A 44749-nucleotide genomic window follows, 5' to 3' on the forward strand; every position below is an offset into this window, starting at 1 on the left:
TCTCCGCGGCGGTAGGCCGGTTCGTCCGCGACGAGCGGCTGCGCCGCATCTTCTCGTTCCAGTCCCTGTACGCGGGGGTACCACCGCACCGCGCCCTCGCCGCTTACGCGGTCATCGCGTACATGGACACCGTCGCCGGCGTCTACTTCCCGCGCGGCGGCATGCGTTCCCTGGGAGAAGCCCTGGCCGCCGCAGCCACCAAAGCCGGGGCGGAACTGCACTACGGAAGGACTGTCACCCGGCTGGAACGGCGCGGCAACCGAGTGCGTGCCGTGGTGCTTGCCGACGGGGAACGGGTGCCCTGCGACGCCGTGGTCGTCACCGTGGACCTGCCCTTGGCCTACCGTCTCCTCGGCCGGACCCCGTGGCGGATCGTCCCCCTCCAGTTCGCTCCCTCCGCGGTCGTCCTCCACGCGGGCACCGACCGCACCTGGCCGGTGCTCGACCACCACACCCTCCTGTTCGGCACGGCGTGGCGGCGTACTTTCACCGAGATCACCCGGTTGGGGAAACCGATGAGCGACCCTTCGCTCCTGGTGACGCAGCCGACCGTGACCGACCGCAGCCTGGCCCCGCCTGGGCGGCACCTGCTCTCCGTGGTCGCGCCCTGCCCGAATCTGCGCACTGGGCGGATCGACTGGGTGTCCTTCGGCCCTCGCTACCGGGAGCAGCTCGGAGCAGTCCTGGAGGACCGCGGCCTCACCGGATTCTCCGAGTCTGTGCGCGTCGAACGGCTCGTCACCCCGCACGACTGGTCGCACATGGGGCACGCGTTCGGCACCCCGTTCGCTACCGCGCACACCCTCTTCCAGACCGGTCCGTTCCGGCCGCGCAACCTCGTGTCGGGGATCGCCAACGCGGTCTTGGCGGGATGCGGGACCACTCCGGGGGTGGGCCTGCCGACGGTCCTCATCTCGGGGAAGCTCGCCGCGGCACGGATCACCGGGTGCACCTCGCCCACGCGGTCCACGATCACCGGTTCGGGGAGACGGCGGTGAAGCGGGAACTGCGGGCCGCGGGCATCACCGACCCCCAGCTGTGCGCGGCCTACCTGCACTGCCGGACGCTGCACGCCCACCACGGGCGCACCTACTATCTGGCCACGCTCACCCTCCCCCCGCAGCGGAGGCCCGCGATCCACGCCCTCTACGGCTTCGCGCGCTGGGTGGACGACGTCATCGACGCGCCACGCACCGCCCTCCCCGTGGAGGCGCGGGCTGCCCTGCTGTCCGAAGTCGGCACCGAGCTGACCGCTGCCCTGGCGGGGGGAGAGGACGTCCACCCGGTGGTGCGCGCTGTGGCGGACACCGCGCGGCGGTACGAGATCGGCGCCGAACTGTTCACGGCGTTCCTGCGGTCCATGCGGATGGACCTGTCCACCACCGACTATGCGAGCTTCGAAGACCTGCGCGGCTACATGTACGGCTCGGCCGCGGTGATCGGGCTCCAAGTGCTGCCGGTGCTCGGCACCGTGGTCCCGCTGCCGCGGGCTGCCCCGCATGCGGCAGCGCTCGGCGAGGCGTTCCAGTTGACCAACTTCCTGCGGGATGTGGCTGAAGACCTGGACCGGGGGCGGGTCTACCTGCCCGCGGACATCCTGGCCCGCTACGGGGTGGACCGGGACCTGCTGTTGTGGTGCCGTGCTCACCGGCGCGGGCATCCGCGGGTGCGGGACGCGCTCGCCCACCTGGTGGCGTTGAACCGGGAGATCTACCGGACGGCTGCCCCGGGCATCGCGATGCTCGACCCGGTGTCGCGTCCCTGCGTCGCTACTGCGTTCACCCTGTACCAGGGGATTCTCGACGTCATCGAAGCATCCGGCTTCGACGTGTGGAGCGGTCGGTGCACCGTGCCGCAGTGGCGGCGCGTGCAGGTAGCGGTTCCCGCCTTCGCCCGGGCCATGCTGCGCCGGGCGGTGTCGGGACGCCGGGCGAACAGTGGGGTGGCGCCGCGGATGAGCGGCGCTCGGAGTTACGGGGGGAATTGACGATGTCTGAATCCATGGGGGTGCGGCGGCTTCCCTTGCGCAGACTGCCGAAGACCCGGTGGGAGCAGCAGGAGCCGTCGTGGCAGGGGGCACGGCCCGCTCTGATTGAAGGGGCGTTGAAGCGGGCGCTTGCCCGGCCTTCGGGGAACTGGTTCGTGCTGGCGGCGAGCACGGAGATCCGTCCGGGGCAGCCGTTCGGGCGGATGGTGGCGGGGGTTGAAGTGGTGGCGTGGCGGAGCCGCGACAACGTGGTGCATGCCGCTCCCGGATCCTGTCCCCACTTGGGAGCGCCGCTGTGCCGTGGGGCGGTCCGCGGGGATCGGCTGGTGTGCCGGTGGCATGGCCTGTCGCTGGGGCCGGAAGGCTTTCCCGGGTGGTCGCCATTCCCTGTCCACGATGACGGGGTGCTGGTGTGGGTGCGGTTGGACGCGGTCGGAGGCGAGGAGCCGCTGGCTGCCCCGATCGTGCCGGAGCGGCCGGAACGGCGCACGTTGGCCGCGGTGGCGAGCATGGCGGGGCGGTGTGAGCCGGAGGATGTGATCGCCAACCGGTTGGATCCGTGGCACGGCTCCTGGTTCCACCCGTACTCGTTTGTGGATCTGCGGGTGGTTGAGGCGCCCGAGGAAGGGGTGGCCGACGCGGACGACCGGTTCGTGGTGGACGTAGCGTTCAAGGTCGCGGGCCGGTGGGGGGTGCCGGTGCGCGCCGAATTCCGTTGCCCGGAGCCGCGCACGATCGTCATGCGCATCCTCGAAGGGGAGGGGGCAGGGAGTGTGGTGGAGACCCACGCCACCCCGCTCGGCGTGGACCGTAACGGGGTGCCGCGCACCGCGGTGATCGAGGCAACGGTGGCTACGTCGCCGCGGCCCGGGTTCGGGGTGGCGCGGCGGATGGCTCCTGTGGTGCGGCCGCTCATGCGGTTTGCGGCGCGCCGTCTGTGGCGGGACGATCTCGCCTACGCTGAACGCCGCTACGCTCTGCGGTCGGCGGGGCGGTGGCCGTCCTGACCCGGTCTGGCCGGCCACGGCTCGCCCTGGCGCACGCCGAGGGGACGGGCCGTGGCCGGCGGTGTCATCCTTCGATCAGGTCCTGTCCCAGGTAGCGGCCTTCCCGGGCGGCGGGGACGGCGAAGAGGGCGCTGCCTTCGTGCCGGATGTAGCGGTTGAGGGCGTCGCCCTGGTCGGCGAGGCTGCGCTGCACCGGGATGAACCCGGTGGCGGGGTCGCCTTGCCAGGCCATGAAGAGCAGTCCGGCGTCGCGGACGCCGTCGTCGCGCCACCCCTGGTCGTAGCTGTAGCCGCGGCGGAACATGCGGGCACCCAGGTTGTTCTCCGGGCTGGCGAGGCGCACGTGTGCGTTCTCGGGGATGAGGGGTTCCCCTTCCTCGTCGCGGGCCGAGAGCACGACGGGGTCGGTCTCGTTGCGGCTGCCGAGGGGTGCTCCCGTGTCGAGGCGGCGGCCGATCACCCGCTCCCGGGCGGCCACGTCCAGTTTCCGCCATTCGGTCAAGAGCATGCGGATCCGTCGCACGACCAGGTAGCTGCCGCCGTCCATCCAGGCGTGCGCGGGGTTGTCGGCCGGCCGTGCGGTGATGGTCCGGTCGAACAGCGGGTGGTCCTGGGCGGGGTTGGCGGTGCCGTCGATCTGCCCCATGAGGTTGCGGGGGGTGGCGTCGGGGTCGCGCGCGGCTGCGGCGGTCCGCCGGAAGCCGCGCAGAGACCAGCGCACCGCGGTCGCATCCGCGGCCGCGGCGACGAGTTCTTCCACGGCCGCGGTGAGCACCATGGGGTCTTCCGCACCGACTTGGAGCATGAAGTCTCCACCGCACCAGCGGGGGTGCAGGTCGTCGGTGGAGAACTCGGGGAGGTCGGCGAGCGCGTCCGGTCGGCGGTCTTCCGCGTCGATCGCGGAGAGCAGGGAGCCTCCGATGCCGACGGTGACCATGAGGGAGGCGGGGAGCAGCCCTGCAGAGGCGGCCCCCTCGGCGATGTCGTGCGGACTCTCCTCGTGCAGGCGGGCCGCTAGTTCGGTCCAGGACCGGAGCGCGGCGGCTGCGCTGTCGCGGGCGGTGTCGGGGTTCTTACGGGCTTCTTCCGCCAGGTCGAGCGCGATGACGTGAACGAACGCGGGTGCTGGGCCGGAGATGCCGGGTTGGGGCGCTGCGGTGGCGTCGGCCCGTTGGGCTGCCATGCGCAGCCGCTGCTCGGCTTCCGGGGAGGCGGCCGGGTCGGAGTCGGGCAGCAGGGGGCGGAGGACTTCTCCTGCCGCCATGCCGATGCCTGCGCCGGTGAGTGCTGCCGCGCCCAGTCCCGCGAGGAATCCTCGGCGGGAGGAGCCTTTCCGCTCCGTGTCTGGTTCGGTCATGGCCTGCTCACCCCTCCGTCAATGGTGGTGGCCGCTGCTTCCGGTGCGTTCCAGCACCGGGGCGTCAACCTGGACGGTTTCTCCGTTGTCGAAGGTCAGGGTGATGGTGGCGGTGTCGCCGACCTGTGGCGGGTCCGCTATGTCCAGCACCATGATGTGGAGTCCGCCGGAGGCGAGTTCGACGGTTTCCCCGGCGGGGATGGGGATGTCGTCGACCGGGACCATCTGCGCGGCGCCGCTTTCCGTGGTCTCCACCGTGTGCAGTTCGGTCCGGTCGGAGAGCGAGGTGGCCGCCTCGGTGAGGGTGATGTCCTCGTCGCCGGTGTTGCTGATGGTGAGGTAGCCGGCGGTCATCGACGGGTTGGCGGGTTCCGCCAGCCAGGCGTCTTCGATAACGAGGTCGCCGGCTTCAGCGCTGCCCTTGGGGGGTGTGCTGGGGTCGGGGGCTGAGGCGGTCGCGTGGTGGTCGCGGCTGTCGGTGTGCTGGTCGGCTGGCGGGCCGCCGCAGCCGGACAGGGTGACGAGGGCGAGGGCTGTGCCGAGCACGAGCAGTGGCGTAGTGGTGGACGTGTTCATGGACGCAGTACTCCGGACGCGTGGCGTGGACGTGGGTTAGAGCTGTGCTGCGATCAGCTCGGGGAGGACGGCGCTCATCTGTTCCCCGGAGGTGCCGGGGTCGAAGAAGCCGATGGCGTCGCCGCCGGGGCGGAGGACCGCGACTCTCTCCCCGTGGGTGACGAGGTAGTTACCGTCAGTCTCTTCGGGGGGTTCCACGGGGATGCCGTAGGCTTTGGCGGCTTGGACCACGTCGTCGATGGGGCCGATGACTCCCTGGAAGTCCGGGTTGAAGCCGGAGAGCCAGGAACGCATCTGTTCGGGGGTGTCGCGCTCCGGGTCGGTGCTGACCATGACCACGTCGACCTGTTCCCCGTCTGCGCCGAGGCGGGTGACCGCGTCGGCGATGTCGGCCATTGTCGTGGGGCACACGTCAGGGCAGCTGGTGTAGCCGAAGTAGAGCAGGGTGAGCCGGTCTGCTGCGACGTCGGTGAAGGCCCACGGGTCGCCGTCGACGGTGCGGAACTCGTGGGGCGGGGCGGACATCGGGGTTTCGGCCAGGTCGAGGTAGTAGTCGAATTCGCTGGTGTTCGGGCTGCCCGTGCTGCCGGTCTGGCCGCATCCGGCGAGGAGGAGGATGCTCGCTGCCGCGCACGCCGCTGCCCCGCGTCCTCTTAAGTTTCGGACGCGCTTATATCCCGGTTTCTGGGAAAGACGGACGTTGTGGGCGATGATGGTCTTGTGAGGTGCATCGACTGTCGAACCGCTCTTTCCGCCGAAATCGACGGGGAGCAGCCGAATCACTCCCCGGAAGAGGTCCGCGCCCATCTTCGCGAGTGCGCGGAGTGTGGTGTGTGGCTTTCTGCCGCGCGTGGGCTGCAGCGGTTGGTCGGCGTGACCACGCTGGCCGGTGGTGTGGACGACGACTAGGTCGGGGAGTCGGCGCTGCAGCGGACTGTTCTCGCGGATCGCCCCGGTGTGTTTGGTCACAGTAGTTCTCCTCGGGTCAGTCTGCGTGGTGCCTTGCGGGGCACGCGGAGGTCAGGCTCGGCGCTGGCGCGTCGGCCTTGCTGGTGGAGCTGACGGCTTCAACTGAGCCGAGGACGGGGTGGTCCGCGTCGGCTGACCGCGTACTGCGGCACCGTGCGGGGAGCGGGGACGGCCCCGTTGTCCCGGTGCTGTCCCGCCCAGGGCGGGCATGGCACGGCCGGTGGTGCGGCCCCGATCTGGAACATGCCCGCGAGCAGGGTGCGCAGTTGGCGGGCAAGCCGGAATGCTGCGGCCTCGCCGCGGCGTAGCCACAGGGCGCAGACCAGTGCTGCGCCGAGGTGGGCTGCCAGCATGCCGAGGGTGGGATCGGATGCGGTCTCTTCCCCCACACGTGCCGCCGCGTGGGTGGCGTGGGCACCGGTCCCGCCCTCGGTCAGCGCGAAGATGAGGTGCAGGGCGAGCTGTCCCCACAGCATCCACCCGAGGATGATGCCGCCGCCGCGTTCCCGCTTGGCGAGGGCCCAACCGATGGCGAGCATCAGCGCGCCGCCGAGCAGGGTTCCGGTGAGCGGGACGTCGTGGCCGGAGTGGACAGCGTGTCCGTTGGCGGACACGCCAACGGAGACCGCGGCGAAGATCCCGGCGCGGACCAGTGTGGTGAGTGACCTTCCGTGCACAGCACTTCTATCGTCGCACCGGTTCTGAGCAGGGCTGTTTCGGGGTGGGGTAAAGGGGCGACTAGCGTTTTCGATACGGGTGGGGGTATGGTGAGTGGCGAAGAGGTGATGACAGTGGAGATGAAACCCGAACTGGTGGGCGATGCCCTGACCAGACTGCGTCGTGCGCATGGGCAGCTCGGCGGAGTCATCGCGATGATCGAGTCGGGCGAGGACTGCGTTGCCGTGCTGACCCAACTCGCCGCGGTCTCGCGCGCGCTCGACCGGGCCGGGTTCAAGCTCGTTGCCAGTGGTCTGCGGCACTGTCAGACCATGCGGGAGCGCGGGGAAGAGCCGCCGATGAGCGAAGAGGAGTGGGAGAAGCTGTTTCTCTCACTGGCCTGAGCCCCGAGCGTCCCTTGGCACGCGCGATGCTCCGCCTGTCACCCTTATTTGTGCCTGTCGTATACCCCCGGGGGTGTTGAGGATTGTGCGGAAAAGCCGAGGTGGGGATGGGCTTACCGGCCCGGCCGCACCACCGGAGCGGGCACAGCCGTTTCCGGACCGGCGGGCCACCCGCGCCCCTGGCACAGCAGCCGCCGCGGGACCCGGCCGACTGGCTTAGCGCGGGTGTGCGCCGCGGCTTCCCGCTGATTCGCCACCCCTTTTTGCCCTCCACATACCCCCGCCCGTATCTGAGGAAGAGAAGAGGCTGCAATGGACACCTCGCTTCCTGTCTCGTTGACCCCAGAAGAGGTCCGGGAACTCCAGGAGCGCAACCCTCGAGTGCGGATCATCGACGTCCGCACCCCCGGCGAATTCGCCGGAATGCACATCCCCGGCTCCTACAACGTGCCGCTCGACCTGCTCCGCGAGCACCAGCGCGAACTCACCGCCAACCACGACGACCCGGTCGTGCTCGTATGCCGGTCCGGAATGCGCGCCGACCAGGCCAGCAAACTCATGGCGGAAAGCGGCCTGCGGCAAGTCAGCGTCCTCCAAGGCGGCATCAGCGAATGGGAACGCACCGGCGCGCCCCTGAAGCGGGGCTCGGGGGGACGCTGGGCGATGGAACGCCAAGTGCGGCTCGTCGCCGGACTGATCGTCCTTGTCTTCGTCACCGCCAGCGCCGTGTTTGACCCCCTCAAATGGGTCGCCGCAGCCATCGGCGCGGGCCTGACCTTCGCAGCGATCACCGACACCTGCCTGATGGCGCGACTGCTGGCACTGCTGCCCTACAACCGCACCGACCGGTGCGACGCCCCGACCATGCTGGCCGCGCTCACCGGCACCACTCCCGCGCAACGAGGCTGACCGTGGTTGTTGCGGCAGGACTGTTCGGCGCCCTCATCGGGCTGCTTCTCGGACTCCTCGGCGGAGGCGGGTCCATTCTGGCGGTGCCTGCCCTGGTCTACGGGGTGGGCCTCCCGCTGACCGCCGCGATCCCAGCCTCCCTGGTCGTGGTCGGCGCCTCGTCGGCCACCGGCCTGCTCACCCGGATCCGCGCCGGGCTCGTCCGCTGGCGGGTCGCCCTGGTCTTCGGACTGGCAGGACTGCCCGCCGCCTTCGGAGGCAGCGCGGTAGGCAGGCTCCTGCCCAACCACTGGCTGATGCTCGCGTTCGCGGCGCTCATGGTTGTGGTGGCCGTGCGCATGCTGCGGCAGTCCACCCCTGCGGTGGGGGCCTGCCGGGGCGCGTCCGGAACCGTGGACTGGCGCGCCTGCCTGCCCTGGGCGACGCTGGCGGGCGCTCTCGTCGGATTCCTCACCGGCCTCTTCGGGGTCGGCGGTGGATTCGTCATCGTCCCGGCACTCAGCCTCGGCCTCGGCCTCGCCGAATCCGAGGCGGTGGCCACCTCGCTGGCCGTCATCGTCCTCAACTCGGTGTCCGGACTCGCCGCCCACAGTCTCACGCCCACCGGCCTCGACGTCGCCACTGTCGGAGTCTTCGCAGCAAGCGCCATGGCGACCTCGCTCGCTGCTGGAACCCTGGCCCCGCGCCTGCCCGCAGCTGCGCTGCGGCGCGGATTCGCCGCCCTCGTCCTCGCCGTCGCCGCAGGAGTCGCCGCAACATCCCTGACCGCTCCCGAACTGCTCTGGTAACCGCAGCTCTCTCGCTCTCCCGCGACAACTGGAAAGGAATCGCCCATGCTGTTCACGCAGTACTACCTGGACTGCCTCTCCCACGCGTCCTACATGGTCGCTGACGAAACCACGGGGAAGGCCATCGTGGTCGACCCGCGGCGCGACGTCACCGAATACCTGGCGGACGCCGAAGAGAAAGGGCTGACCATCGAAGGGGTCATCAACACCCACTTCCACGCCGACTTCATCGCCGGCCACCTGGAACTGGCGGAACGCACCGGGGCATGGATCGGCTACGGCAGCCGCGCCGAAGCTGAATACCCCATCCGGAAACTGGCTGACGGGGAGCGGATCGTCCTCGGCGACGTCGTCCTGGAGATCATGGAGACCCCGGGGCACACCCCTGAATCCATCAGCATCCTCGTCTACGAGCACGCCGACGACCCGGTCCCCTACGGGGTCCTCACCGGGGATGCGCTCTTCATCGGCGACGTGGGCCGCCCCGACCTGCTCGCCTCGCTCGGCTACACCGCAGAAGAACTCGGCCGGATGCTGTACGACTCGGTGCAGCACAAGCTCATGGGGCTCCACGACGACGTGCGGGTCTTCCCCGCGCACGGCGCGGGTTCGGCCTGCGGCAAGAACCTGTCCACCGAGCGCTGGTCCACGATCGGTGAGCAGCGGCGCACCAACTACGCGTGCCGTCCCATGGACGAGGAGACCTTCGTCTCCCTGGTCACCGCGGGCCAGCCGTCCGCTCCCTCCTACTTCGCCTACGACGCGGTCCTCAACCGCAAGCAGCGCGAAGTGCTGGACATCGACACACTCGTCGTCGCCCTCTCCGCTGACGACTTCCTGGCGCAGCGGGCTGCCGGGGCAGTGGTCGTGGACTCCCGGGACCCGCAGGAGTACGCGACCGGCCATCTGCGCGGCGCGCTCAACATCCCCGTGAACGGCCGGTTCGCGGAGACCGCGGGAAGCGTGCTGAAGCCGGGCACCCCGCTGCTGGTCGTCGCTCCCGAAGGCCAGGAAGAGGAGACCCTGGTCCGGCTGGCCCGGGTCGGTTTCGACACGGCCCGCGGCTACCTGCCGGAACCGGAGAACGTCTTCGTCACCATCCCCGACGAGATGCAGAGCTCATCGCGCCTGACCGCGGTGGCGCTCACCGAGCGGCTGCGGGACGCGGAGCCGCCCGTGGTGCTGGACGTGCGCAACCAGGGCGAACGTGACCAGGGCGCGATCCCCGACTCTCTGCACATCCCGCTTGCGGAGCTGCCCAAACGGCTCGACGAGGTGCCGAAGGACCGCCCAGTCGTGGTGTACTGCGCCAGCGGCTACCGCTCCAGTGTCGCGGCCAGCCTGCTCCGCGCCGAAGGGCTGACGGACGTCTCCGACCTGCTCGGCGGCTACACGGCGTTCGAAGCACTGCAGCAGACGGTCTAGTCCGGCGGCCGCTCAGCGGTGCCGCGCCCGGCTTCCGGCGGTCCGCCGCCGACGAGCCCCACGCTGCACCGCGCTGTCCGGGCACGGCTGCTTCACCGGTCTGCCTGCCGTGCCCGGGCGGCCTCCCCGGAGACGGCGTCCCACCGCTGTCTCCGGGGTTTGCTGCTTTTTTGCCGCAGCCGGTCTTTACCGGGTTCGAAGCGGGGAAGCAGGACAAGTCCGCGATGGAGGACTTCCCATGGAGAAAACCGTGTGGACCGTTGCTGCGGGAGGCGGCGCTGTCCTCGTCCTCGGGGCGCTCCTCGTCGTTGGCGTTCACGTTCTTCCTGAGCAGGCCCCGGCTCCCCTCCGGTCGGTGTCCGGAGCCCCGCGCACCCCGTTCCTTCCCCGCTTCGAGAAGACCCCTGAGCCGGATGACTTCCGCGGGGTGACCGCCACTGCGGGGGACTGGCGGTTGCAGGTCACCGGCGTGCACGTGGACGGGGACGGCATCCTCACCAGCGGCGCGGGGGAGCAGGTGCGTGCGCCCGCAGGGATGACCTACCACGTGTTCACCCTCCGCGTCGTCAACCGCGGCACCGAGCCTTCGAGTTTTGCCCCTTCTGCGGCGACCGCGGCCAGTGTGGCGGGGGAAACCTTCCCCAACGACCCGGAAGCCGAGCAGGTGGTCGCCGCTGCCACGGAGCCGCTGCTGCTGGGCCCGGGGGACGCCGCCGACACCGCGGTCGTGTTCGCTGCGCCGCCGGACACGCGGCTCTACGAGATCGTGCTCACGCTCGACTACGGGGCGGTGTTCGCCAACCTGGAAGCCCGTCCGTGACGGGGTGTGGACTGCGGAACGGCACGGCCGCAGGGCGACCGTGCCGCGCACACGAGTTCTAGATCCGGTGTGGGGGCCAGAGCCACTCCGGACCGCCGTCGTCCTCTTCTTCTTCGTCGTCTGGGCTGGTCATGACGGTGTCCGCGAACGGGACTGACGTAGCCAGCCCTTCGCTGCCGAGGGTCGGCTCGCCCGCCGCCTCCGCCCACGGTTCGTCCACGGTGTGCACAGTGCTGGGGGTCGTATCCTCCTGCGGAGGAAGGATCATCGCCACCATGGAACCACCTTAATACCGGAAGGTAGGTTTCTGTTTGGCCGATAGAGGCCACTATGAGACACCAGACTGCGACACAGAGTCGCCACAGCACGGCATCCCGGTCCGGGAAGACACGTCACCTGGGAAGACTGCTCGCGACCCGGCGGCCAGCGCGCACCTGCCGCCACAAGGCCGTGGACATGTCCGCGACCGGGGTGCCCAAACCGATCGCCAACTCCTCCCACGGGCGGCTCGACCCGTCAAGGAACCGCAGCAGGCGCGGCAGCGGATTGCTCCGGAACAGGGTGGCGAAGAACTCCGCGCCGTCGACCACCCCCTCGTCGAGGCCGCGGAGCAGCACCGCGTCGAAAAACCGGTGGCGAGCCGGGTACGCCGAATAGCCGACCGGAAACCGACCCGCCACAAGCGCCGCCGCAATCCGCCGCGTCTGCCGCTGCACCCCGGCAAAGGTGTAGCCCGTGGCAGGACGGGTGGCCCCTCCCGCAGTCCCGATCCGGAACACGCGGTGCCCCACCCGCTCGGGCAGGTGGGCGCTCGTCATCGGGATCACCCCCTGCTCCACACCGGTGACCGTGAACACCCCCAAATGGAGAAGGTTCTCGGTGTAGTCGCGCAGCGCTGCGTCATACGCCGCGTCCGAGCACACCTCCCGCGTGAACTCGGTGTACTCCACGAGCGCGGTACGCGCATCAAACGGCAGAAGGTAGCCGAAAGCGACCCCCCGCTCCGGTTGCGGCACCCGCAAGTCCATCAGCACCGCCGCGGAAGAATCGAAACGGGGCCGGTCAGTGCGGACGAACCAGCCCCGGAAATGCTGCAGCAGCGTCACCCCTTCCGCCGGTAAGCCCACCAACGGCCGGGAATCGAACACCAGGCCCGCGGCAAGCTCCCGCTGCGCGCCGTCAGCGCCGCGCAGCCGCAGCACAGCCTCCCCGGGGCCGTCGACAATGTCCGTGACCGTCCAGTGGAGGGTACGGACCCGCTGCAGACTGCCCCGCACCAGGGCTTCGAAGTCCCGGGAGCGGATCATCTTGTACACCAGCGGGTGGATGCGGGACCGCCACGTGGTCCCGTCCGGCCCCTGCACGGCCAACGCGTGCCACCTATGGCAGACAGCCGCATCCCACTCCCCGGTCTCCTCCTCCCAGAAACACCAGGTGCGTTCGGGAGACCGGAGCGCCGCCTCCGGGGTCTCCACCAGGACCACGGACCGGTGCGGCAGCACCCGGTCCAACCGGTGGGCGAGCGAAAGCCCGGCCGCACCCGCCCCCACGATCGCCACGTCCACTCGTTCCACGACACCCCTCCCGACAGCACCACACCATGGAATAACGCAGGGTAGTTTTTCCATTACTTAAAGCGCTATTCCGGGGAGAGGGACTGCCGTTGTCCGTCGAGGCCAAGAAACAGCACTGGGTCACCGCAGAATTCGACCGCTCCGCTGCCGTCTACGACCGCCTCGTCGCCGCCAACCCCGGCTACCACGCCCACCTGCGCCGCTCTGCCGCCCGGCTGCGGCTTCCCCGCAAGGGGGCCGGACTGCGGATCCTCGACCTCGGCTGCGGGACCGGCGCGTCCACCGCCGCGCTCCTCCACGTCGCCCCGCACGCCGACATCCTCGCCGTTGACGCCTCTGTCGGCATGCTCGCCGTAGCCCGCCGCAAAACCTGGCCCGACAACGTGCAGTTCCACCACGCCCGAGCCGAAACCCTCGCCGGCATCGGACCGTTCGACGCGGTCTTCGCCGCCTACCTGCTGCGCAACTGCCCCGACCCCGACCGGACGCTCGCCGTCATCCACGACCTGCTCCGCCCCGGCGGGCGCCTCGCCCTCCACGAGTACTCCGTCGCCGACTCGCCCCTCGCCACCGCCGTGTGGACCGCGGTCTGCTGGTCCGTGATCATCCCGCTGGGCTGGGCCCTGTCCGGCCGCGCCGACCTGTACCGCTACCTGTGGCGCGGCGTCGTGGAATTCGACGGCGTACGCCAACTCACCGCACGCATGCGCACCGCAGGCCTGCGCGACATCCGCGTCCTCCCGCTGCCCGGCTGGCAGACCGGGATCACCCACACCTTCCTCGCCCGCCGCGCCTACGAAGAGGAGACCGCATGATCCCGCAGCCTCCCGGCCGCGACCCGCGCATCCAACGCCACCTCCCGCCGCGCCCCGTCGGATCCCCACCAGCACAACCCGCCCGCGTCGCCGTCATCGGCGGCGGCATCGCCGGCCTGGCCGCAGCCACAGCGCTCGCGGAACGCGGTATAGCCGTCACCGTGCTGGAACGCGACCCGCAGCTAGGCGGCCGCCTCTCCGGGTGGGACACGGTGCTCACCGACGGCTCCACCGTCACCATGAGCCGCGGCTTCCACGCGTTCTTCCGCCAGTACTACAACCTGCGCGCCCTGCTGCGCCGCGCCGACCCCGGACTCTCCGGGTTCGTCCCCCTGCCCGACTATCCGCTCGTCCACGCCAACGGAGCCCTCGACGGGTTCGCGGGCCTGCCCACCACGCCGCCATGGAACGCGTTCACCTTCGTCGCCCGCAGCCCCAGCTTCCACTGGCGCGACCTCGCCCGCGTCAACCTGGTCGCGGCCCTCGCCCTCCTCGACGTCCGCGTCCCCGACGTCTACCAGCAATTCGACCACGTCGACGCGCTGGACTTCCTCGACCGGCTGCGGTTCCCCGACACCGCCCGCCACCTGGCGCTCGAAGTGTTCTCCCGCAGCTTCTTCGCCGACCCGCGCGCCCTGTCCGCGGCCGAACTGCTCACCATGTTCCACATCTACTTCCTCGGCTCCGGCGAAGGACTGCTCTTCGACGTGCCGCGGGCCCCCTTCCCCCGCGCCCTGTGGCAGCCGCTCGCCGACTACCTGCGCTCCCACGGCGCCGCCATCCTCACCAGCACCCCGGTCACCCGGATCGAACCGGGGCACACCCGCCGCTACTCTGTGGCCACGCTGACCGGGACCGCTGAATACGACGCCGTGGTACTCGCCACCGACCTGCCCGGACTGCGCGCCCTCGTCGCCGCATCCCCCCGGCTCGGCAGCCCTGCCTGGCGCTCCCAAGTCGCCGAACGGCCCAGTGCCCCGCCCTTCCTCGTGTGCCGACTCTGGCTCGACCAGCCCGTCCGCGCCGACCGGCCCGCGTTCCTCGGCACCAGCGGCTACCCCACGCTCGACAACATCAGCGTGCTGGAACGCTACGAAGACCAAGCGGCCGCGTGGGCGGCCCGCACCGGCGGCTCCGTCGTCGAACTCCACGCCTACGCGCTCCCCGACGATGCTGTGCTCTCCGTGGAGCGCGACCGGCTCGTCGCCCAACTCCACCAGGTCTACCCGGAGACCGCGACGGCGCGCATCGTCGACGAACGCTCCGAACTCCGCGCCGACTGCCCGCTCTTTCCCCCCGGCGACTTCACCCGACGGCTCACCGTCACCACCCCCGATCCGTTCCTCGTCGTCGCCGGAGACCACGTCCGCGTCGACCTTCCCGTCGCGCTCATGGAACGCGCCGCAACCAGCGGCCTGCTCGCCGCCAACACCCTGCTGAGCCTGTGGGGCTTGCCCGGCCATGTGGTGTGGAGCGTCCCCAACCAGGGGCGGATCCCCCTCGCCCGGCACCTGCTGCCCCCGCTACCGCGGACACAGCCCTTGTCGGCCCTCGGGTGAACCGCTACCTCCACCCCACTGGTCACCCCGCATGCGGCAACAAGGTAACGTGGCCACGCAATGGCACGTCTGAGCACTACGGCGCCGTTCCGGCATCCTCGGGACACCGAAATCTTCCGGCTCGCCATTCCCACGTTCTTCGCGCTCGTCTCCGAGCCGCTGTTCCTCCTCACCGACTCCGCGGTGGTCGGCAGTCTCGGCACCGCGGCACTCGGCGGCCTGGGCGTGGCCAGCCAAATCCTGTTGACCTTCGCCAACCTGTGCATCTTCCTCGCCTACGGCACCACGGCTGCGGTCTCCCGCCGGTTCGGCGCCGGGCAGATCGCCCTCGGACTACGCCACGGCATCGACGGAGTATGGCTGGCCGTCCTCATCGCCGCCACCGCCATCACCCTGGGCTGGCCGCTGTCCCCCCTCCTCATCGACGCTTTGGGCGCCTCCCCGACCGTCGCCCCGTATGCACTCACCTACCTGCGGATCAGCCTGCTCAGCCTGCCCGGCCTGCTGATCATCATGGCGGGCACCGGGGTGCTGCGCGGCCTGCAGAACGCCCGCATCCCCCTGTTCGTGACGGTCAGCGCAAACCTCGCCAACATCGTGCTGAGCATGCTGTTCGTGTGGGGCCTGGGCTGGGGGATCGCCGGATCCGCGTGGGCCACGGTCGTCGCGCAGAGCGGCGGTGCAGCCATCTACCTGGTGGTGCTGGTCCGCGCCGCGCAACGCCACGGTGTCTCGTTCGCGCCCACCCGGTCCGGGCTGCGTGACGCGGCAGCCTCCGGGTTCGCGCTGTTCATCCGCACCGTGTCGCTTCGCGCAGTCCTTGTCGTCACCACCGCGATCGCGGCCCGTCTCGGCGACCCGGAGATCGCCGCCCACCAAGTGGTGTTCCAACTCTGGTCGCTGCTGGTTTTCGCGCTGGACGCGATCGCCATCGCAGGCCAGTCGATTGTCGGCCGCTACCTGGGGGCCTCGGACGTGCCCGGCGCCCGCGAAGTCACCCGCCGAATGGTGGAGTGGGGGATCATGATCGGCGCCGTCTTCACCGTGCTCGTCCTCGCGGTACGCCCCTGGGCGTGGATCCCGTTCACCGACGACCCGCACGTGCGCGACCTCATCCTCGCCGCGCTGATCGTCGTCGCGCTGCTGCAGCCGCTGAGCGGGGTCGTGATGGTCCTCGACGGGATCCTGATGGGCGCTGGAGACCAGCGCTACCTGGCCTGGGCGAGCCTGTGGACCATGCTGATCTTCCTGCCCTGCGCTGCCCTGGTCCCCCTCTTCGCCGTCCCCGGATCCGTCACCGGCCTTGTCCTGCTGTGGTCGGCCTTCGGAGTGTGGATCGCGGCACGCGGAGTGTTCCTGGGCGTCCGGGCTTCCGGGACCGCGTGGCTCGTCACCGGGGCCGGATCCCCGCGGTAACCGGCGATCAGGCACCGGCCCGGCGTGCGCCGTACCCCGGCCGCACAGCCTGCGCTGGATCTACTGCCGGGCGCGGCCCTGCCCGGGGCGGGTCCGCACAGCAGAAGGCCCCGATGCACCAGCACCGGGGCCTGGCAACGACTCGGATCGCGGAACTCAGACGCCGACAACCTCGATCGGCAGGGAGACGTTCACCTCGGGGTGGAGCCGGATCTCCACCGTGTAGTCGCCCACCGACTTGATCGGGTTGCGGATCTGGATCCGACGCTTGTCGACCTCGGGGCCGCCCGCCGCCTTGACCGCCTCGGCCACGTCCGTGCTGGTCACCGAACCGAACAGGCGGCCGTTGTCGCCGGCGCGCTGGTTCAGGCGCACCTTGAGCGAACCGAGCTGCTCAGCAATCTGCTTGGCCTCGTCCAGGCTGCGGATCTCCCGAGCGGCGCGGGCGCGGCGGATCGAGTCGATCTGCTTCTGCGCGCCCCGCGTCCACTTGATGGCGAACCCGCGCGGCAGCAGGTAGTTGCGGCCGTAGCCGTCCTTCACCTCGACAACGTCACCCGGAGAACCGAGACCGTCGACTTCGTGAGTCAGGATGAGCTTCACGTTCGTACCTCCTCGTCCGGTCTCGGTCAGCGGGCGCTGCTCGTGTAGGGCAGCAGCGCCATTTCGCGGGCGTTCTTCACGGCCTTGGCGACGTCGCGCTGGTGCTGCGTGCAGTTGCCGGTGACGCGGCGGGCGCGGATCTTACCGCGGTCGGAAATGAACTTGCGCAGGAGAGTCGTGTCCTTGTAGTCGACGTAGGTCATCTTCTCCTGGCAGAACACGCAAACCTTCTTCTTGGGTTTGCGGACTGGTGGCTTCGCCATCGTGGTGCTCCTTGATCAAGAGCCCCGCTGGTGCGGGGATGGTCGCTGGGACAGGAATGTTTTAGAACGGCGGTTCGTCGGAGTAGCCTCCACCGCCACCGAACCCTCCGCCGCCGGTGGCCCACGGGTCGTCCACTGGAGGACCGGACGGGGCACCCTGGTTGCCGCCGTAACCGCCCCCCTGGCCGCCGTAGCCGCCGCCCGACGGGGGTCCGCCGTAGCCGCCGCCGTAACCTCCGCCTTGACGCTGTGTCTTCGTCACCTTGGCGGTGGCGTGCCGCAGTGCGGGACCCACTTCTTCAACCTCGACCTCGAAGACGGTACGCCGCTCGCCTTCTTTGGTCTCGTACGAACGCTGCTTGAGCCGTCCCTGCACGATGACACGCATACCGCGCTGGAGGCTTTCGGCCACGTTCTCCGCGTACTGCCGCCAGACTGAGCAGTTGAGGAAGAGGGACTCGCCATCTCGCCACTCTCCCGTCTGGCGGTCAAAGACGCGCGGTGTGGAGGCTACGCGGAAGTTCGCGACCGCGGCCCCGCTCGGGGTGAAGCGCAACTCAGGGTCATCGACCAGGTTGCCGACGATCGTGATCTGGGTTTCGCCTGCCATTGCTGGGCTCCGGATTCCTAGACGGGAGAGTTTGTGCGGCCGACGAGACTCAGTGAATCTCGGGGCGCAGAACCTTGGTACGCAGCACAGCCTCGGTCAGGTTGAGCTGGCGGTCGAGCTCGTGGACCGTGCTGGGCTTCGCGGTGAGGTCGATGACGGCGTAAATGCCCTCGGAGTTCTTGCCGATGTCGTAGGCGAGCCGACGCTTACCCCACACGTCGACCTTCTCCACGGAGCCGCCCTCGTTGCGCACGACCGAAAGGAACTGCTCCAGTGACGGGGCCACCGTGCGCTCGTCAAGGGTCGGGTCCAGAATGATCATCACTTCGTAACGACGCATAGGCGTACGTACCTCTCCTTTGGACTGTTGCGGCCATGGTCTTTCCATGGCAGGAGGGCAAGAGCCTGCGCGCGAACCGTGCTCGCGAGGGCTCCCCTAGCCGAACAGAGTTCAAGGCTATCAGTTGTCAAGGACAGCGGACCGGCTCGTCACAGAATCCACAACGACGAGTACACCCACGGCAAGCAGGGAAAGCATCCGGCCGAACACGGCTACCGCGTAGGTCTCGAACTCGATCCCCACCCCCATCATCGGGTTCTGGTGGGCCCACAGGTAGTGCCAGACCCCCACGATGTAGCCGACCTCGGCGAGCTGCCAGAGCACGAACAGCACCACCGCGAACGGCTGCAGACCGCGGCGGCGGGGCCAGGCGAGCACAGCCAACGGCAGCAGCCACAGCACGAACTGCGGCGACCACACCTTGTTGGTCAGCAGGAAAGCCGCCACCACCAGGAAGATCAACTGTTCTACCGGGGGACGGCGCGGCGCGAACCAGGTGAGCGCGGCAATCCCCACGCAGCAGACCAGCAGTGCCGTGGTGCCCACCAGATTGACCATCTCCCGGTCACCGGAAGGGAAGAGCTCCAGCATGCCGAGCACGTAGTAGACCGACCCCCAGTCGGCCCCCCGCTCTTGGCTGAACGTGAAAAAAGTGCTCCACCCTTCAGGACTGGCCAGGTAGACGGGCAGGTTGACCGCCGCCCACGCCAGCAGCGCGCCCCCCAGCGGGACGGCGAACCGGGCAACCGCCTCCCGGCCTGCCCGCTCCCGAACCAGGTCGCGAACCATCAGCACGAAGAGCGGGCCGAAGAACAAGAACGGGTAGAACTTCGCGGCCACGGCGAGACCGATTAGCGCCCCGGCCGCCCACAGCCGGTCCTTCGCATAGCAGACGAGTCCGCCGGCGGCGAGCGCCACAGCGAGCAGGTCCCAGTTGATCGCGAAAGTCAGCACCGCGGCCGGGACCAGGGCGACGAACGCTCCAGCGCGCAGCGCAGCCCGCGAGTGGAAGACGCGCCGGGTCGCCGTAACCCCGCCGCGCCCCACCAGCCATCCGACACAGACCACCGTGGCCACCAGGCACACGCCCATCACGAGGGCGGTGGCGTCGAAGTAGCCGTATCCGCGGGTCAAAGAGTCGGGCAGCCAGGACACGGCCCGGGACAGCACGTACATCAGGCCGCCGGTGAGCACCGGGTACTCCACCGGGATGTCCAGGTAGGGGATGGCCCCGGTGTCGAGCTCGTCCCGGTAGTAGAGCGGGAAGACGTCGGTGTAGCACAGCGCCGGGTACTGGGTGCCGTCCAGCCACGCCCCACCGAACCGGCAGCGGGCCTTGCCGAGGTAGCCGAGCAGCGCCCCGCCGACCCCGAGAACGACAAGCCAGACCCAGTCGGCGGGACGGGGCGCGGACACGGCAGGGGCGCCGACAGTCCCGCTGTCGGCGCCCTGCAGTCCAGTCTCCTCAGACCGGTGCGGTGACGAGGTCACTCCCGGCCCCGGTAAGCGATCTGGTTACTGTTCCACCCCGGACCGCCGATACCGCCGGGGCCAGGCCCGGTGCCCGGCTGGCCCGGCTCGTCAGGCGGAGAAGTCGGCTCCCCGTCGCCGGGCGGCTCGTCATCCTGGCGGCACTCCGGCAGCCACCACTGGATGTCGCAGTTCGGCTCGTCGCCCCGACCCGGCGGAGTGAACGAGGGAAGCGGCATGCTCGGCTCGGTGGTCGGCTCCTCGGTCTCCTCCGGCTCCTGCGAAGGCGAAGGATCCGGGCTCGGAGTCGGTGCGTGGTTGCGCACCTCGCCGCCGAACACCGGCTGGGGGAACTCTTCGGGAGGCACGTCCTCCAGCACCTTGGTCATGAACGCCTTCCACAACCGGGCTGGCATTTGACCACCGTAGATGCTGGCCTCACCAGGCAGCACGAGCGGTTCGCCGTCGGTGCGATGCAGTCCCACCGCAGTGGAGTACTGCGGCACAAAGCCCACAAACCACGCGGACACGGCGTTGTTGGAGGTACCGGTCTTGCCGGCCATGGGACGGCCGTCGTCCAGCTTGGCGTTGTGGTTGTCGGTGATGACCTGTTGCATCGCGTAAGTAGCGTCGGCCGCCGTCTCTGCGCTGAACGCCCGGGTGCCACCGGACTCCAGAATGTCGGCGTCCTTCGGCTGCAGCTCCTCGCCGGTCTCGGTGTCCACCACCTTAGCGATCAAGTGCTGCGGCATGTGGTAACCGCCGTTGGCGAAAGTCGCGAACCCGGCCGCCTGGTCGACCGCGGCGACCGACATGGTGCCCAGCGCGATGTTGGGACCGATCTCGGCCGTTTCCAACTGCTTCTCCGGGATTCCCGCGGCCAGCGCGGTCTCGATCACCGCCTGCGGGCCGACCTCGATCGCCAACTGCACGTAGCTGGTGTTGATCGAGTCCCGGGTGGACTGGATCAAGTCGACCGGACCGTAGCTGCGGTTGCCGTCGTTCCTGACCGGCTGGGCCAGGCCCGGGAACTCCTTCGGGCTGTCGCCGTCGTAGATGCTCCGCAGGCTGATGCCCTGCTCCAACGCAGTGGCCAGCACGTACGGCTTGAACGCGGAGCCGGCTTGCTGCCGCTGCACCAGAGACTGGTTGGCGTACTGGGTGGGGTCCGGACCGCCGTAGAACGCCTTGATCTCACCGGTGGAGGTATCGACCATGGCGATACCGAACTGGGTCTCCTCCGGGATCTCCTGGCCGGTGTTGTTCAGCGTCCGTTCTTTCTGCTCCTCGACGACTTCCTCGGCGTACTGCATCCACTTCTCGTTGAGCGAAGTGGTCACCTGGTAGCCGCCGCGCGCAATCTGCTCCGGGGTCAGCCCGTAGCGGGACTCCAGCTCGCTGCGGACCGCCTCCTGGATGTAGCCGCGGTAGCCCGCGTACGAGTCGTCGGCTTCGAGCGGCAGCGGGTCGGGGAACTCCAGTTTGTCGGCCTCTTCGCGGCTAAGACCGCGCTCGGGGTTCTCCTCGTGCATCTCGACGAGGCCGTTCACCGTGTACTGCCACCGCTCCTTGAGGATCTCGTACATCTCGGAGTCGGGGACCGCAGTGCCGAAGTTGCCCGGCTGCTGGATCACCGTGCCGATGAACGCACCCTCAGCGGCGTCGAGTTCACTGACGTCCTTGCCGAAGTACCCCTGGGCGGCTGCCTGCACCCCGATGCCGCGCCCGAAGTAAATGGTGTTGAGGTACTGCTCGAGGATCTCGTCCTTCGTCAGGCTCTGCTCGACCTTGAACGCGATGAGGATCTCGTTGAACTTACGGACGTACCGGTCGATCGTGGACGACTCGTTGGTGGTCAGCGAGTCGTAGTAGTTCCGGGCCATCTGCTGGGTGATGGTCGAACCACCACCTTGCGTACCGCCGAAGACGAGACCGCGGAGCAGACCCATCAGGTTGATCGCGTTGTCCTCGTAGAAGGTGCGGTGCTCGGCCGCGAGGACACCGTCGATCACGGTCTGCGGCACCTGCTCGATACCGACCGGCACCCGGTCGACTTCCCCGAACCTGGTGGCCTCGGTCTTGCCGTCCTCGAAGTAGACGACGTTCGCTGCGAGCTTGACGTCGGCTTTGGCCTCAAGGTCTTCATGGGAGGGGGCCATGGCGTAGGCGATGCCGATCCCCGCGACCCCGAGGACGAACAGCACCGCCATGGTGATGAGCGTGGGCTTCCACGCTTTGGCGAAGAAGCGCCGGACGGGCCCTCTCTCGTCGTACTCGTCCTCGTCCTCCCAGGACCGGCGGCGCCGTCCGCCGCCACTCCCCGAGTGGGCCGCGCTTGCCCGACGACGTCCGCTGTATCCTTCATCCTCGGCACGTCGGCGACGCGCTGGACGCCCGTCCTCGGGATGGCCGGAATCTCGGCTCCTCCGGCGACCCGGTGCCCCGCCACTGCCGAGCACGGCCGTCTCATCAGCGGCCCGCCGCCGCGGACGGTACTCGTCCTCGCCTCGCGGCGCCCGAGTGCGGCGCGGGGACTCGTCGAAGTAGTCGTCCCGTGGGTCACGGGAACGACGTGGACGATCACCGAAGTCCTCTCTGCTCCGAGAGCGGCGCGGCCGATCTTCATAGTCGCCCAGCGACCCGCGGGCACGGCGCCCGGGCTCGTCAGCCCAGAAACCGTCGTCCTCCCGCGGCCTACGGCGACCCGCCGCGGCGCGCTCGTCCGCGGCGTAGCCGTCGCGGCTACGCCTACCGCCGTCGCCGCGCGGTTCACCCATCGGGCCATCGGCCCGGCGGCGACCGCCAGCACTCCGTCGTCTTTCGGTACTCACGCGTCCTCGTTCGTCTATTGAAGGCCGACCGGCCTGTCGACTTCTGGGAGAGGCAGTGCAGCCCCGGACCATGCGGGAAAGCCTCGTTCCGTTTCTCCCGCTCTCGGTGTCGCCTGGGGGATCGGCGCGTGACCGAAGGCGCTCGTGAGGCGGAATTGAACCGGTTGCTGCCTGACCTCCTCGTCACTGGCTGATCGGGGGAAGACCTCGGAACGTCCCGAACCCCGAACCTCTCTGTATCGGCTGCACGTGGATGACACCACGGGTGGGGCCCGTGACGACCACGTGGTCTTTCCCTGCTACGGCCGTTCACGCGTTGCCAGTGAACGGTGGACCAGCCGCACCACCGACGCATAGCGAACACCGATACCACGGCAAACGGCATGCGATGGTCCTATCGGGGCGAAAGTTACGTTAGGACGGTAACGCCCTATAGCACAACCCACGGCTGAGAGTACCTGGCCACACCGGGGACGCGCACTGTTTTCCACAATCGGAGAACGAAACGGCTGTGAGTGCGGCGAATCGCCGAAAAACCCGACAGCATCGGGTTTTCCGCCTCACCTATCGACGCCTCGCCCCACCACTCCTCAATCCGGTACTCGGGGGGTTCACCTATCGGCTCGATATATCAACCAGATACACTCAGGAACGCCTCAAAGGGTGCCGACAGGTGTGCCTCTCCCCGGCTCGGGGTAGAGGCGTTCACCATGTCCAAGACACAGCCGGGGTGGAGGTGAGGGATGAGCGCACGCCGGGCCAGGGTGCTGGAGCTAGCCGTCCTCGGCCTGTTATACGAGTCCCCGTTGCACGGGTACGGACTGCGCAAGCGCCTCAACTCCGAACTGGGGTTCTTCCGGGCCTTCTCCTACGGGTCGCTGTACCCCTGCCTGAAGAGGATGCTGCGTCGGGGGCATATCTCCCAGCACCCCGAGGAGACCGGATTCGGGCGGACCCGGATCGTGTACCGCCTCACCGAGGCTGGACACCAGCACCTGCACGGGATGCTCGACGAGGTCACCCCAGCGGCCTGCGACGACGAGTCCTTCGGCGTGTACTTCGCCCTCTTCGGGCACGCCAGATCGGACCTTCGGCTGCGCATTCTGCACGGTCGCCGCGATCGGCTTCTCACCCGGCTGAAGGAGTTGCGCTCCCGCCTGGCCCACACCGCTGACGACTATCTGCGGGAACTGCGCCGCCACGGAGCCGAGTCCGTGGAGCGGGAGATCCATTGGCTTGACGGGCTTATCGCGCGGGAACAGCGCCTCGCTGCACTCTCCCCGTCTCAGCCGGGACCATTGGGATGACTCCTTCCGAACCACCCCAGCCCTGCGGCAACGCCGCGACAAGCATGTCCCACGCACTCAAAGATTTCGGAATCGACAGAAGGAGACCACTGCCATGGGTTCGGTACGCGTAGCCGTCGTGGGCGTGGGCAACTGTGCCGCCTCACTCGTCCAAGGCGTCCATTACTATCGCGACGCCGATCCGGCATCCCGCGTGCCCGGCCTCATGCACGTGGAGTTCGGTCCGTACCACATCCGGGACATCGAGTTCGTCGCCGCGTTCGACGTCGACGCCAAGAAAGTCGGCCAGGACCTCGCGGACGCGATCACCGCTAGCGAGAACAACACGATCAAGATCTGCGACGTCCCGCCGACCGGGGTGACGGTGCAGCGCGGCCCGACCCTCGACGGACTGGGCAAGTACTACCGGGAGACCATCGAGGAGTCCACCGAAGACGCCGTCGACGTGGTCGCCACGCTCAAGGCCGCTCAAGCCGACGTGCTGGTCTCCTATCTTCCGGTCGGTTCTGAAGAAGCCAACCGCTTCTACGCCCAGTGCGCGATCGACGCGGGTGTGGCGTTCGTCAACGCCCTTCCGGTCTTCATCGCTTCGGACCCGGTGTGGGCCCAGAAGTTCACCGACGCGGGTGTGCCCATCGTGGGAGACGACATCAAGTCGCAGGTGGGCGCGACCATCACTCACCGAGTGCTGTCGAAGCTGTTCGAGGACCGCGGTGTCATCATCGACCGCACCTACCAGCTCAACTTCGGCGGCAACATGGACTTCCTCAACATGCTGGAGAGGGAGCGGCTGGAGTCCAAGAAGATCTCCAAGACCCAGTCGGTCACCTCGCAGATTCCGCACGAACTCAACGCCCGCTCGGTGCACATCGGCCCCTCCGACCACGTGCCGTGGCTGGACGACCGCAAGTGGGCGTACGTGCGCCTGGAAGGCCGCGCCTTCGGCGACGTCCCGCTGAACCTGGAATACAAGCTGGAAGTGTGGGACTCTCCGAACTCCGCGGGCATCATCATCGACGCCGTGCGCGCCGCCAAGATCGCTAAGGACCGCGGAATCGGCGGCCCGCTCCTGGCAGCGTCCTCGTACTTCATGAAGTCCCCGCCGGTGCAGTACTCGGACGCCGAAGCGCACGAAGCAGTGGAGAAGTTCATCGCCGGAGAGATCGAACGCTAACTCCGACGGCCTACCGCACACGCCGGGGCGGACGCCTGCCCCGGCGTTCTTTCGTGTATGGGCTTGTCGTAGGCGCACCGGTCCCGCCCTGAGGGAACCAAAAACATTCCGGGACCATCTCATTCGACATAAGAGAAGGAAGAAGCAGAACAGCAGCCGACCGTCACCCTCCGCTGCTATCCAGGTTCCGGAAGACACGTCCGCGACCGTGCTGCCTTCCCGTTGTGCCGTCAGCACTCCGGGCACCAGGCGCCACCCACCGAGTTGACTGGAAGGGACGGCACGTCCGTGAACTACCCCCACCACCCCCAGGGCCAGGGGACGCACTGGCAGAACAGCGCCTACCCGCCGCAGTACCCTGCTCCTTCTCCACCGCCACGCCGGAACACTGCGGGCATCATCATGCTCGCCGTCAGCGGCGTCGCCATTGTCGCGCTGATCGTGGCGATCGTGGCGGTCATCGCGTTGAACAACAACACAGCGGACCCTCCGGCCGCCCACGCTTCACCGGACAGCACGGCCGCGAGGACCGCAGACGACCGTCCCACCGCCACCTCGGACACCCGCACCGAGGACTCCGACCAGGTTGCTGACGACACCGGCAGCGGGTCGTCCCCCGTATTCCCCGACGCTATGGACGGGGACTGGCAGGGCACCATGAGCCAGTACGACATGTCCGGCAACCTGGAGTCCCGGTGGGATCTGGAGCTCCACATCGAAGGCGGGGAGAGCACCGCAGAAGCCGAGCTGTCCATGTCGAACGGCCGGACCTGCACCTGGGGCCTCCTCGTGACCGGCAGCGGCGACGACAGCGTTGACCTGCAGTACACCACGACCAACGACGGCAACGGCACCTGCACGCCCTCCGGCCACGTGCACATCGTGGTGAAAGACGGCCAGTTGCTTGTCGGCGTGGCCACCGAGCAGCCCGACGGGTCGATCAGCACCGCCGACGGCGTACTGAACCCGTCCTGATCCGGCCTACCCTGTTCGGATGTCCTTCCACGGCGATCTCCGCGAAGTGCTGCGCGGTCCCCGATTCCGCCGGCTCTTCGCTACTCGGCTGGCGTCGCAGTTCTCCGACGGCGTCTACCAGGCCGGCCTGGCCGGATACGTCTTCTTCTCCCCGGAGCAGCACACGACCGCGGGAGAGGTCGCCGCGGCTTTCGCTGTGCTGCTCCTCCCGTTCTCCATCGTGGGACCGTGGGCGGGGGTGTTCATCGACCGCTGGGCGCGCCGCCAAGTCCTCTTGTACTCCGCACTGGTCAAAGCGGGACTGGCAGCGGCGACCGCTGTCCTCGTCGCGTTGGGTTGGGACGGAGCGCCGTTCCTGCTCGCGGCGCTGCTGCTCCTCAGCATCAACCGGTTCTTCCTCGCCGCCCTGTCCGCTGCCCTGCCCCACGTGGTGCCGCACGACCGGCTGGTCATGGCGAACGCGGTCACGCCGACGTGCGGCACAGCGGCCGCGTTCCTCGGCGCAGGGGCGGGGGCTGGCCTGCGCCTGGTCGGTGGGGACGGCCTGCTGGGCACTGCGCTGATCCTCGCGGGGGCAGGCTGCGGTTTCGCCATGGCCGGGCTGGTGTCCCTCACCCTGGGCCGTACCGAGCTGGGCCCCGACTTGGCAGCCGCCTCTCCTCGCGTACGGGAGGCGCTGCGCACAGTCGTAGCCGGACTGGTGGACGGGGCGCGGCACATCGGGGAGCGCCGCTGGGCCCGCGACGGGCTGGCCACGATCGCTGCCCACCGGTTCCTGTACGGCATTGCCACGATCATGACGCTGCTGCTGTACAACAACACGTTCACGGCGGGCGGCACGGCCGGGTTCGCCTCGTTCAGCGTGACGATGGCGGCTTCCGCTGTCGGCTTCCTGGTCGGCGCGGTCATCACCCCGTGGGCGCGGGAACGGATGCGCGCAGGAACGTGGATCGCCGTGCTGCTGGTCGGCGGGGCCGCGGCTCTGCTCGTGTTCGGGCTGCCTTTCCACGCGTCCGTGTTCCCCGTGGCGGGCTTCGCCCTGGGGGTGGTCTCCCAAGGGGTCAAGGTCACCGTGGACACCCTCGTACAGCGGTATGTCGACGACGCCTACCGGGGCCGGGTGTTCTCCGTCTACGACATGCTCTTCAACGCGGCGTTCGTCGCTGCTGCGGCGGTTGCCGCGCTCACCGTGCCGCCGTCAGGGGTGTCGGTCCCGGTCGTGACAGCCATGGCCGTCAGCTACGCGGCCATGGCCCTGTACTGGGGTGCCGTGACCCGGCGGAGCGCCGTGGCGCAAGAGTCCCCGGCCACTGCCGGCTGACCCACCCGACTCGGAGCATCGCGGGCAGGGGATGCCCGCCGCAGGTCACTCCTCCGGCTTGCCCGGGGTGATTCCCTGCTCTTCAGCCCAGCGGAGGAGCGCCTTCGTCGCCTCCTCCTTGCCGAGCGGGCCGTGCTCCAGCCGCAGCTCCAGGAGGTACCGCCATGCTTGCCCGACCAGCGGGCCCGGCCGGATTCCCAGCACTTCCTGGATCTCGTGGCCGTCCAAGTCCGGACGGATCTTCGACAGCTCCTCTTCCTTCGCCAGCCGTTCGATCCGCCGTTCAATGTCGTCGTAGGCGCGGGCCAGCGCCGCAGCCTTGCGGCGGTTGCGCGTCGTGCAGTCGGCCCGGGTCAGGATGTGCAGCCGGGACAGCAGGTGGCCGGCGTCCCGCGCATAGCGGCGCACCGCGGAATCGGTCCACTCCCCCTTGCCGTAGCCGTAGAACCGCAGGTGCAGGGAGACCAGCTTGCTGACGTCGTTGACCACGTCCTTGGGGAATCGCAGCGCCGTCAGCCGGTTCTTGCTCATCGACGCGCCCACCACCTCGTGGTGGTGGAACGTGACCTTGCCGCCCGGCTGGAAAGCCCGGGTCTTGGGTTTGCCGATGTCGTGCAGGAGTGCGGCCAGCCGCAGCACCAGGTCGGGCTCCATGCCGCGGGCCCGTTCCAAGTCCACGGCCTGGTCGAGCACGGTCAGCGAGTGCTCGTAGACGTCCTTGTGCCGGTGGTGCTCGTCCACCGTGAGCTTGAGTTTCGGGATCTCGGGGAGCACATAGTTGGCCACCCCCAGGTCCGTCATCAGGGACACGCCGAGCCGCGGGTTGGGGCTCAGGATCAGTTTGGTGAGCTCGTCGCGGATCCGCTCAGCGGAGACGATGCGCAGCCGTTCCGCCATCGCGGTCATCGCGGCAGCGACCTTCTCGTCGACTGAGAACCCCAACTGGGCGGCGAACCGGATTCCCCGCATGATCCGCAGGGGGTCGTCGTTGAAGGAGTCTTCGGGTTTGCCGGGAGTGCGCAGCGTGCGGTCCGCCAGGTCCCGGAGGCCTCCGAACGGGTCCACGAACTCCCCGCCGGGCACGCGCACCGCCATGGCGTTGACCGTGAAGTCCCGCCGGACCAGGTCCTCGTAGAGCGACGTGCCGTAGCTGACTTCCGGCTTACGCGACTTGACCTGGTACGACTCGCTCCGGTAGGTGGTGATCTCCACCTGCCGCCCGTTCTTGCGCAGTCCTACCGTGCCGAACTCGATACCGATGGTCCACACCGCGTCGGCCCAGCCGTCCACGAGTTCCAGGACGCGTTCGGGCACCGCGTCGGTGGTCAAGTCGATGTCGTGAACCGGACGTCCCAGGAGCGCATCGCGTACGGGACCGCCGACGATCGCCAACTCGTGCCCCGCCGCGGCGAACCGCTCACCCAGTTCGGTCACTACCGGGTCGACCGTGCGCAGCAGTCGGTCGACTGACGAGCGCTGTTCGTCCGTCAGCGTGGCCTCAACGGTCGGGGAGTTCGAGATCCGATCGGGAAACTCACTGTTCGACACAGGCACAGAGACTATGTGGCCAGACTCCACCATGGCGAATCGACTCTGCTTCCGGACCGGGCACCAGTGGCGTATCCCACGGCCCTGTCGCCCGTCCCCTTGCTTCTCAGGATGCCGTATGCCTCGTGGCCTGACGCTTGCGCCCACTGTTCCCATTTGGGGACAACAGGTATCGTCGTTTTCGGACGTGACGCGTGGCGTGCCGCGTCCGCCCTGATCCACAAGGCCCGCAACGGTCGGCAGCGGCGCCTTTGACGGGTACTGTCCCGGAGTCATCGCGCTCCCGTGGGGACTCTTCTATTCTGTGGAGCCACCCGTACGGCGACTTCAGCCGACCGTCCAACGATTCGGAAGACCCAGAGGCGTGCGTCGAATTGCTCATCTGGGCGTGGTCGTGGCCACCGCCTTCGCGGTGCTTCCGGCACTGACCCCGCTCCAGCCCAGTCCGCCAGCCCAGGCCGTAACCGAGTCGATGCCGGGGGCAGCGACGATCCTCCCTGTCGACGACGTGCGAGAGCTGCCTTCCCTGGCCCTCTCCGACATCACCTCGGTGGTAGCCAAGAAGAAAGACACCGTCACCGTCAAAGGACTGGTGACCAACACCACCGACGCCACCCTCGACGGGATCACCGTCCGCCTGCGCTACAACCCCTACCCGCTGACCGGGCGGGACGCCCTGGACCGGCACGCCGACGGCGCAGGCCCCGAACCGTACGCGTCCGGCCCCTCCACCACCATCGACACGCCCCTGCCGCCCGGCTCCGCGATCTCCTTCACCCTGCGCACCACCGTCAAAGACCTGGACTTCCAAGGCGGATTCGGGGTGTACCCGCTCACCATCAGCGCCGCCACCGAATCCGGGGACGACCTCGGCACCCTCCGCACGTTCGTCGTCTACACCGGTGCGGAGAAAATGACGAAGCTCCAGGTCGCTTGGGTGTGGCCGCTGATGGACCGCCCGCAGCGCGCCGACGACGACACCTATCTCACCGCAGACCTCGCCGCTGAGATCACCAAAGACGGTCGGCTGGGCCGCCTGCTCACCATCGGCGCCCAAGACGGAGAAATCGACTCCACCTACACCGGGCCCACTCCCCAGCCCGAGGAGGAGGACGCGGTCACGGACCTTGCCGACGCCACCGCCTCCCCGCTGGGAGACCCGTCCGCGTCCCCCGCCACGACCGTGGAAACCGAAACCCAGCCCGGCCCCACCCCGGAGGACACTCCTTCACCCGCCGACCCCGTCCCCATCACCTGGGCGGTGGATCCGGCCCTCCTCGACGACATCCACCGGCTCGGGGAGGGCAGCTACTGGTCCCTGACGAACGCCACCGAGTCGGGCCCTGTCCTCGAAGAGCACGAGGCCAGCGTGGACGCCCAAGTGTGGCTCGCGCACGCCCGCCTGTGGCTGGCGGAAGACCCGCTGCTCGCCGTCCCCTATGCCAACCCCGACCTGCCCGCCCTGCTCGACGCCGACCTGAGCGGGGACGCGGAGACCGCGGTCGAATTGGGGCGCTCCACGGTAGCGGAGCTCTTGGGCCGCGAAGCCGACACTGAACTCGCCTGGCCCGCCAACGGGGTGATGGACGAAGCCACCCGCGACTTCCTGAACTCGCACGGGGCCACCACGTTCCTCCTCGACGAGTCGGCAATGCCCGCGAAGAACTGGCTCGGCCACACGCCGGGAGGCGTAGCCCCGCTGCCGCTCGCCGGCGGGGAGGAAGGCACTGCGCTCGTCGTCGACCGCGGGCTCACCCGGATCCTCGGCGCCAACACCCACACGCCCGGGGCCAGCACGCTGGCCACGCAGCGGTTCGTCGCGGAAACAGCGATGATTGCGGCTGAGGCGCCAGACAAGCGGCGCACTCTCATCCTGGCGCCGCCGCAGGACTGGGACCCCGACCCCGCGTACGCCACCGGCCTGCTCGACGCCACCGAGCAGGCGCCGTGGCTGTCCGCGGTGCCTCTCACCAGCGTCGACGCCGACGCTGCCGATGCCGAAGACCGGCAAGGGCTCACCTACCCGAAGAAAGCCGCGGAAGCGGAACTCTCCGCGGACCATGTGGAGCGGATCCGGAAGATCCGCCGCCAAGTGCGGCTGTTCAACAGCGTGCTCACCGAGGACGCGGACCCGTTCCGTCCCGCGGTGCTGCGGTTGGAGTCGGCGTGGTGGCGTGAGGACACGGAAGTCGCCGAGGCCATCCTGGACCGAGTGGACCAGGCGGTTCAGGAGCACAAAGCCAAAATCCACGTGATCCCCGGCGACCCCATCACGCTGGCCAGCAAGAACGGCACGCTCGGAGTGATGGTCGCCAACGATCTCAGCGACCATTCGGTGACCGTCCACTTGTCGATCTTCTCGGAGAACTCCGAACGCCTGTCGATCGGCGACTACACCAAGTCGATGGAGATCGGCCCCGGCGGCAAGACCACCGTGTACGTGCCGCTCTCCGCCACGGTCAACGGCCGCACCGTGCTGCACTTGAGCCTGCACAATGCTGATGGGGAACCGATCACCGACGAGCCGACCACTATCCCGGTCAACGCCACCGGGCTCGGCAGCGGCGCACTCCTCATCAGCGGGATCGCCGCCCTGGTCCTGGTGGTTGCGTTGGCCCCGCGCGCGGTCCGTAAATGGCGGCGGGACCAGGCGCGGAAAACCCAGGCGGCCATTGACGCTACTGCTGCCGCGCAGGAGGACTCTCTGGCTGCGGTCACCGGGGAGCGTGCCGACGACACGGACAGCCACTCCCCGCCCGGCCCGGTCAAACCAGACCAGGATGGGGAGAGCGCTGAAGAGGCCCGTTCCTGACCAGAGGCCGCGGTCTTCTACCCTGAACTTCTGTTTCGACGAGACCTTCCCACACGACATCTCGGCGCCGACGGGCGTGCCGTCGGCGCTATCGAAAGGAGCCACGCCGGTGGCGACCGACATCAGCAGCGCCAGCGACGACCACACGGGCGGCCCTGCCAAGGACGCGGGGTCCCCTTCCCCCCACGCCGATTCGGCTGCCCCGCAGGCGGAGCAGGACTCCACCGCCACGCCGGGCGGCATGATGCGCTCCAGCATGGTCATGGCGGTCGGGACGATGGTGTCTCGGGTCACCGGGTTCTTCCGTACCGTCGTGCTCGCTGCAGCGCTGGGCACACAGCTGCTCGGTGACGCCTACAACGTCGCCAACACGATCCCGTTCATCATCAACGACCTGCTCATCGGCGGTCTGATGGCGAGCGTGATCGTGCCGTTCCTGGTGCGGCGGCGCAAACGGGACGCCGACGGCGGCAAGGCCACGGAGGACCGCCTGTTCACCAGTGCTGTCCTGGTGCTGCTGGTGGTGACAGTGGCGGCGATCCTGCTCGCGCGGCCGCTGATCCAGCTTTACGCGAGCGACTTCCTGCCTGCGCAGGCCGAGGTGTCGGTCTACCTGGCGCGTTTCCTGCTCGCCCAGGTGTTCTTCGTCGGGATGAGCGGTCTCATCAGCGCCATGCTCAACACCCGGGGCAAGTTCGGCGCTCCGGTATGGGCCCCTGTGCTCAACAACCTGGTGATCATCGCCGTCGGGGTGCTGTTCCTCATGGTGGGCACCGGAAGCACAGTGGAGACGGTGACCACCGCCGACAAGATCCTGTTGGGCGCGGGCACGAGCTGCGGCATGGTGCTGCAGACGGTGGTGCTGCTGGGCTCGCTGTGGCGGTCGGGATACCGGTGGCGGCCCCGGCTGGACCTGCGCGGCTCCGGGCTGGGGGAGGCCCTGCGCACGGCCGGGTGGATGTTCCTGTACACGCTCACCACCCAGTTGGGTTTCGTGATCACCTCCCAGATCGCCACCGGGGCCAACGTGGCCGCGAATGCGCACGGGTCAGCGGACGCGGGCGCCGGTCTCACCGCCTACAGCTACGCCTACCAGCTTTTCCAACTGCCGTACGCGATCATCGCGGTCTCGTTGATCACGGTGCTGCTGCCGCAGATGAGCGCGTTCGCTGCCGACCAGCGTTGGGACGAGGTGCGTGCCGGGTTCTCCCGTACGCTGCGAGTTTCCGCGCTGATCCTGGTGCCGCTGTCGCTGGCGATCTCGCTGTACGCCACGGAGATCACGGTGCTGCTGTTCGCCCACGGCAACACCGGCGACAGCGACGCTGCCAACATCGGTTACATCCTCATGGTGATGTCGCTCGGCCTGCTGCCGTTCAGCGTCTTCCAGTTGATGCTGCGTGTGTTCTACGCGCTGGGCGACACCCGCACCCCCGCGTTCCTGGGGATCGCCAACATCGCCGTGCACGGCGTGCTGGCGCTGACCGCGTCCTGGCTGCTGCCGCCGCACTTCGTGGTGGTTGGCGTGGCCGGCGGGTTCATGTCCTCGTTCCTGGTGGGAGTGTTCCTCGGCGGGCTCATCCTCCGCCGCCGGCTGGGCGGTTTGGACGGGCGCCGTATCGCCAGCACGCTGGTCCGGCTCTACCTGGCGACCGCACCCAGCGTGGTTGTGGGCTGGGGCGTGCTGGTTCTGTTCCAGTCGTGGTTCGTCTCGGGGCTGGCCGTCAACATCGGTGCGCCCGTGGTGGGCTGCCTGGCAGGGCTCCCCGTGTTCCTGGTAGCGGCCAAGCTGCTGCGGATCGATGAGCTGAGCGCGGTGATGGAGCTCGTCAAGTCCCGGTTGCGCCGGTAACGGCCGCGGTGGACGGGGATTTTTCGCGGACAGTTCCTCCGCCGGCTGCACCGGGGCGGGCGACGCGCCACACTGCGGATCTTGGTGGTTGCGCGCGAGGGCGGTTCCCGGCGTAGTGTTCGGTGTGGTGGTGTTCGCGGGATCCGGACCGATGGGCTATTCCCTCCCAGCAGGTCTGGCTCTACCGTGGTCGCAGACCGGCTGGTTCGGTCCGCCCCTCTTGTCCACCACCACTCCACACTAGAGTGATGCAAGTCACCCAAGCTGGGGAAACGGTGTGTGCTCGTCGTTGCGAGCGCTGATCGCCGAAACCCCGCGCCCCTCCCCACCCCACGGAGGTCCCAGTTTGCACACGATATTTCCCAATGTTCCCCGACCGTGTCCTCCAACAGGCACGGTCAAGCGTCTTAGCATGGGACGGCGTGACTCTGCCCTAAAGTTCGGTTTCTTCTCAGCTGCCCGGAGGGAGGTCGGGGACAGGCGCTATGGCCCGGCAGCAGGGAGGTCAGCCTCACGTCACCCCTCCCGTCCGTCACTCCCGGTATGAGCACCTTCATGATTGAGCCCGGCGCGAGGCTCGCCAATCGTTATCGACTGGACGAATTGGTGAGCGAGACTAGCGGAGCCTCACTGTGGAAGGCGACCGACGAAACACTCGCGCGCCCCGTCGGGGCTTGGACGTTCGCTGACGGCTTCAGCCGTACCAGTGAGGTGGTCCGTGCTGCCCGCGCGGCCAGCCGTGTCTCCGACGCCCGCGTCACCCAGGTGTTCGACGCCGACGAGTCCGGCCCCACCCCGTATGTCGTCCAAGAGTGGATCTCCGGAACCACCCTGTCGGACCTGTTGCGCAACGGGCCCCTGGAACCTGAACGCGCCGCGGGCCTCATCGCCGAGGCAGCCGAAGCCCTCGCCGCGGCCGCCCAAGTCGGCATCCACCACCTGCGGTTAACCCCGGACAAACTGGTGTGGAGCGTCGGCGGCGCCGTCAAGGTGATCGGTCTCGGCCTCGACGCTGCCCTGCACAACATCACCGTCGACGACCCGCAGGGCACCGACGCCCAAGGACTGGGCCGACTGCTGTACGCCGCGCTCACCGGCTACTGGCCTGGGCCAGAAGCCACCGCGCTGCGTCCCGCCCCGATCGTCTCCGGACGGCCGTGCGAACCCGCCCAAGTGGTTGCGGGCATTCCCGACGTCCTCAACACCATCGTCTGTCGCGCGGCCTTCCCCGAGAGCGGATACCCGCCGCTGCGCACCCCGCAAGAGCTCGTCGACGCCCTGGCCGACGTGCCCCGAGTGGTTCCTATCCCCATGGCCCAAGTGGCCTCTCCGCCGCCACCGCCCAGGGGCACCTCCCGCATTTCCGGCCAGCTCGACGTGGCCGCGGCCGCGTCGTCCACACCTCGGACTTCCCGTTCCTCCCGCCACCGCACCCCCCAGGCCACTGAGGGCTCCCTCACCAACCGGATCCTCATCGGTGCTGTGGCACTCCTGGTCTTCGTCGCCGTGGTGATGGGCGCCTGGATGCTCGGCAGCTCGATGCGGGACACTTCCGGGACGCAGACCGCCGACGTCCCTGGCGACAAAAGCGAAGAGACCGAGCTCGTTGTGCTCACCCCGGTGGGCGCGACAGGTTTTGACCCGCCTCCCGCGGGTGACAACAGCGAACACGACGACAAAGCCCCCAACACCATCGACGGGGATCCCTCAACCCACTGGAACACCGAGGGCTACAACAGTGCCGCTTTCGGGAACTACAAGGACGGTGTCGGCCTGCTTATCGACATGGGCACCGAAGTGGAGATCCACGAGGTGGACATCACCTTCGGCAGCGGCACCTACAGCGCCGAGCTGTATGTGCGCAACGACTCCGGTGGGGCCCCGGGAGAGGACGAGAAACCTGTGTGGCAGGGCGCTGGAGTAACCGGAAAGGTGCCGATTAAGCTGGACGAACCCGCTACCGGACAGTACGTGGTGGTCTGGTTCGTCTCCCCTCTTTCCCAGGACGGTGGCAAATACCGGGGCACCATCAACGAGGTCGAACTACGCGGAATTCAGTGAACACGGTGACCGACGCAGTTCAGGAGATCCCCGACAACGAGCTACTGTTCAGGCACAATCAGGGTGACGAGCACGCCTTCAGCGAACTGGTCAAACGGCACCACGCTCGGCTGTGGGCAGTAGCGATCCGGGTTCTAGGCGACCAGGAAGAGGCCGCCGACGCGCTGCAGGATGCTTTCCTTTCTGCTTTCCGCAGCGCACACCGCTTCCGGGGGGAGGCGATGGTCAGCACGTGGCTGCACCGGATCGTCATCAACGCCTGCCACGACCGGCTGCGCCGCAAAATGGTCCGCCCCGCCGTGCCCACCGAGGACACTGCGCTCGACCTTCTCTCCAACGAGCGGGGCCGGTCCGCGCCCGACCCCACCGGCCGCAGCGACACCTCCCTCGACGTCCACGCTGCCCTGGGGTACCTTCCCGTGGAGCAGCGCCTCGCCCTGGTCCTCGTCGACATGCTCGGCTACCGGGTCGAGGATGCCGCAAAAATCCTCGACGTCGCTCCGGGTACCGTGAAGAGCCGGTGTGCGCGAGGCCGCGCTAGGCTTCTCCCATATCTCGCCCATCTCAGGAACCCCAGCGACTCGTCAAACGTCCCATCTCCGAAAGGAGGTGGCAGGAGATCGTGACGTCTCACGTAGACCCCGAGACCCTCGCGCTCTTCGCTGAGGGAGAGCTGAACGACAAAGCCAAGGAGGAGCAGGTACGCGCCTGGCTTGCCGAGTCGGAGGAGGCTCGCGCTCAGCTCTCCGCGCTGCGTGAGGTCTCGCAGATCCTGGCCTCCGCCCCGGTACCGCCCATGCCTGAAGGGCTCGTCGACCGCATCGATGAAGCGTTGCGGGCCGAGGCGAAGAAGCATGCCGCTCGTTCCCGCCCTGCGGTCGCCCCCGAGGCGTCGATCGACGAGACCGCGAAAGTGCGGCCGCTGCCCCGGCCACGCGGTCCTGCCCGCTGGATGCCGTTCCTGGTCGCCGCGTCAGCAGCCGTCTTCGTGCTCGGCGCGGGTGCCGCGGCGGTCAGTGGCCTCTTCACCGCTGACCCGCCCGCCGACCCCGGAACCGCGGCGGAGCCGCCTCCTGCCTCCTCTCCGCACGCCGCGCTGCCCTACCGGATCTCCGTGGTGTCCAGCGGCACCGACTACACCGCGGACAATCTCGCCACCCAGGGGGCCTCGGTCCTCGAGCGCGCCAGCCTAACCACGGGAGAGGGCGAGGAAAGCCTCTCCCTAGAACCGGACAGCGCGGTACCCGCTGACGTTGCGTCGTGCGCGCACACGCTCAGCGACACCTACGGCGCTCCGGCTCTCGTGGACCTCGCCTCGTATGAGGGCCAACCGGCATGGATTATGTTCTTTCCGGCGGCTCTTGACAGCGAGACGGACGGTTATACGGTCCGCGTGGTTGAGCCGGGGTGCGCGGAAGAGGATGACCCCACGTCCGCGGTACGGGATACCGCATCGCTCCCCAATCACTGAGAGTGATGTGGCTCACCCGGTTTCTGCGCCGCACCACCCTGCGCTGAGGAAACCGGAACAGGCGACGGTCGGCCTCCTTGCATCACCGTGCTCCCAGGGAATCGCCGACGCCTACCATCGGTTGAAGTGAACAGCGTCCTGTCCAACACAAGCACGAGTGCGCAAGGGGTCTGACCACTGTGAGTGACGTCCGTAATGTGATCATCATCGGCTCCGGGCCTGCGGGGTACACCGCGGCCATCTATGCGGCCCGTGCCGAACTGAAGCCTCTGGTCTTTGAAGGCGCCATCACCGCGGGTGGCGCTCTCATGAACACCACCGAGGTGGAGAACTTCCCCGGTTTTCCGGACGGGATCATGGGCCCCGAGCTCATGGACAACATGCGTAAGCAGGCTGAGCGGTTCGGAGCCGAGCTCGTTCCGGAAGACGTCACCGAGGTGGACCTCACCGCCAACCCGAAAGTGGTCAAGGCCGGCGACCAGACCTTCTACGCTCGCGCGGTGATCGTCGCGACCGGCTCCGGCTACCGCAAGCTCGGCGTTCCAGGTGAAGAGGAGTTCTCTGGCCGCGGTACCTCCTGGTGCGCTACCTGCGACGGATTCTTCTTCCGCGACCAGGACATTGCCGTGGTCGGCGGCGGCGACAGCGCCATGGAGGAAGCAATCTTCCTCACCCGGTTTGCCCGCTCGGTGACGGTGATCCACCGCCGTGACCAGTTGCGCGCCAGCAAGATCATGCAGGAGCGCGCCTTCGCCAACGAGAAGATCTCGTTCCTCTGGAACACCGAAGTCGTTGAGATCCTCGGCGACACCCGCGTCCACGCGGTTCGACTGCGCAACCGGGTGACGGGTGAGGAGAGCACCCTCAACATCAGCGGACTGTTCATCGCGATCGGTCACGACCCCCGCGTGGAGCTCTTCAAGGGCCAACTCGAACTCGACGAACAGGGCTACCTGAAGGTCGACTCGCCCACCACCCATACCAACATCCCCGGTGTGTTCGCCTGCGGCGACGTGGTCGACCACCGTTACCGTCAAGCTATTACCGCGGCGGGAAGCGGATGTGCTGCGGCCTTGGACGCGGAACGCTACCTGACCGAAGAGGCCGGATAAGCACGAGCGATCCGCCCCGTGTGACGAATTGTCTTTTTCCACCCCGACGATGAGGAGCTAGCTGAATGGCCACCATTCAGAATGTCACCGACGACACCTTCGAGGAGGTCGTCCTCAAGAGCAAGCTGCCGGTCCTGGTCGACTTCTGGGCCGAGTGGTGCGCTCCCTGCAAGATGATCGCCCCGGTGCTGGAGCAGATCGCTGAAGAGCAGGAGGGCAAGCTCACTGTCGTCAAGATCAACGCCGACCAGAACCCGGACACCGTGCGCCAGTACGGGGTGATGGGCCTGCCCACCCTCAACCTCTACAAGAACGGCGAAGTGGTCAAGCAGCTCGTTGGCGCTAAGCCCAAGCGCGTCATCGAGAAGGAGCTCGAGGAGTTCCTGTAACCCCACAGCACTCCGCTCCGTGTTTCACGTGAAACACGAAACACCAAGCGGGCCGCGGGAGAGCAGGTGCGCGGTTGCTGCTGCAACCCGACACCACTGTCTCCCGCGGCCCGCTTGTCTCTCTCCTGAGCCCGGATTACTTCTCGGCGAGCAGCCCGGGGGCCATCGTGGCGAGGATCCGCTCCAAGTCTTCCTTGGTCGCAAACTCCACGACGATCTTCCCCTTGTTCCGGCCCATGTTGACCTTCACCCGGGTGTCGAAAACGTCAGAGAGCCGGTTGGCCACTTCCTCGAGTTCCGGAGAGGGCTGCCGCACTGTCGCCCGGCGCTGCTTCGTCGGGGCTTTGATCTCGCCGAGCGCGATGATCTCCTCCAGCGCGCGCACGGAGAGCCCTTCCGTGATGATGCGGTGCGCGAGGTGGTCCTGGAGCTCGGGGTCCTCCACCGCGAGCAGTGCCCGGGCGTGGCCCGCGCTGATCACCCGGGCGGCCACCTTGCGCTGCACGGCCGGGGAGAGGTTGAGCAGCCGGAGCGTATTGCTGATGTGGGGGCGGGAGCGTCCGAGCCGCTTGGCGAGCTCCTCGTGGGTTACCCCGAAGTCGTCGAGGAGCTGCTGGTAGGCGGCGGCTTCTTCCAGCGGGTTGAGCTCCTGGCGGTGCAGGTTCTCCAACAGCGCGTCCCGGAGCATATCGTCGTCGGAGGTCTCCCGGACGATCGCCGGAATCTTCTCCAGTCCGGCCCGCTGGCTTGCCCGCCACCGCCGTTCTCCCATGATCAATTGGTATTTGGCGGTGCTGTCGCTCTGGCTCCCGTCCAGTTTGCGGACGACAATGGGTTGGAGCAGTCCGACTTCGGCGATGGACGCGGTGAGTTCCTCTAGTGCCTCCTCGTCAAAGTACTGTCGCGGTTGCCGAGGGTTGGGCATCACCGCGTCGACGGGGATCTCCTCCAGATAGGCTCCGTCGATGGTCCGGGGTTCGTGGGCTGCTCCGGGAGCGCCAGGCCGGGCAGCTCCTCCGAGCACCGATGTGGGCGGTCCCTGCGGGATGAGCGCTCCCAACCCCTTGCCAAGACCGCGCCGCTGTTGGCTCAACGCCGTCTCCCTTCAGCTCCCTGAGCGGTTCGCTTCACTGGTTCTCCACCCGGCTCTGTGCTCGGAAAGCCAGTTCACGAGCTGCATCCAGGTACGCCATGGCGCCGGACGATCCCGGGTCGTAGGTCATCACCGACTGGCCGTAGCTGGGGGCCTCGGACACCCGGACACTCCGCGGGATCATCGTCCGCAGCACCACGTCCCCGAAGTGGCTCCGCACCTCTTCTGCCACCTGCGCTGCCAGCCGGGTACGGCCGTCGTACATCGTGAGGAGAACCGTCGAGATGAAGAGCCCCGGGTTGAGGTGCGACTTCACCAGCTCGATGTTCTTCAGCAGCTGCCCCACCCCTTCCAACGCGTAGTACTCGCACTGGATGGGGATCAACACCTCTTCGCAGGCGACCATGGCGTTGACGGTCAACAGTCCCAGCGACGGCGGGCAGTCGATCAGGATGTAGTCGAGTTCGCTGACGTCGTACGCTTCAAAGGCCCGCTTCAGCCGGGACTCCCGCGCGACGAGGGAGACCAGTTCGATCTCCGCGCCAGCCAGGTCGATCGTGGCTGGAACGCACCGCAGATTCGGCACCCCAGGCACAGGGCGCTCCAACGCCCGGAGTTCTTCGTCCTCAACCAGGCAATGGTAGATGGAACGGGACTCGGGGGAACGTTCCATTCCCAGGGCTGTGGATGCGTTCCCTTGAGGGTCGAGGTCGACGACCAGCACCCGGTTGTTGTGCATCGCAAGCGCCACCGCGAGGTTCACCGTGGTGGTCGTCTTGCCGACACCGCCCTTCTGGTTGGCCACGCTGATGATGCGGCACCGCTCGGGACGCGGCCACGTCTCACCCATACGTCCACGCACACTCATCGCAGCTTGGGCAGCACGGGCGATCGGGGTGTCGAAGTCCGCAGCGAGACTTTCGTCGACTGCGGGGGAGGAGCTTCGGTCAAGCGCGGTTTCACGTGAAACATGCGCACCGGACATGGAGATGTCTGCTGAGACGGCGCCACTCGTCTGGTAGTAGAAGGTTTCACGTGAAACGTGGGCGCCATCGGATTGGTTGTGGGGCACGAAGAGTTCACCTCTTTCGTCCGCGCTTCTTCCTACCGCCCGGCTTGCGTGGGGACCTGGACGGGGCCGCCTTGGTTCCGGTCTCGAGAGCAGTCGTGACCGTGACGCGAACGACCGTGGTAGCTGGATCGACTTTACCGCCCCCCACCCGAATGACGTCTGCGATGTTAGGGCGCTGTCGAGCCAATTCGTGGCGGGCTTCCTCCAGTTCAGCCTCGGCTCGCTCCCCCTTCAACGCGAGCAGGCTTCCCCCCTTCCGGAGGAGCGGCAGTGCCCAGCCGATGAGTTTGGGCAGTGGAGCCACCGCGCGCGCCGTGACGATATCCGCTCTCAACTTGGCGTGGACTTCTTCTGCACGTCCACGGTAAACCCTGACGTTGTCCAAGCGGAGGAGTTCCACGCATTCGTTGAGGAAGACGGTCCTCCGCAGCAGCGGCTCCAGCAGAGTCACCGACAGGTCAGGGCGCAGGATCGCCAGTACCACCCCGGGGAGTCCAGCACCGGAACCAAGGTCGATGACATCGGCGCCCTTGGGGATGAGCTCTTCGACGACAGCACAGTTCATCAGGTGGCGCTCCCACAGCCGGGGAACCTCACGGGGACCGATCAGGCCCCGAGCGACCCCCACGTCTGCGAGCAGCTCGGCGTACCGCTGCGCCACCGGCAAGGTCTCACCGAACAACTCCCGAGCCGCGTCGGACGGGACGACATGTTCGGTCATCAGTCACCACCTTGGCTTTCAGCCGGGTCAGCAGCTACGAGCGGAGTGGCGACCGAAGGTCTCTGGGATTGACCACCGCGAAACGACCACCCCACCTGATCTTATGTGGGTTTCTGCCCTGTTCTTGGGGCCGCCCCCTGCACCTGCGCTGACACGGCGACGTCTCCGCAGCTCCAGGTACTGCTCTATCCTCCCCTAAAAAAAATCGGGTGCTGCATGTTTCACGTGAAACATGCAGCACCCGATCTGGAGGTGCTATGGCTCAATCCACCGGGTAAACCACCACGCAACGGTTGGGCTCCTCACCCTCAGACTCACTGTGCAGACCCGCCGCCGCCACGGCGTCGTGCACCACTTTCCGTTCAAAAGGAGTCATCGGAGTGAGCTTCTTGGGTTTGCCGGTCCGCTTGACTTCTCTGGCCACCTCGGCGCCCAGTTTCCGAAGGACCTTGCGCCGAGATTCGCGATAGCCGCCGATGTCGAGCATGAGCCGGCTCCGGGTGCCGGTGACCCGGTGCACAGCAAGACGAGTGAGCTCCTGGAGCGCCTCCAGAACCTCACCACGCTCTCCCACCAGTTCCTTGATGGTCACCCCTACCACGGAGACCAGGGGACGGTCTCCTTCGACATCCATATCGATGTCACCATCGAAATCGGCGATGTCGAGGAGGCCCTCGATGTAGTCGGCGGCAATATCGGTTTCCCGCTCGAGTGCCTCGATGTCAATAGGGGCGGTCTCTTCTGCTTTCTCGGCCACCGCTACCGCAGAGTTCGCCCCGCCTCCGGTGTTGCTGTCGCTCACGACAAGCTTTCTCCTTATATCGCGGCCCTGTACGCAGTGCGCTGCGCGGATACGCGTCAGGGGCTCTCGCCTACGCACCCACGCAGCGGAAGTGAAGTACAAGGATCTCTTGGGGATCCGCCGGATCTACTTCCCGCCGGTCCTCTTGGACCTTGGCTGCCTCTTCGGCTGCTTACGTTCGATCTTAGGCTGTTCCGGTTTCTCAGACTGCTGACCACGCTTAGTCGATCCGGGTTTGCCCGTCGCAGAGACTCCGGCCTTGTTCTTCTCCCCACCGTCCGACGCAACCGGAGGGAACTTGCGGTAGAGGAAGTGCTGCTGGCCCATGGTCCAGAGGTTGGAGGTGACCCAGTAGATCAGGACACCGACCGGCATCGCCAGACCGAACAGCCCGAACGCCGGCGCGATGTACATCATGATCTTCTGCGACTGCACCATCGGGTTGTCTTCCATCCCCGGCTGCTTGAGCGTCCGGCTCATGCTCTGGCGCATGGTCAGGAAGGTCGTGGTGCCCATGATCACGCAGGCGACTGCGATGATCACCTTGGCCATGATCGGGTCAGCCCCGAAGGCGGCCAGCTCGTCAGCCGAGGATGTGAAGTGCGCGGCGATCGGAGCGCCGAAGATCAGCGCGCTCTGCGCACTGTTCGCCAGCTCCTGGGTGAAGCCGAACTTGGCCTCCCCCTCAGCGATCTGGCGGAGGACGTTGAACAGGGCGAAGAAGACCGGCATCTGCAGCAGCAGCGGCAGACACCCCATGAGCGGGTTGGTTCCGCTCTCCTGGTAGATCTTGATCTGCTCCTGCTGGAGGCGCTGCTTGTCGTTCTTGTACCGCTCGCGCACCTTGAGGAGCTTGGGCTGGAGTTCCTGAAGCTTCCGCTGCGTGTTCATCTGTTTGACGAACAGCGGAATCATCAGGACACGCACAAGGATGGTGAGGAGGACGATCGACAGTCCCCACGCCAACCCGCTGTCGGGGTCGAGGAAGATGCTGAGACCGGAATGGATCCAGACCAGCACCTGGCCGACGATGTTGTAGAGCCAGTCCAGCACCGGCTATCTCCCTTGTTCGCTGACTTCACAGACCCGGTGCGCCGGGGGAGGCTTCCCCGTCGCTGCCAGGCCTCGCGTCACTGATCTCTGTGCCACTCTCGTTTCTCCGCGGCGGGACTGGATCAAGCCCGCCGGGATGGAACGGATGACATTTGCCAAGTCTGCGGATGGTCAACCACAGTCCTCGTCCGGCCCCATGAACCCGGAGTGCCTCGACCGCGTAACTGCTGCACGAGGGGTAGAAACGACAGACCGGTGGAAAGAGCGGACTGATCCAACGCTGGTAGCCCCGGATCGGCAGAATCAACACCCGGGCGAGCAAGGTGGGTCTGTCGCGTGTCATTGGGTCGGCTGTTCTCCCACTGCCGTGGTGTGTGCGGACGTGGCCTCGCGCGAAGCGCGGGTACGGTGTGACGACTGTCCGCGGGGGCGGGTCACCGCGCGCAGCGCACTGTCCAACTGGGCGGCCAGTTCGCTGTAGTCGAGAAGCGCGGCTTGGGGTTTAGCCCGTACCACTAGCAGGCTACCTGCGGGGAGGGAGCCGACCCGCTCCCGCATGAGGTGACGCAGCCGCCGCTGGACCCGTTTGCGGACGACGGCTTTCCCCACCGCCTTGCTGACGCTGAACCCGACGCGAGGAGGTGCGTCTCCACCTGGCTGGTCTGGAGTGTCCTGCGGAACGAAGAGAGCGACGCTGAGAGCGTTCCGGCCGGCCCGCCGCCCGTGACGCAGGGCGGTGTCGAAATCGGCGCGACGCCGCATGCGGTTGCGTGGAGACAGCATCGGTTCAGAACACCCTCGAACAACAGCAATCGGACCGGTTGCCTAAGCGGGCAGACCGGTCCGTTGCACGTTTGACTGCTGACGCCTAGTGGCTGACGGTCAGCGCTTTGCGCCCCTTGCGCCGACGCGCAGCGATGATCGCGCGGCCGGCACGGGTACGCATGCGCAGCCGGAAACCGTGGGTCCTGGCGCGACGCCGATTGTTCGGCTGGTACGTACGCTTGCTCACTGCTTAACTCCAGGGGCGTTCCGGAAGTACATACGACGCGAACCAGCCGACCGTGCGGCGGTCCGTGTGTTCCTGCTGCTGCGGGGACGAGCTGGAACATCGCCCGCTCGGCCGCTCCGCCGCGCACTGTGTGGTGCGAGTCACGGGCGGAGATCCGGTTTCTCTGCACCACGGCACGGACGGATACCGACGTAAGCACAAAGAAGATACGGGTTGAGCTTCCGCAGGTCAAATCGACTATGCCGCTGCGACACGCCCACGCCGGAGTTTTCCACGAACCACGCGGTCTGTGGAAAACCTCTGTCCACAGGCTGCGAATAACCCACACAGGGACCTAAGCTGTGGATAACCTCGTCCCTGCGTGAGAGCCGTCTCACCCCTCCCAGCCCACGGGGAAAGCCATGATCACCGACGTTACCCACAGGGTCTCAACTGGGAAATGTGGATAACCACAGGCTGTGGACAACGTCGCGAAAGGTTGTGGATAACGCAGTGGATAACTTGTGGAAAACTCGCCAATCCTGTGGACTGTCGTTCCCCGACAAGGTTCGCATGGCGCGGGGAGGACGGAATCTCATGCACAACCGAGTCCAC

Annotated in this window: 45 protein-coding genes (1 of these 45 running past the window's edge); 24 read left to right on the forward strand and 21 right to left on the reverse strand. The window is 67.8% G+C overall.

What is annotated here, in order from left to right; translation table 11 throughout:
- The 3 genes in view from crtI to TFU_RS15335 are tightly spaced (at most 2 nt apart) and all read left to right on the forward strand, a layout consistent with a single transcriptional unit that may run on beyond the window.
- A protein-coding gene (crtI, locus tag TFU_RS15325; RefSeq protein ID WP_011293492.1) for a phytoene desaturase family protein crosses the window boundary here: on the forward strand, positions 1 to 998 show its 3' portion. It extends 523 nt beyond the left edge of the window; the window shows 998 of its 1521 coding nt (coding positions 524–1521); the start codon falls outside the window, past its left edge; it ends in the stop codon at positions 996 to 998.
- Positions 947 to 1987 carry a phytoene/squalene synthase family protein gene (locus TFU_RS15330; protein WP_016187944.1) on the forward strand — a complete coding sequence of 347 codons (1041 nt, stop codon included), beginning with the start codon at positions 947 to 949 and terminating at the stop codon, positions 1985 to 1987. The genes crtI and TFU_RS15330 overlap by 52 nt, the downstream gene beginning before the upstream one ends.
- Before the next feature lie 2 nt (positions 1988 to 1989).
- Positions 1990 to 2994, forward strand: a complete 1005-nt coding sequence (locus TFU_RS15335) for a DUF5914 domain-containing protein (protein WP_011293494.1) — start codon at positions 1990 to 1992, stop codon at positions 2992 to 2994.
- A gap of 64 nt (positions 2995 to 3058) precedes the next feature.
- Here the strand turns inward: TFU_RS15335 and TFU_RS15340 are convergent, their stop codons facing one another.
- Genes TFU_RS15340 through TFU_RS15350 form a run of 3 tightly spaced genes read right to left on the reverse strand, consistent with a single transcriptional unit; the run spans position 3059 to position 5734 of the window.
- Positions 3059 to 4351 carry a Dyp-type peroxidase gene (locus TFU_RS15340; protein WP_011293495.1) on the reverse strand — a complete coding sequence of 431 codons (1293 nt, stop codon included), beginning with the start codon at positions 4349 to 4351 and terminating at the stop codon, positions 3059 to 3061.
- A gap of 18 nt (positions 4352 to 4369) precedes the next feature.
- On the reverse strand, positions 4370 to 4927 hold the full coding sequence (locus TFU_RS15345) for a copper chaperone PCu(A)C (protein ID WP_011293496.1): 558 nt from the start codon (positions 4925 to 4927) through the stop codon (positions 4370 to 4372).
- A gap of 36 nt (positions 4928 to 4963) precedes the next feature.
- Entirely contained in the window at positions 4964 to 5734 is a 771-nt protein-coding gene (locus TFU_RS15350) for an SCO family protein (protein WP_370492244.1), read from the reverse strand.
- On the opposite strand from TFU_RS15350, the gene TFU_RS16395 reads away from it, so the two are divergent.
- Positions 5648 to 5836 carry a zf-HC2 domain-containing protein gene (locus TFU_RS16395; protein WP_227481019.1) on the forward strand — a complete coding sequence of 63 codons (189 nt, stop codon included), beginning with the start codon at positions 5648 to 5650 and terminating at the stop codon, positions 5834 to 5836. The two genes, TFU_RS15350 and TFU_RS16395, sit on opposite strands and share 87 nt — an antisense overlap.
- A gap of 158 nt (positions 5837 to 5994) precedes the next feature.
- Here TFU_RS16395 and TFU_RS15355 read toward each other — a convergent pair whose 3' ends face one another.
- Positions 5995 to 6573 (reverse strand): hypothetical protein, encoded by a 579-nt coding sequence (locus tag TFU_RS15355; RefSeq protein WP_011293498.1) that lies wholly within the window; start codon positions 6571 to 6573, stop codon positions 5995 to 5997.
- A gap of 108 nt (positions 6574 to 6681) precedes the next feature.
- On the opposite strand from TFU_RS15355, the gene TFU_RS15360 reads away from it, so the two are divergent.
- The 5 genes from TFU_RS15360 (at position 6682) to TFU_RS15380 (ending at position 10899) form a co-directional block, all read left to right on the forward strand.
- Positions 6682 to 6957 (forward strand): metal-sensitive transcriptional regulator, encoded by a 276-nt coding sequence (locus tag TFU_RS15360; protein ID WP_011293499.1) that lies wholly within the window; start codon positions 6682 to 6684, stop codon positions 6955 to 6957.
- 312 nt (positions 6958 to 7269) lie between these two features.
- A complete protein-coding gene (locus tag TFU_RS15365; RefSeq protein WP_011293500.1) occupies positions 7270 to 7866 on the forward strand; it encodes a rhodanese-like domain-containing protein in 597 nt (198 codons plus the stop codon).
- Between the two features lie 2 nt (positions 7867 to 7868).
- Entirely contained in the window at positions 7869 to 8654 is a 786-nt protein-coding gene (locus TFU_RS15370; RefSeq protein ID WP_011293501.1) for a sulfite exporter TauE/SafE family protein, read from the forward strand.
- Positions 8655 to 8699: 45 nt separating this feature from the next.
- Entirely contained in the window at positions 8700 to 10079 is a 1380-nt protein-coding gene (locus TFU_RS15375) for an MBL fold metallo-hydrolase (protein ID WP_011293502.1), read from the forward strand.
- 238 nt (positions 10080 to 10317) lie between these two features.
- The gene (locus tag TFU_RS15380) at positions 10318 to 10899 is read left to right on the forward strand and encodes a DUF4352 domain-containing protein (protein WP_011293503.1); all 582 of its coding nucleotides are present in this window, start codon (positions 10318 to 10320) and stop codon (positions 10897 to 10899) included.
- 58 nt (positions 10900 to 10957) lie between these two features.
- On the opposite strand, the gene TFU_RS15385 is transcribed toward TFU_RS15380, so the two are convergent.
- Together TFU_RS15385 and TFU_RS15390 are read right to left on the reverse strand one after the other, a co-directional pair.
- Entirely contained in the window at positions 10958 to 11176 is a 219-nt protein-coding gene (locus TFU_RS15385) for a hypothetical protein (protein ID WP_011293504.1), read from the reverse strand.
- Positions 11177 to 11291: 115 nt separating this feature from the next.
- Positions 11292 to 12473, reverse strand: coding sequence for a lycopene cyclase family protein (locus TFU_RS15390; protein ID WP_011293505.1), 1182 nt, complete (start codon positions 12471 to 12473; stop codon positions 11292 to 11294).
- A gap of 89 nt (positions 12474 to 12562) precedes the next feature.
- On the opposite strand from TFU_RS15390, the gene TFU_RS15395 reads away from it, so the two are divergent.
- Genes TFU_RS15395 through TFU_RS15405 form a run of 3 tightly spaced genes read left to right on the forward strand, consistent with a single transcriptional unit; the run spans position 12563 to position 16263 of the window.
- Positions 12563 to 13288, forward strand: coding sequence for a class I SAM-dependent methyltransferase (locus TFU_RS15395; RefSeq protein WP_011293506.1), 726 nt, complete (start codon positions 12563 to 12565; stop codon positions 13286 to 13288).
- On the forward strand, positions 13285 to 14847 hold the full coding sequence (locus tag TFU_RS15400; RefSeq protein WP_011293507.1) for an FAD-dependent oxidoreductase: 1563 nt from the start codon (positions 13285 to 13287) through the stop codon (positions 14845 to 14847). The genes TFU_RS15395 and TFU_RS15400 overlap by 4 nt, the downstream gene beginning before the upstream one ends.
- Positions 14848 to 14907: 60 nt before the next feature.
- The gene (locus TFU_RS15405; RefSeq protein WP_011293508.1) at positions 14908 to 16263 is read left to right on the forward strand and encodes an MATE family efflux transporter; all 1356 of its coding nucleotides are present in this window, start codon (positions 14908 to 14910) and stop codon (positions 16261 to 16263) included.
- A gap of 156 nt (positions 16264 to 16419) precedes the next feature.
- Here the strand turns inward: TFU_RS15405 and rplI are convergent, their stop codons facing one another.
- The 6 genes from rplI to TFU_RS15435 form a co-directional block, all read right to left on the reverse strand.
- On the reverse strand, positions 16420 to 16866 hold the full coding sequence (gene rplI / locus TFU_RS15410; protein ID WP_011293509.1) for a 50S ribosomal protein L9: 447 nt from the start codon (positions 16864 to 16866) through the stop codon (positions 16420 to 16422).
- Positions 16867 to 16892: 26 nt separating this feature from the next.
- The gene (gene rpsR / locus TFU_RS15415; protein WP_011293510.1) at positions 16893 to 17129 is read right to left on the reverse strand and encodes a 30S ribosomal protein S18; all 237 of its coding nucleotides are present in this window, start codon (positions 17127 to 17129) and stop codon (positions 16893 to 16895) included.
- A gap of 61 nt (positions 17130 to 17190) precedes the next feature.
- Positions 17191 to 17739 carry a single-stranded DNA-binding protein gene (locus tag TFU_RS15420; RefSeq protein WP_011293511.1) on the reverse strand — a complete coding sequence of 183 codons (549 nt, stop codon included), beginning with the start codon at positions 17737 to 17739 and terminating at the stop codon, positions 17191 to 17193.
- 49 nt (positions 17740 to 17788) lie between these two features.
- Entirely contained in the window at positions 17789 to 18079 is a 291-nt protein-coding gene (gene rpsF / locus TFU_RS15425) for a 30S ribosomal protein S6 (protein ID WP_011293512.1), read from the reverse strand.
- Between the two features lie 120 nt (positions 18080 to 18199).
- Entirely contained in the window at positions 18200 to 19570 is a 1371-nt protein-coding gene (locus TFU_RS15430; RefSeq protein ID WP_011293513.1) for a glycosyltransferase family 87 protein, read from the reverse strand.
- Entirely contained in the window at positions 19567 to 21759 is a 2193-nt protein-coding gene (locus tag TFU_RS15435; RefSeq protein WP_016187948.1) for a transglycosylase domain-containing protein, read from the reverse strand. The genes TFU_RS15430 and TFU_RS15435 overlap by 4 nt, the downstream gene beginning before the upstream one ends.
- A gap of 195 nt (positions 21760 to 21954) precedes the next feature.
- Between TFU_RS15435 and TFU_RS16245 the strand changes: the two genes are divergently transcribed.
- From TFU_RS16245 to TFU_RS15455, 5 genes are all read left to right on the forward strand, one after another.
- Entirely contained in the window at positions 21955 to 22401 is a 447-nt protein-coding gene (locus tag TFU_RS16245; protein ID WP_159055917.1) for a hypothetical protein, read from the forward strand.
- 722 nt (positions 22402 to 23123) lie between these two features.
- Positions 23124 to 23687 (forward strand): PadR family transcriptional regulator, encoded by a 564-nt coding sequence (locus TFU_RS15440; protein WP_011293515.1) that lies wholly within the window; start codon positions 23124 to 23126, stop codon positions 23685 to 23687.
- Positions 23688 to 23781: 94 nt separating this feature from the next.
- Positions 23782 to 24861 carry an inositol-3-phosphate synthase gene (locus TFU_RS15445; protein WP_011293516.1) on the forward strand — a complete coding sequence of 360 codons (1080 nt, stop codon included), beginning with the start codon at positions 23782 to 23784 and terminating at the stop codon, positions 24859 to 24861.
- A 288-nt stretch (positions 24862 to 25149) separates the two neighbouring features.
- A complete protein-coding gene (locus TFU_RS15450; protein WP_011293517.1) occupies positions 25150 to 25836 on the forward strand; it encodes a hypothetical protein in 687 nt (228 codons plus the stop codon).
- Between the two features lie 19 nt (positions 25837 to 25855).
- The gene (locus TFU_RS15455; RefSeq protein ID WP_011293518.1) at positions 25856 to 27157 is read left to right on the forward strand and encodes an MFS transporter; all 1302 of its coding nucleotides are present in this window, start codon (positions 25856 to 25858) and stop codon (positions 27155 to 27157) included.
- A 45-nt stretch (positions 27158 to 27202) separates the two neighbouring features.
- Here the strand turns inward: TFU_RS15455 and TFU_RS15460 are convergent, their stop codons facing one another.
- Complete coding sequence (locus TFU_RS15460; RefSeq protein WP_169803315.1) at positions 27203 to 28711, reverse strand: CCA tRNA nucleotidyltransferase; 1509 nt, start codon at positions 28709 to 28711, stop codon at positions 27203 to 27205.
- A 358-nt stretch (positions 28712 to 29069) separates the two neighbouring features.
- On the opposite strand from TFU_RS15460, the gene TFU_RS15465 reads away from it, so the two are divergent.
- The 7 genes from TFU_RS15465 (at position 29070) to trxA (ending at position 38402) form a co-directional block, all read left to right on the forward strand.
- Positions 29070 to 31517 (forward strand): DUF6049 family protein, encoded by a 2448-nt coding sequence (locus tag TFU_RS15465; protein WP_370492252.1) that lies wholly within the window; start codon positions 29070 to 29072, stop codon positions 31515 to 31517.
- Between the two features lie 109 nt (positions 31518 to 31626).
- On the forward strand, positions 31627 to 33369 hold the full coding sequence (murJ, locus tag TFU_RS15470; protein ID WP_016187953.1) for a murein biosynthesis integral membrane protein MurJ: 1743 nt from the start codon (positions 31627 to 31629) through the stop codon (positions 33367 to 33369).
- Between the two features lie 543 nt (positions 33370 to 33912).
- Positions 33913 to 35430 (forward strand): protein kinase family protein, encoded by a 1518-nt coding sequence (locus TFU_RS15475; RefSeq protein ID WP_011293522.1) that lies wholly within the window; start codon positions 33913 to 33915, stop codon positions 35428 to 35430.
- The gene (gene sigM, locus TFU_RS15480; protein ID WP_016187955.1) at positions 35427 to 36056 is read left to right on the forward strand and encodes an RNA polymerase sigma factor SigM; all 630 of its coding nucleotides are present in this window, start codon (positions 35427 to 35429) and stop codon (positions 36054 to 36056) included. The genes TFU_RS15475 and sigM overlap by 4 nt, the downstream gene beginning before the upstream one ends.
- Entirely contained in the window at positions 36053 to 36901 is an 849-nt protein-coding gene (locus TFU_RS15485; protein WP_011293524.1) for an anti-sigma factor family protein, read from the forward strand. The genes sigM and TFU_RS15485 overlap by 4 nt, the downstream gene beginning before the upstream one ends.
- Before the next feature lie 179 nt (positions 36902 to 37080).
- On the forward strand, positions 37081 to 38013 hold the full coding sequence (gene trxB, locus TFU_RS15490) for a thioredoxin-disulfide reductase (RefSeq protein WP_011293525.1): 933 nt from the start codon (positions 37081 to 37083) through the stop codon (positions 38011 to 38013).
- Between the two features lie 65 nt (positions 38014 to 38078).
- Positions 38079 to 38402: a thioredoxin gene (gene trxA, locus TFU_RS15495; RefSeq protein WP_011293526.1), complete on the forward strand. Its 324-nt coding sequence runs from the start codon at positions 38079 to 38081 to the stop codon at positions 38400 to 38402.
- A gap of 136 nt (positions 38403 to 38538) precedes the next feature.
- Here the strand turns inward: trxA and TFU_RS15500 are convergent, their stop codons facing one another.
- The 8 genes from TFU_RS15500 to rpmH form a co-directional block, all read right to left on the reverse strand.
- Positions 38539 to 39495 (reverse strand): ParB/RepB/Spo0J family partition protein, encoded by a 957-nt coding sequence (locus TFU_RS15500; protein WP_173668091.1) that lies wholly within the window; start codon positions 39493 to 39495, stop codon positions 38539 to 38541.
- Positions 39496 to 39529: 34 nt separating this feature from the next.
- Entirely contained in the window at positions 39530 to 40363 is an 834-nt protein-coding gene (locus TFU_RS15505; RefSeq protein ID WP_173668090.1) for a ParA family protein, read from the reverse strand.
- 211 nt (positions 40364 to 40574) lie between these two features.
- Positions 40575 to 41288: a 16S rRNA (guanine(527)-N(7))-methyltransferase RsmG gene (gene rsmG / locus TFU_RS15510; RefSeq protein ID WP_011293529.1), complete on the reverse strand. Its 714-nt coding sequence runs from the start codon at positions 41286 to 41288 to the stop codon at positions 40575 to 40577.
- A 262-nt stretch (positions 41289 to 41550) separates the two neighbouring features.
- The gene (locus TFU_RS15515; protein WP_011293530.1) at positions 41551 to 42090 is read right to left on the reverse strand and encodes a protein jag; all 540 of its coding nucleotides are present in this window, start codon (positions 42088 to 42090) and stop codon (positions 41551 to 41553) included.
- A gap of 126 nt (positions 42091 to 42216) precedes the next feature.
- Positions 42217 to 43143 (reverse strand): membrane protein insertase YidC, encoded by a 927-nt coding sequence (gene yidC / locus TFU_RS15520; protein ID WP_011293531.1) that lies wholly within the window; start codon positions 43141 to 43143, stop codon positions 42217 to 42219.
- Between the two features lie 25 nt (positions 43144 to 43168).
- Positions 43169 to 43486: a membrane protein insertion efficiency factor YidD gene (gene yidD / locus TFU_RS15960; RefSeq protein ID WP_011293532.1), complete on the reverse strand. Its 318-nt coding sequence runs from the start codon at positions 43484 to 43486 to the stop codon at positions 43169 to 43171.
- Positions 43483 to 43926: a ribonuclease P protein component gene (gene rnpA / locus TFU_RS15525; RefSeq protein WP_011293533.1), complete on the reverse strand. Its 444-nt coding sequence runs from the start codon at positions 43924 to 43926 to the stop codon at positions 43483 to 43485. The genes yidD and rnpA overlap by 4 nt, the downstream gene beginning before the upstream one ends.
- A gap of 85 nt (positions 43927 to 44011) precedes the next feature.
- Positions 44012 to 44155: a 50S ribosomal protein L34 gene (gene rpmH / locus TFU_RS15965; RefSeq protein WP_011293534.1), complete on the reverse strand. Its 144-nt coding sequence runs from the start codon at positions 44153 to 44155 to the stop codon at positions 44012 to 44014.
- Between the last annotated feature and the right edge of the window lie 594 nt (positions 44156 to 44749).

It is taken from the genome of Thermobifida fusca YX, from assembly GCF_000012405.1.
In the GTDB taxonomy this organism is placed as follows: domain Bacteria; phylum Actinomycetota; class Actinomycetes; order Streptosporangiales; family Streptosporangiaceae; genus Thermobifida; species Thermobifida fusca.

What these genes read in the sequence shown, in the direction of transcription:
- TFU_RS15365 (WP_011293500.1), top strand. Translation starts at nt 7,270, where the DNA reads ATGGACACCTCGCTTCCTGTCTCGTTGACCCCAGAAGAGGTCCGGGAA.
- TFU_RS15375 (WP_011293502.1), top strand. Translation starts at nt 8,700, where the DNA reads ATGCTGTTCACGCAGTACTACCTGGACTGCCTCTCCCACGCGTCCTAC.
- yidD (WP_011293532.1), bottom strand. Translation starts at nt 43,486, where the DNA reads ATGACACGCGACAGACCCACCTTGCTCGCCCGGGTGTTGATTCTGCCG.
- TFU_RS15420 (WP_011293511.1), bottom strand. Translation starts at nt 17,739, where the DNA reads ATGGCAGGCGAAACCCAGATCACGATCGTCGGCAACCTGGTCGATGAC.
- TFU_RS15385 (WP_011293504.1), bottom strand. Translation starts at nt 11,176, where the DNA reads ATGGTGGCGATGATCCTTCCTCCGCAGGAGGATACGACCCCCAGCACT.
- TFU_RS15505 (WP_173668090.1), bottom strand. Translation starts at nt 40,363, where the DNA reads ATGAGTGTGCGTGGACGTATGGGTGAGACGTGGCCGCGTCCCGAGCGG.
- trxA (WP_011293526.1), top strand. Translation starts at nt 38,079, where the DNA reads ATGGCCACCATTCAGAATGTCACCGACGACACCTTCGAGGAGGTCGTC.
- TFU_RS15435 (WP_016187948.1), bottom strand. Translation starts at nt 21,759, where the DNA reads ATGGCGGTGCTGTTCGTCCTCGGGGTCGCGGGGATCGGCATCGCCTAC.
- TFU_RS15455 (WP_011293518.1), top strand. Translation starts at nt 25,856, where the DNA reads ATGTCCTTCCACGGCGATCTCCGCGAAGTGCTGCGCGGTCCCCGATTC.
- TFU_RS15345 (WP_011293496.1), bottom strand. Translation starts at nt 4,927, where the DNA reads ATGAACACGTCCACCACTACGCCACTGCTCGTGCTCGGCACAGCCCTC.
- TFU_RS15445 (WP_011293516.1), top strand. Translation starts at nt 23,782, where the DNA reads ATGGGTTCGGTACGCGTAGCCGTCGTGGGCGTGGGCAACTGTGCCGCC.
- TFU_RS15340 (WP_011293495.1), bottom strand. Translation starts at nt 4,351, where the DNA reads ATGACCGAACCAGACACGGAGCGGAAAGGCTCCTCCCGCCGAGGATTC.
- TFU_RS15350 (WP_370492244.1), bottom strand. Translation starts at nt 5,734, where the DNA reads ATGGGCGCGGACCTCTTCCGGGGAGTGATTCGGCTGCTCCCCGTCGAT.
- TFU_RS15475 (WP_011293522.1), top strand. Translation starts at nt 33,913, where the DNA reads ATGAGCACCTTCATGATTGAGCCCGGCGCGAGGCTCGCCAATCGTTAT.
- TFU_RS15380 (WP_011293503.1), top strand. Translation starts at nt 10,318, where the DNA reads ATGGAGAAAACCGTGTGGACCGTTGCTGCGGGAGGCGGCGCTGTCCTC.
- rsmG (WP_011293529.1), bottom strand. Translation starts at nt 41,288, where the DNA reads ATGACCGAACATGTCGTCCCGTCCGACGCGGCTCGGGAGTTGTTCGGT.
- TFU_RS15440 (WP_011293515.1), top strand. Translation starts at nt 23,124, where the DNA reads ATGAGCGCACGCCGGGCCAGGGTGCTGGAGCTAGCCGTCCTCGGCCTG.
- rpsR (WP_011293510.1), bottom strand. Translation starts at nt 17,129, where the DNA reads ATGGCGAAGCCACCAGTCCGCAAACCCAAGAAGAAGGTTTGCGTGTTC.
- TFU_RS15405 (WP_011293508.1), top strand. Translation starts at nt 14,908, where the DNA reads ATGGCACGTCTGAGCACTACGGCGCCGTTCCGGCATCCTCGGGACACC.
- rpsF (WP_011293512.1), bottom strand. Translation starts at nt 18,079, where the DNA reads ATGCGTCGTTACGAAGTGATGATCATTCTGGACCCGACCCTTGACGAG.
- TFU_RS15360 (WP_011293499.1), top strand. Translation starts at nt 6,682, where the DNA reads ATGACAGTGGAGATGAAACCCGAACTGGTGGGCGATGCCCTGACCAGA.
- rnpA (WP_011293533.1), bottom strand. Translation starts at nt 43,926, where the DNA reads ATGCTGTCTCCACGCAACCGCATGCGGCGTCGCGCCGATTTCGACACC.
- TFU_RS16245 (WP_159055917.1), top strand. Translation starts at nt 21,955, where the DNA reads ATGGCCGGAATCTCGGCTCCTCCGGCGACCCGGTGCCCCGCCACTGCC.
- TFU_RS15335 (WP_011293494.1), top strand. Translation starts at nt 1,990, where the DNA reads ATGTCTGAATCCATGGGGGTGCGGCGGCTTCCCTTGCGCAGACTGCCG.
- TFU_RS15400 (WP_011293507.1), top strand. Translation starts at nt 13,285, where the DNA reads ATGATCCCGCAGCCTCCCGGCCGCGACCCGCGCATCCAACGCCACCTC.